This window comes from Leifsonia sp. PARNA 1/14 (genome assembly GCF_055720965.1).
On record NZ_JBVQSP010000005.1, the window covers coordinates 219,593 to 276,157 of the forward strand.

53 protein-coding genes (2 of these 53 only partly in view) are annotated in these 56,565 nt (G+C 70.5%); 17 read left to right on the forward strand and 36 right to left on the reverse strand.

The annotated features are described in order from the left end of the window. A protein-coding gene (locus AC0HS0_RS14710; RefSeq protein WP_472964790.1) for a ferritin-like fold-containing protein crosses the window boundary here: on the reverse strand, positions 1-195 show its 5' portion. Its footprint begins 546 nt before the window's first position; 195 of the gene's 741 nt are visible here — the first part of the coding sequence; it begins with the start codon at positions 193-195; the stop codon falls past the left edge of the window. Positions 196-318: 123 nt separating this feature from the next. On the opposite strand from AC0HS0_RS14710, the gene AC0HS0_RS14715 reads away from it, so the two are divergent. Then, the gene (locus AC0HS0_RS14715; RefSeq protein ID WP_472964791.1) at positions 319-1,803 is read left to right on the forward strand and encodes a DEAD/DEAH box helicase; all 1,485 of its coding nucleotides are present in this window, start codon (positions 319-321) and stop codon (positions 1,801-1,803) included. A gap of 111 nt (positions 1,804-1,914) precedes the next feature. On the opposite strand, the gene AC0HS0_RS14720 is transcribed toward AC0HS0_RS14715, so the two are convergent. The 3 genes from AC0HS0_RS14720 to AC0HS0_RS14730 all read right to left on the reverse strand — a co-directional run bounded on the left by AC0HS0_RS14720 (position 1,915) and on the right by AC0HS0_RS14730 (position 5,123). After that, positions 1,915-3,069 (reverse strand): aggregation-promoting factor C-terminal-like domain-containing protein, encoded by a 1,155-nt coding sequence (locus tag AC0HS0_RS14720; RefSeq protein ID WP_472964792.1) that lies wholly within the window; start codon positions 3,067-3,069, stop codon positions 1,915-1,917. Positions 3,070-3,119: 50 nt separating this feature from the next. Beyond that, positions 3,120-3,986, reverse strand: coding sequence for a PHP domain-containing protein (locus AC0HS0_RS14725; RefSeq protein ID WP_472964794.1), 867 nt, complete (start codon positions 3,984-3,986; stop codon positions 3,120-3,122). Positions 3,987-4,049: 63 nt separating this feature from the next. Then, positions 4,050-5,123, reverse strand: a complete 1,074-nt coding sequence (locus AC0HS0_RS14730; protein ID WP_472964795.1) for a hypothetical protein — start codon at positions 5,121-5,123, stop codon at positions 4,050-4,052. Between the two features lie 212 nt (positions 5,124-5,335). Here AC0HS0_RS14730 and AC0HS0_RS14735 point away from each other — a divergent pair, with 212 nt between their 5' ends. Further along, entirely contained in the window at positions 5,336-6,874 is a 1,539-nt protein-coding gene (locus AC0HS0_RS14735; RefSeq protein WP_472964796.1) for an aminopeptidase P N-terminal domain-containing protein, read from the forward strand. A 64-nt stretch (positions 6,875-6,938) separates the two neighbouring features. On the opposite strand, the gene dhaK is transcribed toward AC0HS0_RS14735, so the two are convergent. From dhaK to AC0HS0_RS14765, 6 genes are all read right to left on the reverse strand, one after another. Then, positions 6,939-7,934, reverse strand: a complete 996-nt coding sequence (gene dhaK, locus AC0HS0_RS14740; protein ID WP_472964797.1) for a dihydroxyacetone kinase subunit DhaK — start codon at positions 7,932-7,934, stop codon at positions 6,939-6,941. A 56-nt stretch (positions 7,935-7,990) separates the two neighbouring features. After that, positions 7,991-8,635 (reverse strand): dihydroxyacetone kinase subunit DhaL, encoded by a 645-nt coding sequence (gene dhaL, locus AC0HS0_RS14745; RefSeq protein WP_472964798.1) that lies wholly within the window; start codon positions 8,633-8,635, stop codon positions 7,991-7,993. A 38-nt stretch (positions 8,636-8,673) separates the two neighbouring features. Then, positions 8,674-9,450, reverse strand: a complete 777-nt coding sequence (locus AC0HS0_RS14750) for an HAD-IA family hydrolase (RefSeq protein WP_472964799.1) — start codon at positions 9,448-9,450, stop codon at positions 8,674-8,676. Positions 9,451-9,454: 4 nt separating this feature from the next. Continuing rightward, complete coding sequence (locus AC0HS0_RS14755) at positions 9,455-10,315, reverse strand: class II fructose-bisphosphate aldolase (protein ID WP_472964800.1); 861 nt, start codon at positions 10,313-10,315, stop codon at positions 9,455-9,457. A 121-nt stretch (positions 10,316-10,436) separates the two neighbouring features. After that, complete coding sequence (locus tag AC0HS0_RS14760) at positions 10,437-12,257, reverse strand: ATP-binding protein (protein WP_472964801.1); 1,821 nt, start codon at positions 12,255-12,257, stop codon at positions 10,437-10,439. A 74-nt stretch (positions 12,258-12,331) separates the two neighbouring features. Further along, positions 12,332-12,925 carry a YflT domain-containing protein gene (locus AC0HS0_RS14765; RefSeq protein ID WP_472964803.1) on the reverse strand — a complete coding sequence of 198 codons (594 nt, stop codon included), beginning with the start codon at positions 12,923-12,925 and terminating at the stop codon, positions 12,332-12,334. A 56-nt stretch (positions 12,926-12,981) separates the two neighbouring features. On the opposite strand from AC0HS0_RS14765, the gene AC0HS0_RS14770 reads away from it, so the two are divergent. Genes AC0HS0_RS14770 through AC0HS0_RS14780 form a run of 3 tightly spaced genes read left to right on the forward strand, consistent with a single transcriptional unit; the run spans position 12,982 to position 15,977 of the window. Next, positions 12,982-14,295 carry a magnesium transporter MgtE N-terminal domain-containing protein gene (locus tag AC0HS0_RS14770; RefSeq protein ID WP_235493448.1) on the forward strand — a complete coding sequence of 438 codons (1,314 nt, stop codon included), beginning with the start codon at positions 12,982-12,984 and terminating at the stop codon, positions 14,293-14,295. Beyond that, positions 14,282-14,821 (forward strand): DUF1003 domain-containing protein, encoded by a 540-nt coding sequence (locus AC0HS0_RS14775; protein ID WP_472964804.1) that lies wholly within the window; start codon positions 14,282-14,284, stop codon positions 14,819-14,821. The genes AC0HS0_RS14770 and AC0HS0_RS14775 overlap by 14 nt, the downstream gene beginning before the upstream one ends. Then, positions 14,814-15,977, forward strand: coding sequence for an Mrp/NBP35 family ATP-binding protein (locus AC0HS0_RS14780; protein WP_472964805.1), 1,164 nt, complete (start codon positions 14,814-14,816; stop codon positions 15,975-15,977). The genes AC0HS0_RS14775 and AC0HS0_RS14780 overlap by 8 nt, the downstream gene beginning before the upstream one ends. 26 nt (positions 15,978-16,003) lie before the next feature. On the opposite strand, the gene AC0HS0_RS14785 is transcribed toward AC0HS0_RS14780, so the two are convergent. The 3 genes from AC0HS0_RS14785 to AC0HS0_RS14795 all read right to left on the reverse strand — a co-directional run bounded on the left by AC0HS0_RS14785 (position 16,004) and on the right by AC0HS0_RS14795 (position 19,287). After that, a complete protein-coding gene (locus tag AC0HS0_RS14785) occupies positions 16,004-17,473 on the reverse strand; it encodes a pyridoxal phosphate-dependent decarboxylase family protein (protein ID WP_472964807.1) in 1,470 nt (489 codons plus the stop codon). Beyond that, entirely contained in the window at positions 17,460-18,839 is a 1,380-nt protein-coding gene (locus tag AC0HS0_RS14790) for an MFS transporter (protein ID WP_472964808.1), read from the reverse strand. The genes AC0HS0_RS14785 and AC0HS0_RS14790 overlap by 14 nt, the downstream gene beginning before the upstream one ends. Positions 18,840-18,927: 88 nt before the next feature. After that, positions 18,928-19,287: a twin-arginine translocase TatA/TatE family subunit gene (locus AC0HS0_RS14795; protein ID WP_472964809.1), complete on the reverse strand. Its 360-nt coding sequence runs from the start codon at positions 19,285-19,287 to the stop codon at positions 18,928-18,930. A gap of 82 nt (positions 19,288-19,369) precedes the next feature. Here AC0HS0_RS14795 and AC0HS0_RS14800 point away from each other — a divergent pair, with 82 nt between their 5' ends. Further along, complete coding sequence (locus AC0HS0_RS14800; RefSeq protein WP_472964810.1) at positions 19,370-20,002, forward strand: O-methyltransferase; 633 nt, start codon at positions 19,370-19,372, stop codon at positions 20,000-20,002. Between the two features lie 77 nt (positions 20,003-20,079). Here the strand turns inward: AC0HS0_RS14800 and AC0HS0_RS14805 are convergent, their stop codons facing one another. From AC0HS0_RS14805 to dapE, 3 genes are all read right to left on the reverse strand, one after another. Next, positions 20,080-20,253, reverse strand: a complete 174-nt coding sequence (locus AC0HS0_RS14805; protein ID WP_021764147.1) for a DUF3117 domain-containing protein — start codon at positions 20,251-20,253, stop codon at positions 20,080-20,082. 115 nt (positions 20,254-20,368) lie between these two features. Next, positions 20,369-21,613: a hypothetical protein gene (locus AC0HS0_RS14810; RefSeq protein ID WP_472964812.1), complete on the reverse strand. Its 1,245-nt coding sequence runs from the start codon at positions 21,611-21,613 to the stop codon at positions 20,369-20,371. Next, positions 21,582-22,664, reverse strand: a complete 1,083-nt coding sequence (gene dapE / locus AC0HS0_RS14815) for a succinyl-diaminopimelate desuccinylase (RefSeq protein WP_472964813.1) — start codon at positions 22,662-22,664, stop codon at positions 21,582-21,584. The genes AC0HS0_RS14810 and dapE overlap by 32 nt, the downstream gene beginning before the upstream one ends. A 17-nt stretch (positions 22,665-22,681) precedes the next feature. On the opposite strand from dapE, the gene dapD reads away from it, so the two are divergent. Then, entirely contained in the window at positions 22,682-23,686 is a 1,005-nt protein-coding gene (gene dapD, locus AC0HS0_RS14820; RefSeq protein ID WP_472964814.1) for a 2,3,4,5-tetrahydropyridine-2,6-dicarboxylate N-succinyltransferase, read from the forward strand. 81 nt (positions 23,687-23,767) lie between these two features. Here the strand turns inward: dapD and AC0HS0_RS14825 are convergent, their stop codons facing one another. Genes AC0HS0_RS14825 through pdhA form a run of 3 tightly spaced genes read right to left on the reverse strand, consistent with a single transcriptional unit; the run spans position 23,768 to position 27,236 of the window. Further along, positions 23,768-25,105 carry a dihydrolipoamide acetyltransferase family protein gene (locus AC0HS0_RS14825; RefSeq protein WP_472964815.1) on the reverse strand — a complete coding sequence of 446 codons (1,338 nt, stop codon included), beginning with the start codon at positions 25,103-25,105 and terminating at the stop codon, positions 23,768-23,770. After that, positions 25,105-26,115 carry an alpha-ketoacid dehydrogenase subunit beta gene (locus tag AC0HS0_RS14830; RefSeq protein WP_472964816.1) on the reverse strand — a complete coding sequence of 337 codons (1,011 nt, stop codon included), beginning with the start codon at positions 26,113-26,115 and terminating at the stop codon, positions 25,105-25,107. Before AC0HS0_RS14830 ends, AC0HS0_RS14825 begins: the two co-directional genes overlap by 1 nt. Next, positions 26,112-27,236, reverse strand: coding sequence for a pyruvate dehydrogenase (acetyl-transferring) E1 component subunit alpha (gene pdhA / locus AC0HS0_RS14835; RefSeq protein ID WP_472965003.1), 1,125 nt, complete (start codon positions 27,234-27,236; stop codon positions 26,112-26,114). Before pdhA ends, AC0HS0_RS14830 begins: the two co-directional genes overlap by 4 nt. Before the next feature lie 189 nt (positions 27,237-27,425). Here pdhA and AC0HS0_RS14840 point away from each other — a divergent pair, with 189 nt between their 5' ends. Then, positions 27,426-27,887, forward strand: a complete 462-nt coding sequence (locus AC0HS0_RS14840; RefSeq protein WP_472964818.1) for an Lrp/AsnC family transcriptional regulator — start codon at positions 27,426-27,428, stop codon at positions 27,885-27,887. A 76-nt stretch (positions 27,888-27,963) separates the two neighbouring features. On the opposite strand, the gene AC0HS0_RS14845 is transcribed toward AC0HS0_RS14840, so the two are convergent. The 3 genes from AC0HS0_RS14845 to AC0HS0_RS14855 form a co-directional block, all read right to left on the reverse strand. Next, entirely contained in the window at positions 27,964-30,279 is a 2,316-nt protein-coding gene (locus AC0HS0_RS14845; protein WP_472964819.1) for a polyribonucleotide nucleotidyltransferase, read from the reverse strand. Positions 30,280-30,592: 313 nt separating this feature from the next. Continuing rightward, complete coding sequence (locus tag AC0HS0_RS14850; protein ID WP_472965004.1) at positions 30,593-31,351, reverse strand: fructosamine kinase family protein; 759 nt, start codon at positions 31,349-31,351, stop codon at positions 30,593-30,595. A gap of 23 nt (positions 31,352-31,374) precedes the next feature. Further along, positions 31,375-31,788 carry a VanZ family protein gene (locus AC0HS0_RS14855; RefSeq protein ID WP_472964820.1) on the reverse strand — a complete coding sequence of 138 codons (414 nt, stop codon included), beginning with the start codon at positions 31,786-31,788 and terminating at the stop codon, positions 31,375-31,377. 18 nt (positions 31,789-31,806) lie between these two features. On the opposite strand from AC0HS0_RS14855, the gene AC0HS0_RS14860 reads away from it, so the two are divergent. After that, positions 31,807-33,000 (forward strand): low temperature requirement protein A, encoded by a 1,194-nt coding sequence (locus AC0HS0_RS14860; RefSeq protein ID WP_472964821.1) that lies wholly within the window; start codon positions 31,807-31,809, stop codon positions 32,998-33,000. A 17-nt stretch (positions 33,001-33,017) separates the two neighbouring features. Here AC0HS0_RS14860 and AC0HS0_RS14865 read toward each other — a convergent pair whose 3' ends face one another. From AC0HS0_RS14865 to AC0HS0_RS14875, 3 genes are all read right to left on the reverse strand, one after another. Beyond that, on the reverse strand, positions 33,018-33,671 hold the full coding sequence (locus AC0HS0_RS14865) for a lysoplasmalogenase (protein ID WP_472964822.1): 654 nt from the start codon (positions 33,669-33,671) through the stop codon (positions 33,018-33,020). A 160-nt stretch (positions 33,672-33,831) separates the two neighbouring features. Then, positions 33,832-34,101: a 30S ribosomal protein S15 gene (gene rpsO, locus AC0HS0_RS14870; protein ID WP_055919394.1), complete on the reverse strand. Its 270-nt coding sequence runs from the start codon at positions 34,099-34,101 to the stop codon at positions 33,832-33,834. A gap of 151 nt (positions 34,102-34,252) precedes the next feature. Then, entirely contained in the window at positions 34,253-34,861 is a 609-nt protein-coding gene (locus AC0HS0_RS14875; RefSeq protein WP_472964823.1) for a TetR family transcriptional regulator, read from the reverse strand. An 89-nt stretch (positions 34,862-34,950) separates the two neighbouring features. Here AC0HS0_RS14875 and AC0HS0_RS14880 point away from each other — a divergent pair, with 89 nt between their 5' ends. Further along, complete coding sequence (locus tag AC0HS0_RS14880; RefSeq protein ID WP_472964824.1) at positions 34,951-35,709, forward strand: SDR family NAD(P)-dependent oxidoreductase; 759 nt, start codon at positions 34,951-34,953, stop codon at positions 35,707-35,709. Between the two features lie 36 nt (positions 35,710-35,745). Here AC0HS0_RS14880 and pdxR read toward each other — a convergent pair whose 3' ends face one another. Continuing rightward, a complete protein-coding gene (gene pdxR, locus AC0HS0_RS14885; RefSeq protein WP_472965005.1) occupies positions 35,746-37,242 on the reverse strand; it encodes a MocR-like pyridoxine biosynthesis transcription factor PdxR in 1,497 nt (498 codons plus the stop codon). Positions 37,243-37,283: 41 nt separating this feature from the next. On the opposite strand from pdxR, the gene AC0HS0_RS14890 reads away from it, so the two are divergent. After that, positions 37,284-37,769 carry a carboxymuconolactone decarboxylase family protein gene (locus AC0HS0_RS14890; RefSeq protein ID WP_472964825.1) on the forward strand — a complete coding sequence of 162 codons (486 nt, stop codon included), beginning with the start codon at positions 37,284-37,286 and terminating at the stop codon, positions 37,767-37,769. Between the two features lie 64 nt (positions 37,770-37,833). Here AC0HS0_RS14890 and AC0HS0_RS14895 read toward each other — a convergent pair whose 3' ends face one another. Both AC0HS0_RS14895 and AC0HS0_RS14900 read right to left on the reverse strand, forming a co-directional pair. After that, the gene (locus AC0HS0_RS14895) at positions 37,834-38,208 is read right to left on the reverse strand and encodes an FKBP-type peptidyl-prolyl cis-trans isomerase (RefSeq protein ID WP_472964826.1); all 375 of its coding nucleotides are present in this window, start codon (positions 38,206-38,208) and stop codon (positions 37,834-37,836) included. 507 nt (positions 38,209-38,715) lie between these two features. Further along, the gene (locus tag AC0HS0_RS14900) at positions 38,716-40,104 is read right to left on the reverse strand and encodes an FAD-binding oxidoreductase (protein WP_472964828.1); all 1,389 of its coding nucleotides are present in this window, start codon (positions 40,102-40,104) and stop codon (positions 38,716-38,718) included. Between the two features lie 103 nt (positions 40,105-40,207). Here AC0HS0_RS14900 and AC0HS0_RS14905 point away from each other — a divergent pair, with 103 nt between their 5' ends. The 4 genes from AC0HS0_RS14905 to AC0HS0_RS14920 all read left to right on the forward strand — a co-directional run bounded on the left by AC0HS0_RS14905 (position 40,208) and on the right by AC0HS0_RS14920 (position 44,649). After that, entirely contained in the window at positions 40,208-41,878 is a 1,671-nt protein-coding gene (locus AC0HS0_RS14905) for an AlkA N-terminal domain-containing protein (protein WP_472964829.1), read from the forward strand. Between the two features lie 52 nt (positions 41,879-41,930). Continuing rightward, the gene (locus AC0HS0_RS14910) at positions 41,931-42,695 is read left to right on the forward strand and encodes a glycosyltransferase family 2 protein (protein WP_472964830.1); all 765 of its coding nucleotides are present in this window, start codon (positions 41,931-41,933) and stop codon (positions 42,693-42,695) included. A 74-nt stretch (positions 42,696-42,769) separates the two neighbouring features. Beyond that, the gene (locus tag AC0HS0_RS14915; protein ID WP_472964831.1) at positions 42,770-43,645 is read left to right on the forward strand and encodes a fumarylacetoacetate hydrolase family protein; all 876 of its coding nucleotides are present in this window, start codon (positions 42,770-42,772) and stop codon (positions 43,643-43,645) included. Between the two features lie 95 nt (positions 43,646-43,740). Then, the gene (locus tag AC0HS0_RS14920; RefSeq protein WP_472964832.1) at positions 43,741-44,649 is read left to right on the forward strand and encodes an alpha/beta fold hydrolase; all 909 of its coding nucleotides are present in this window, start codon (positions 43,741-43,743) and stop codon (positions 44,647-44,649) included. Positions 44,650-44,695: 46 nt separating this feature from the next. On the opposite strand, the gene AC0HS0_RS14925 is transcribed toward AC0HS0_RS14920, so the two are convergent. The 5 genes from AC0HS0_RS14925 to AC0HS0_RS14945 all read right to left on the reverse strand — a co-directional run bounded on the left by AC0HS0_RS14925 (position 44,696) and on the right by AC0HS0_RS14945 (position 50,414). Next, positions 44,696-46,276: an aspartate ammonia-lyase gene (locus AC0HS0_RS14925; protein ID WP_472965006.1), complete on the reverse strand. Its 1,581-nt coding sequence runs from the start codon at positions 46,274-46,276 to the stop codon at positions 44,696-44,698. Between the two features lie 179 nt (positions 46,277-46,455). After that, positions 46,456-47,883, reverse strand: coding sequence for an aldehyde dehydrogenase family protein (locus tag AC0HS0_RS14930; protein ID WP_472964834.1), 1,428 nt, complete (start codon positions 47,881-47,883; stop codon positions 46,456-46,458). 27 nt (positions 47,884-47,910) lie between these two features. Then, positions 47,911-48,594, reverse strand: a complete 684-nt coding sequence (gene trmB / locus AC0HS0_RS14935; protein ID WP_472964835.1) for a tRNA (guanosine(46)-N7)-methyltransferase TrmB — start codon at positions 48,592-48,594, stop codon at positions 47,911-47,913. Between the two features lie 35 nt (positions 48,595-48,629). Next, positions 48,630-48,932, reverse strand: coding sequence for a hypothetical protein (locus tag AC0HS0_RS14940; RefSeq protein WP_472964836.1), 303 nt, complete (start codon positions 48,930-48,932; stop codon positions 48,630-48,632). Between the two features lie 81 nt (positions 48,933-49,013). After that, positions 49,014-50,414, reverse strand: a complete 1,401-nt coding sequence (locus AC0HS0_RS14945) for an NCS2 family permease (RefSeq protein ID WP_472965007.1) — start codon at positions 50,412-50,414, stop codon at positions 49,014-49,016. Positions 50,415-50,563: 149 nt separating this feature from the next. On the opposite strand from AC0HS0_RS14945, the gene AC0HS0_RS14950 reads away from it, so the two are divergent. Further along, positions 50,564-51,841: a uracil-xanthine permease family protein gene (locus AC0HS0_RS14950; RefSeq protein ID WP_472964837.1), complete on the forward strand. Its 1,278-nt coding sequence runs from the start codon at positions 50,564-50,566 to the stop codon at positions 51,839-51,841. Between the two features lie 81 nt (positions 51,842-51,922). Here AC0HS0_RS14950 and AC0HS0_RS14955 read toward each other — a convergent pair whose 3' ends face one another. The 3 genes from AC0HS0_RS14955 to AC0HS0_RS14965 form a co-directional block, all read right to left on the reverse strand. After that, positions 51,923-52,255, reverse strand: coding sequence for a peptidase (locus tag AC0HS0_RS14955; RefSeq protein WP_472964838.1), 333 nt, complete (start codon positions 52,253-52,255; stop codon positions 51,923-51,925). Beyond that, positions 52,252-53,460, reverse strand: coding sequence for an inorganic phosphate transporter (locus AC0HS0_RS14960; protein ID WP_472964839.1), 1,209 nt, complete (start codon positions 53,458-53,460; stop codon positions 52,252-52,254). Before AC0HS0_RS14960 ends, AC0HS0_RS14955 begins: the two co-directional genes overlap by 4 nt. Before the next feature lie 123 nt (positions 53,461-53,583). Beyond that, positions 53,584-56,139, reverse strand: a complete 2,556-nt coding sequence (locus tag AC0HS0_RS14965) for a DEAD/DEAH box helicase (protein ID WP_472964841.1) — start codon at positions 56,137-56,139, stop codon at positions 53,584-53,586. Between the two features lie 84 nt (positions 56,140-56,223). Here AC0HS0_RS14965 and AC0HS0_RS14970 point away from each other — a divergent pair, with 84 nt between their 5' ends. Next, positions 56,224-56,565, forward strand: the beginning of a protein-coding gene (locus tag AC0HS0_RS14970; protein WP_472964842.1) for a molybdopterin-dependent oxidoreductase. It continues 1,185 nt past the right edge of the window; the window shows 342 of its 1,527 coding nt (coding positions 1-342); the start codon lies at positions 56,224-56,226; its stop codon lies beyond the right edge, outside the window.

Below are 56,565 nucleotides of genomic sequence, written 5' to 3' on the forward strand. Positions count from 1 at the left end.
CGCGTCGGTGTCGGCGGCGACCCTCGACAGGGTCTGGAACTGCTCCAGCTGCAGGTAGGCCGCCTGGCCCAGGTAGGGCAGGAGGTCGGGCATCACGTCGTGCAGGTCGACGCGCACTGACGGCTGCCGCGGAGCGCGCGGAGCGAGGCGGGGAAGCTCGACCGCGGGCCGGCGTCTGGTGAACCAGGTTGACACGTACAGCAGTGTAACGGGGAGGTCCACTAAGCTTGTGGTGCCGTCGGCGCAGGATCGACGGCCCTGCGCCTGCGAAGAGAGACAGGGCGTGGACTCACTTTTCGACCGACAGGCAACATTTACGTGACTTTCTCCGAACTCAATATCGACCAGGACATGGTGGACGCCCTAGCAAGCAAGGGCATCGTCGAGCCATTCCCCATCCAGTCGCAGACCATCCCGCTCGCCCTCGACGGCCAGGACATCATCGGCCAGGCCAAGACGGGCACCGGCAAGACCTTCGGCTTCGGCCTCCCGATCATCCAGCGGCTCGGCCTCGACCCCGCTCCCGGAGTTCAGGCACTCGTCGTGGTCCCCACCCGCGAGCTCGCCGTGCAGGTCTACGAAGACCTCGAGCAGGCCGCCTCCAACCGTCCCACCACCGTCACCGCCATCTACGGCGGCAAGGCGTACGAGGGGCAGATCGCCCAGCTCAAGGCGGGCGCGCAGATCGTCGTCGGCACCCCCGGCCGTCTGCTCGACCTCGCGGGCCAGCGCCTCCTCAACCTCTCGAACGTTCGTGAGATGGTGCTCGACGAGGCCGACAAGATGCTCGACCTCGGCTTCCTCTCCGACATCGAGAAGCTGTTCGCGCAGACCCCGGCGACCCGGCACACGATGCTCTTCTCGGCCACCATGCCCGGCCCGATCGTGGCCCTGGCGCGCCGGTTCATGACGCGTCCGATCCACATCCGGGCGACCGACCCCGACGAGGGCCAGGTGCAGGCCAACATCAAGCACCTCATCTACCGCGCCCACTCGCTCGACAAAGACGAGGTGGTCGCCCGCATCCTCCAGGCCGAGGGCCGTGGCAAGACCGTCATCTTCACGCGCACCAAGCGCGCGGCGGCCAAGCTCATGGAGGAGCTGGGCGACCGGGGCTTCAACACGGCCGCCGTTCACGGAGACCTCAACCAGGAGCAGCGCGAACGCGCCATGGCCGCGTTCAAGGCCGGCAAGAAGGACGTCCTGATCGCGACCGACGTGGCCGCGCGCGGCATCGACGTCGACGACGTGACCCACGTCATCAACCACACCATCCCCGACGACGAGAAGACCTATCTGCACCGCGCCGGCCGCACCGGGCGCGCGGGCAAGACCGGTGTCGCCGTCACGTTCGTGGACTGGGAGGACCTGCACAAGTGGGCCCTCATCAACCGCGCCCTCGAGTTCGGCCAGCCGGAGCCGACGGAGACCTACTCGTCGTCGCCGCACCTCTACAGCGACCTCAGCATCCCGGAGGGCGCGAAGGGCCGGCTCAAGTCGACCCCCGCGGTCAAGGCTCCCGAGAACCAGGACGGCGCCCGCCGTGACTCGACCGGGCCCGCCAACCAGGGCGAGGGCCGTTCGCGCAACCGTCGCCGCCGCACCCGCTCGGGCGCGGCCTCCGGCGGCGAGGGCTCGACGGCCACAGCCCCCGCGTCCGCCCCGAGCGACGGCGGTGAGCAGAAGGCGCCCGCCGCCGGCACGCACGACGGCGGCGGCTCGCAGCACCGCGACGGCAACAGCGCGCCGCGCCGGCGTCGCCGTCGCTCGCGCGGCGGCTCGCCCGCGACTCCCGCGAGCTGAGGTCCTCGCGAGCTCACGCAGCCGCACCGAACTGACACGACACGCCGCCTGCCGTCACCGGCAGGCGGCGTGTTCTGTCGACTGGAGGAGGTCAGCCCGTCGACAGCCGGATCAGTACCAGTTGGGGTCGTGGCTCATCTCGAAGTTCCACGCCGCGCACGGCGACCCGTAGGCGCGGTTGATGTAGTCCAGCCCCCAGTTCACCTGCGTGTTCTGGTTCGTCATCCAGTCGGAGCCGGCGGTGGCCATCTTGCTGGCCGGCAGCGACTGCGGGATGCCGTAGGCACCGCTCGAGCTGTTGTACGCGTCTGCGCGCCAGCCCGACTCGTGGTTCCAGAGCTTGATCAAGCAGCCCATCTGGTCCTGGCCCCAGCCGAACGCGCCCAGCCGGCTGGAGGCGTACGCCTGAGCCGCGGCCGGGTCGACGTTCATCCCGGGCGGAGGCGCGAAGCCGTCGGAGCCTCCCCCGCTGTTGGCCGCCTGCTTGGCGGCCTCGGCGGCGGCGACGCCCGCTGCGTACTGCTGCTCCACCGACGCCTCGGTGTTCTGCAACGATGCCAGCTGCGCGTACAGCGTGTTCGCGTGCTGCTTCTGGTCGGCCAGCTGCGCGTCGGCCGCCGCCTTGGCCGCTGTCGCCACCTGGAGCGCCTTCTGCGCGTCCTTGTCGAGCTGGTCGCGGATCTTCTGCGCCGCGTTCGCCTGCTCGCTGAGCGCCGCCGCGGCGTTCTTCTGCGCCGCCGCTTGGGCGAACAGGCTGGAGGCCTGGTCGGCCAGCTTGGACACCGCGCCGAGCTGATAGAGCAGGGAAGGATGGGAGCCGGTCGTCGCGGCGGAGCCGGGCGACCCTGCGCCACCGAGGAAGAGCCGGATCGACACGTCGGAAGTTCCAGAGCGCGTGAGCTGCGCGGCGAACTTTCCGCTCTGGGCGCGGAGTTCTTCGGCCTTCGCCGCGGCCGCCTGCGCCTGCTGGGCGATGTCCTGCGCCTTTGCCGTCGCCGACTTCAGGGCGGCCTCCGCCTGCCCGTACTCGCCGAGGCGCTTCACAGCCAGGTCGCCCGCGGCGTTCGCAGCGGTCTGCAGGGAGGCGAGCAGACCGTTGATGCGGTCCACCTCCGCCTGCGCCGCCGCGGCGTTCGCCTTGGCCGCCTGCACGTCGTCCCAGGAGGGGTAGTTGTCCGCGTTCGCGGGGGCCGCGCCTCCGGCCACCGTCAGCGCGCAGACGAGCGCCGCTACCGTGATCGAAGACGTCCAGACTCGCCGAGCCACTCGAACCTCGCTTCCCGATCCCCGCGGACCAGGCTAACGGCAGGTTCCGCTCAGACGTAGAAAGGGGCCGCGCCTGTCGCTTCTTCGATCATGCGGTCGACGACGGCCGGATCGGTCGTGTTCTCGCCAAGCCGGTTCGGCTTTCCGGCGCCGTGGTAGTCGCTGGAACCGGTGATCGCCAGGCCGTACTTCTCGGCGTAGCGGCGCAGCTCGGCCACTCCCTCCGGCCGGTTCTCGCGGTGGTCGAGCTCCAGCCCGAACAGGCCGGCGTCGACCAGCCTCCGGAGTCGCTGCTCGGGGATGACGCCCCTGCTGCTCGTCGCCGGGTGCGCCAGGACGGGCACGCCTCCCGCGCCGCGGATCAGGCGGACCCCGGTCATCGGATCGGGGGCGTAGTGCGGCTGGAAGTAGCCGCTGCGCCAGTGCAGGATACCCGCGAACGCCGCGCTGCGGTCTTCGGCGAGGCCCCGGGCGACGAGGGCGTCGGCGATGTGCGGCCGGCCGACCGTGGCGCCCTCTGTGGCCTGCGCGAGCACGTCGTCCCAGGTGACGTCGTAGTCTTCGGCGATGCGGCGCACCATGTCCTCCGCGCGGCGCATGCGGCCCTCGCGGATGCGCAGCGTCTCGGCGACGAGGGCGTCGTCCGCCGGGTCGAACAGGTAACCGAGCATGTGGACGCTGGCGAACTCGACGCGTGTCGACAATTCCATGCCCGGAATCACCGTCACGCCGACCCCCGCGCCGGCGGCGGCGGCAGCGGCCCACCCGGCTGTCGAGTCGTGGTCGGTGAGCGCGACCGTGCCCAGCCCCGCGACGGCCGCGGCGCGCACGAGCTCGGCGGGGGTCTCCGTGCCGTCCGACACGCTGGAGTGCGTGTGGAGGTCGACGGGCCCGCGGAACCGTCGCTCTGCAGCCATGCCCTCCATCCTAGGAGTTGACGGCCGACCGGCTTCGTCCATGCGCTACGCCGCCCGGCGCGCTCACAGCGGCGGCGGAGGTGCGGTAGCCAGTTGGGTGAAGAGGAACCACTGCAGGGGACTGTTGACGCACGGCGCCAGCGACAGTGTCGCGTCTGTCGTCGATGCGGTCAGGCAGAGCCCCGACTGGTCGGCGACGAGCTGGTACGTGTTCGTCCCCGTGATCTGCGACTCCCACACCTGGCCGGGATTCGACGGATCCCGTGTCTCGCTCGTGAGCGTCCCGTCGGTGTTCACCTGGAGCACACGGTCGGCCGCTGTGCCGCCCAGCCGCACGGCGACGCTGTGTGTGTCGATCTGGCTCATTGCGAGTCGTTGGCTCGCGTTGGCGTTCGATGCCGGCGGCGAAAGGCAGGGCTCAGTACCGACCACGCTGCCCGGTGGGGCGTCGATGCCGCCATTCACGCCGATGCAGGTGGCGGTCTGGCCCGTCGGACTGACACTGAACCAGAAATTGCTCGTCATCCGGAAGAGCCCGATGCTGAGCGACCGGTACGTCGCGGTCCGAGTCGTCGCGATCGCTGAGTAGGCACCGGCGGTGAGCGTCGCGTCGACCGAAATCGCGAAGGGGCCCGTGAGGGTGTTCGTGGCAGCCTGCTGCCTGTCGACGAAGGAGGTCCTCAGGCAGATCTGCTGCGTGGTCGCCGGCATCACCGTGACGGCGGGCATCGTCAGCCCGGGAACCCACCCACCGACGACGGCATCGGGTGGCGCGACAGCGGCCGTGTCACACGTCGTGCCCCCTGCGACGGGCCAGGCGACGAGAACGGCGTTGTTCCGGATCGCATTGCCCGACGCCGAACGGAACTGCACCACGATCTGACCCGGGACGGGCGAGCTGGCGGGCATCCCGTTCGTCACACTCGCGGCATAGGTCACCGAGATCGCGTCGTTGGTGAAGGTCTGGTCGCTGACCGGAGCAATGCTGATCGAGACCCCGACGGTCACTCTGCCCGTAGCCGTGACGTGCGCGGTCCACGTCGCGAATGCGGCGCCTCCTCCCGACGCACCGAGCAGAAAGGCCACCAGAGCCACGATCGAGACCAGCGCGCCCTTTCGCGAAGACGTACTCATCATGCGACTCGCGCTCCTCTCTGCGCCGCGGCCGTCAGATCGATATCCGTTATCGTGACACCCCGCCCACCGTCGCCCTCCGGCACCGACGTCGTCGTGCGTGGCGGGACGGCGGTGCGCGCGCAGTAGATCCACCCGCGATTCACCCGCTCACCCTCGCGGTCGCCCGGAGGCGGCGGGTGTCACGCTCGCCCGGGTGGGGAAGAATAGTGCGCATGTCGTCCGAGAATCCCACAGCACCTGCCACGACCGACCCGAATGCCCCGAGCGAGACGGAACCCCCGCGCGCGACCGCGAACCGGTCCACGACGCCCGGATCCGACGCGTTCCGCGACTACATCGCGGGCAACTGGGCGGAGCGTCCGGAGGTCGTCCCCAGCCCTCGCGAGCAGGCGGCCTACGCCGCGGCACGCCGCGCGCGCGTGTCGGAGCTGTACCCGGGGCGCCGACTGATCATCCCCGCCGGGCGGCTCAAGCAGCGCTCCAACGACACCGATTTCCCCTTCCGGGCGCACTCCGCCTTCACGCACCTCACCGGCTGGGGCTCCGACGCCGAGCCGGGCAGCGTCCTCGTGCTGGAGCCGACGCGCTCCGGCCACGAGGCGACCCTCTATTTCCGCGAGCGGGCGGGCCGCGACTCGGACGAGTTCTACGCCAACCCCGAGATCGGCGAGTTCTGGATCGGGCCACGCCCGTCGCTCGCGCAGGTCGCCGGCGACCTCGACCTCCCGACCCGCGGCATCGCCGACGTGGAAGCCGTTCTCGACGCGGTCGACGCCTCCACTCTCGTGCTGCGCGAGGCCGACCCCGAGCTGACCGACCGCGTCGACGCCACGCGCCTGGTCCTCGCCGCCGAGGCGGGGTCCGATCTCGACCCGGAAGACCACGGCGACGACGACGCGCTCGCTCGCGACCTGTCCGAGTTGCGCCTGGTCAAGGACGCCTTCGAGGTCGCGGAGCTGCGTGCGGCCATCGCGGCGACCGCGGCCGGTTTCGACGACGTGATCGGCGACCTCGCCCGCATCGTCGCGCACCCCCGCGGCGAGCGCCTCGTGGAGGGGGTCTTCAACGGCCGCGCCCGCGCGGACGGCAACGCGGTCGGCTACGACACCATCGCCGCCAGCGGCCCGCACGCCTGCATCCTGCACTGGACCCGCAACGACGGCCCCGTGGTGCCGGGTGACCTCATCCTGCTCGACGCGGGCGTGGAGGTCGACAGCTACTACACGGCCGATATCACCCGGACGTTCCCCATCGACGGAACCTTCACCGAGACCCAGCGACTGGTCTACGAGACGGTGAGGGAGGCCGCGGACGCCGCGTTCGCGATCGTGCGCCCCGGCATCCGATTCCGCGAGATCCACGCGACCGCGATGGCCGTGATCGCCCGACGCACCGCCGAGTGGGGACTGCTCCCGGTGACCGCCGAGGAGGCGCTGCAGGCCGACAACCAGCACCACCGGCGGTACATGGTGCACGGCACCAGCCACCACCTCGGGCTCGACGTGCACGACTGCGCGCAGGCCCGGCGCGAGATGTACCTCGACGGCGTGCTGGAGCCCGGCATGGTCTTCACGATCGAGCCGGGGCTCTACTTCCAGCCCGACGACCTGACGGTGCCGGAGCCGTTCCGCGGCATCGGCGTGCGCATCGAAGACAACATCCTCGTCACGGCCGACGGCGCCGAGAACCTCTCGATCGCCCTCCCCCGCACCGCCGACGACGTGGAGGCCTGGGTCCGGCGCCTGAGCTGATGCCGAAGGGCACGCAAACGCCCCTAAAACGAGTTTCAGGGCGTTTACGTGCCCTTCGAGCCGCTTAGAAGATGCGCAGCGCGATCTCGGCGGGGGCGGCGAGGAGGCTCTCGATCTCGTCGTCGAGGCGGACGAGCGTGATCGACGCACCGGCCATGTCGAGTGAGGTGCAGTACTCCCCCACGTAGCTGCGGCCGACGGTGATGCCCTTCGCGGCGAGCTGCTCGTGCGCGTGCCCGTACGCGATGTAGAGCTCGCTGATCGGGGTGCCACCGAGACCGTTCACCATGAGCGCGACCCGATCACCGCGCTCGAACGGCAGGTCGGCGACCACCGGGTCGAGCAGGATGTCGACGAGGGCGTCCGACGGCTCGATCTTCGCGCGCCTCCGCCCGGGCTCGCCGTGGATGCCGACGCCGATCTCGATCTCGTCGTCGCCGAGCTCGAACAGCGGCGATCCCTTCGCCGGCGGTGTGCAGGCCGTGAGCGCAAGGCCCATCGTACGGGTGACGGAGTTGACCTTCTCGCCGATCCTGACCACCTCGTCGAGGTCGGCGCCGGCCTCGGACGCCGCGCCGACGGCTTTCATGACGAAGAAGTTGCCGGCGACGCCGCGGCGGCCCACCGTATACGTGGAGTCCTGCACGGCGACGTCGTCGTCGATGAACAGCGTCCGGACGTTCACGCCGTCTGCAAGGCTCATCTCCTGCGCCATGTCGAACGCCATCTTGTCGCCGGTGTAGTTGTTCACCAGCAGCAGGACGCCCTTCGGCGACGCGAGCAGCTTGGTCGTCTCGTAGACGTAGTCCATAGGCGGCGCCGCGAACACGTCGCCAGGGCAGGCGCCGTCGAGCATCCCCTTGCCGACGGTCATCACGTGAGCCGGCTCGTGCCCGGAGCCGGAGCCCTGGATGATCGAGACCTTGTCGTCGCGCGGGGCGTCCGCACGCATGATGAGGTTGTACTCCGGCACGTAGCGCAGGGTGTCCGGGTTGGCGAGGGCGATGCCCTTCAGCATGTCGGGGACGTACTTCAGGGGATCGTTGACGAACTTCTTCATGGGGACTGCTCCTTCGGGTGTGGGGTTCGTGGAACGTGTGTGCCGGCTCCGGTCGGTCAGGCGCGCGGGCGGTCGGGCCACGCGGGTGCGAGTCGTTCGAGGATGACCGCCACTGCGACGGCGCCCGGATCAGGCGAGCCGATGCTGCGCTCGCCCGTGTAGGCGGCGCGGCCGCGCATGGCCTGCATGGTGACGGTCGCGTCGGCGGCCTCGCGCGCAGACACGGCGGCCGCCGCGACGATGTCGTCGCTGCCGGTGCCGGCCCGCACCCCTGACTCGATGGTGTCGGTCATCGGCACGAGCGCGTCGAGGAGGGTCTTGTCCCCGACGTCCGCGTTGCCGCGGGCTTTGATGCCGTCGATGGCCGAACGCAGCATCGCGACCGCGTCCTCCCCGCTCAGCGTGTCCTTGCCTTTGGAGACCGTCGCCGCGCGGAGGAACGCCGTGCCCCAGATCGGCCCGGATGTTCCGCCGATGCGGCTGGTGATCGCCACGGCGACCTTCTGCAGGAAGGTGCCGATGTCGCTCCGGTCGTAGCCGTCCCAGTCCGCCAGGACGATCTCGAAGCCCCGGGCGAGCGAGAAACCGAAGTCGCCGTCGCCGACGACCGAGTCGAGGTCGCCGAACGCCTTCTCGTTGTCGACGGCCGTCTGCGCGATCGTGCGCACCACGAACTCCACGTCGTCGAAGCTCTGGGTCATGTCCACTCCTTGCCTGCTCGCCTGCCTGCGTCGTGCTTTCAGGGCCGAGGACGGTGCAGGACCGCCACGAAGTCCTGGAGTTCCACCAGCGGTCCGGGCTCCACGCCGGCCGGTGCGGCCAGCACCTCGGCGGGGTCGCCGGCATCGCCGAGCGAGGTCACCACGAGGGAGGCTCCCCCGAAGTCCTCGTCGGCGGTGTAGGCGCTCACCGTGACGAGAGTCCGCAGGCCCGCGTCGACGGCCGCCCGAACTCCGTTGCCGCTGTCTTCCACCACGACCGCGTCGTCCGCCCCGATGCCGAGGTGGTCGAGCGCCAGAAGGTAGATGTCGGGCGCGGGTTTCTTGTGGGCGACGATATCGCCAGCGAACACCGCGAACCGTTCCGCCAGCGCCTCTCCGACCGCGTGCACGAGGACGGCGCGCACGGACGGCTCGGCCGAGGTGGAGGCCACCGCCAGCGTCCAGTCGGCGTCCGCGGCCTCCTGGGCGATCCGCGCGATCCCCGGCCGCGGCGGCAGCGCCCCCGATGCCACCAGCTCCGTGTAGATGGCCGTCTTGCGCTTGTGCCACTCGGCCAGCAGCGCACGCTGCCCCTCTTCGTCGGCCGGGAGGCCGTTCGCGGCGACGAACTCGGGCGTGAGGATGCTGGCCATCCGCTCCTTGCCTCCGCCGATCAGCACTTTCTGCCGGTAGTCGTCGTCGCTCCAGTGCACCGGCACCCCGAACTCGGCGAAGGTCTGGTTGAACGCCGGAAGGTGCCCGTTGCGCTCGGTGTCGGCCAGCACGCCGTCGCAGTCGAAGATCAGCGCGGGCATCCGGTCACCACGCCTTGCCTGCGCTGCCGAACGTCGCGGCGAGTCCGGTCGTCAGGTCGACGATGTGCTGCCGCACGTCACGGAACAGGGACGGCGGGTCCCATTTGTCCGCGGCTTCCGCGCCTTTCAGGAAGGCGAGGCTCGATTTCATGAACTCGATCTTGAGGGCTGTCGAGATGTTCACCTTGGCGCAGCCGCGCGCGATCAGGTCGTGGAATTGCGCGTCCGTCATCCCGCTGCCGCCGTGCAACGCGATCGGCACGCCGGTCGCCTCCACCAACTCGGTGACTCGCTCGAAATCGAGCTCGGGCGTCGCCGAGTAGACACCGTGGGCGTTGCCGATCGACGGTGCGAAGACGTCGACGCCGGTCTCCCGGATGAAGGTCACGGCCGTCTCCAGGCTCTGTCTGCGCGGTTCGGTGTCGGCGCCGATGCCGTCCTCGACGCCCTTGATCGCCTCGATCTCGCCCTCGACGTGCGCGTCGTGCCGACGGGCCTCGGCGACCACCTCGACCGTCTGCCGCTGGTTCTCCTCGACCGTGAGGGTAGAGGCGTCGAACAGCACCGAGTTCCAGCCTCGGTCGAGGCACTCGGTGATGACCGCCCGCTCCGGGCAGTGGTCGAGGTGCAGCGTCACGGGCACCTCGATGCCGGCCGTCATCGCCTCCCACATCGTGAACAGCACGTCCGAGCCGATCGACTTGACCGTCTTGACCGAAGTCTGCACGATCACCGGCGACCGCGCCTCGACCGCGCCGGCCAGCACGGCCTCCAGCGTGAGATCGTTGACGATGTTGATCGCGGGGACGCCGTAGCGGCCCTCGAACGCCCTGTCGACGATCTCCTTCAGCGATACCACGGGCATGACCGACCTCCTCGTCCACCGGCAGGCTAAGGTGCCGCGGTCCAGCAGCGACACGGGAGGATCCCCCATCCGCCGGGTAGGGATTCCCCGCCCCGGGCTGCCAGGCCGCCCCGGCTGCTGCTCAGCGCCGGCCTGAGGCGAGGCCGGCCAGCGCCGTGCGGTTCGCCGCACCCGTCTTGCGCAGCAGCGCCCCGACATGCTTCTCGACCGTCTTCACCGAGATGTGCAGCTCGGCCGCGATGGCCTTGTCCGTCATCCCCTGCTCCACAAGGGTGCGCACCTCCCGCTCGCGGGCGGTGAGCGGCTCGGGGCCACCGGTGAGCGAGACCGAGAACCGGCTCAGGATCTCGGGGCTGAGCAGGAGGTCGCCCCGCGCGGCCGCGACCACGGCCCGGGCGATCGACGCGGGCTCCGCGCTGAGCTCGACGAAGCCGGCGGCTCCGACCCCCGTCGCGCCGAGCAGCCGATCGTCGGCGATCGATCCGATCAGCAGCACCACTCGCGCCTCGTCGTCCACTGCCCGGAGATGAGAGGTCAGCTGAGTGCCGTCGATGTGCGGCAGGTCGAGATCGGAGAGCACGACATCGGGGCGCAACAGATCGAACGCCTCCATCGCCGCCTCGGCGTCGCCGACCTCCGCGACGACCTGGATGTCGGGCTCCGCCAGTGCCAGTGAGCGCACGAGTCCCGAACGGATCAGCGGGCTGGCGTGCACGATCAGCAGCCGCCACCGCGAACGGTCGGGCCCTGGTGCCGTCGCGGCGACGGGCAGTTCGGCGCGCACCCGCGTGCCCCACTGCGGCGTGGACTCCACGTGCACGCTGCCGCCGAGATGCTCCGCGCGGGCGGCGAGCCCCTGCAGGCCCAGGCCGCGCAGCGGGCGGTTCGGCGGCCGGCTGAGGCCGGTCACGTCGAAGCCGCGCCCGTCGTCCTCGATCAGCGCCGTGACCTCGTGTTCGCCGTAGACGATCCCCACCCGTACCCGATGCGCCGACGCATGCTCGACGGCGTTCGTGAGCGACTCCTGCACGATCCGGAACAGCTGCCGGACCGTCTCCGGCGCAAGCGTGCCGGGCTCGCCGACGATCACCAGCCGGGTGCTGAGCCCAGCGGCCGACTCCGCCCAGGCGAGCTCAAGGGAGATCGCCTCGCTGAGCGATCGGCCGTCCAGCTGCTCAGGGCCGAGACCAAGCACCGTGCGCTGCGTCTCGCTCAGCGCCGAGCGGGCGGCGTGACGCGCTTGTGCGAGCGCCTCCCCGGCCGGCTCTCCCGCCGCGAGACGACGTTCCGCCTCGTCGAGCCGGAGGAGGATGTCGGCCAGCCCGCGTCCCACGGTGTCGTGCACGTCACGCACCACCCGATCGCGCTCGCCGGCGACCGCGGCCTCCCGCGACCGTTCGGCCGCCACGGCGTGCAGGCGGGCATTGGTGATGGCGATGGCCGCGTGCGCGGCGAAGCGCTCGACCAGGGAGGCCTCCTCCGGAGTGAAGCGCCGCCCTGCCTCCCGGCTGAAGACCACGACCGCACCGATGATGGCGTCGTTCCAGCGGATCGGCACCCCGATCGTCGCGTGCAGGAGGTCGCGATCGGCCCCCTGGATGTGGCCGCCGCGCACCTGCGCGTACTCGTCGAACAGGACGGTCGAGCGGGCGCGCACGACCTCCCCGGTCACGCCTTCGTCGAGCGGGAACGTCGTGCCCGACTGGCAGCCGACACCGAGGTCGACGTCTTTGCGGTACGACCCGGACGCCTCATCGACGGTGCAGATCGACCCGCTGTCGCAGTCGAGCAGCTCGAGCGTGTGGCGCAGGATGCGCTCCAGCAGAGGTCCGGGCGCGAAGTGGCCCGCCAAGTCCTCCGCCATCGCGGCGAGGGAGTCGAACTGCGCGCGTAGCGCCGCCTCCGAGGCGGGCGCTGCGGTTCTCGGGTTCTCGGGTTCCATGCTGTCCTCAGCGACATCTTGCGCCCGAGCGTCCCTGCTGCGCCACCCATCGGCTGGCGGCCCTTCGAATCGTCTCAGGCGGGCGGTGCCGGCGGGAGCCCGTCGTCGCCGGCGGGCGGAGCGGGCGGCGGGTCGGACGGATGCTGCGGCTGCGCCCAGCCTCCCGGCGCCGGGGCGATGTCGGGCTCCCCACCGAGGAGGTTGCGCGCACGGTTGACGAGATCGGGGTCGACCAGCACCGAGTAGCTCGTGGCGATCACCTGCATCACCGAGGTGTAATCGCGGCGCCGCCGGTTGATCGCGTAGGACACGACGCCGAACAGCATGCCGAATCCGGCGCCGATGAGCACCGCCGCGATCACGAAGGCGTAGCTCACGGTCGGCGAGAAGATGAGCAGCAGGAGCCCGAAGAAGATTCCGAGCCAGGCTCCGGAGGCCGCACCCGCCAGCGCGACGCGGCCCCAGGTCAGCTTTCCGGTGACCCGCTCGACGCTCTTGAGGTCGCTGCCGACGATCGACACCTTGTCGACGGGGAAGTCGGCGCGGGCCAGGACGTCCACGGCCTGCTGCGCGTCGAGGTAGGTCTCGTAGGTGGCCACGACCTCTCCCCGCGGCATCGTCGGGAAGAGCATCCGGTTTCGTCCGCCGAGCGGGCTGGGAGTGGTCATGCTCCATTGTCCCATCCTCACCGTCCGCCCGACCGGTAGGGCTTAAGTTATTAGTCGTGAGCACCCGCATCTTCGTCGCCCGACTGGCCGGCACCAGCGTGTTCGATCCGGTCGGCGACCGGGTCGGGCGCGTCCGCGACGTCCTGGTCGTGTACCGCAAGGACGATCCGCCCAGCGTCGTAGGTCTCATCGTGGAGATCCCGGGCAAGCGGCGTGTGTTCCTCTCGATCGGGCGCGTCACCAGCATCTCGAGCGGGCAGATCATCACCAACGGCCTGATCAACGTTCGCCGCTTCGAGCAGCGCGGCGGTGAGGTGCGGGTCATAGCCGAACTGCTGGGCCGCAAGGTGGTCTTCACCGACGGCACCGGTGAGGCGACCATCGAGGATGTCGCGATCGAGGAGTCCGACACCGGCGAGTGGGCGGTCAGCCAGCTCTTCGTGCGCCGGCCCAAGACCGGCTCCTCCCCGTTCGGCAAAGGCCCGACCACCTTCGCGACCTGGAACGAGGTGCGCGAGAAGCAGGCACGCGGTGAGGCGCAGTCGGCCGAGCAGCTGATCGCGACCTACTCGGAGCTCAAGCCCGCCGACCTCGCGAACACCCTGCTCGACCTCCCGCAGCAGCGCATGCTGGAGGTCGCCGAGGAGCTCCCCGACGACCGCCTGGCCGACGTGCTGGAGGAGATGCCCGAGAGCGAGCAGGTGCAGATCCTCTCCCAGCTCGACGACGATCGCGCCGCCGACGTGCTCGATCAGATGCAGCCCGACGATGCCGCCGACCTGATCGCTCAACTCTCGGACGAGCGCGGGGAGCACCTCCTGGAGCTCATGGAGCCGGAGGAGGCGGACGACGTCCGCATGCTCCTCACCTACGCGCCGGAGACCGCGGGCGGCCTGATGACGACCGAGCCGATCATCGTGTCCGCCGACGCCACCGTCGCGGAGGGCCTCGCTCTGATCCGCCGGCACGAGCTCGCCCCCGCGCTCGGGGCCGCGGTGTGCGTCACGCTGCCGCCGTACGAGGCGCCCACCGGGCGGTTCCTCGGCATCGTGCATTTCCAGCGGATGCTGCGCTACCCGCCGCACGTCCGCCTCGGCACGCTCCTCGACCCCAGCCTGGAGCCCGTGACCGCCGACACCTCGGCGGCCGAGGTGTCACGCATCCTCGCCAGCTACAACCTCGTCTCGGTCCCGGTCGTCGACGAGAAGCATCGGCTCGTCGGGGTGGTGACCATCGACGACATCCTCGACTACCTGCTCCCCGACGACTGGCGAAGTCAAGACGAGGACGAGCCCGTGAAGGCCCCGTCCGACGAGACCGGCAGTATCCGCATCGTGAACGGAAGGAGGGGCGGAAGTGGCACGAGGTAGGCAGGACGCGAGCCTGGACGCCCCGAAGGGTCTCCGCACGTCGGTGATCCCCCGGCGCGACCCGGTGGAGCAGAGCGACCGGTTCGGCCGGTTCACGGAGTGGATCGCCCGCGCGATGGGCACGCCCTGGTTCGTACTGGGGCTGACCGTGTTCGTCCTGGCGTGGATGCTCTGGAACACGCTCGCCCCGAATGCGTGGCGGTTCGACTCGGCCGCGCTCGGATTCATCGCACTGACGCTGGTGCTGTCGCTCCAGGCCTCGTACGCCGCTCCGCTGATCCTGCTCGCGCAGAACCGGCAGGACGACCGCGACCGCGTGCAGATCGAGCAGGACCGCCAGCGCGCGGAGCGCAACCTCGCAGACACCGAGTACCTGGCGAGGGAGGTCGTCGCGCTCCGCCTGGCGGTCAAGGACATGGCAACCAAGGACTTCATCCGCGCCGAGCTGCGCGCGCTGCTGGAGGATCTCGAGAAAGGCGACCCCGACCAGATCGGCACAGGCGAGGGCGGACGCGCGCGTGCCTGAGACCGATCCCGCCGGCTCCGACCTGGCACAGCTCGTCCGGCGCGCGCTGGGCGGCGTGCTCGATCCTGAGATCCGCAAACCGGTCACCGAGCTCGACATGATCGGCGGCGTGGAGGTCGATGCGGCCGGCCATGCGACCGTACGGGTCAAGCTCACGATCGTCGGCTGTCCCGCCGCCGACGCGATCGAGCGCGACGTGCGCGCCGCGACCTCCGCCGTGCCCGGCGTCACCGCCGTGACGGTGGACGTCTCTGTGATGTCGCCCGCCGAGCGCGCGGCGCTCACCGAGAAGCTGCGTGGCGGCCGCGCGGCCCGAGCACAGCAGTTCGGCCCGGATTCGCTGACCCGCATCTACGCCGTCACCAGCGGCAAAGGCGGAGTGGGCAAGTCCACGATCACCGCGAATCTCGCCGTCGCCCTCGCCGAGCGCGGCTTGCGGGTCGGTGTCGTGGACGCCGATGTGCACGGTTTCTCGGTGCCCGGCCTCCTCGGCCTGACCGACGACGACGGCGTCGCGGTGCGGCCCACCCGCGTGGACGACATGATCCTGCCTCCGGTGGCGTACGGCGTGAAGGTGATCTCGATCGGGATGTTCGTCGACTCGGCCTCCGCCGCCGTCGCCTGGCGCGGCCCGATGCTGCACCGGACCATCCAGCAGTTCCTCGGCGACGTGTTCTTCGGCGATCTCGACGTGCTGCTGCTCGACCTGCCGCCGGGGACGGGCGATGTGGCGATCTCGGTCGGGCAGCTGCTGCCGCAGGCCGAGGTGCTGGTGGTGACCACACCGCAGCCGGCGGCGGCCGACGTCGCGGAGCGCAGCGGTGTGGTCGCCCGACAGACGGGCCAGCGGATCGTCGGCGTCGTGGAGAACATGGCGGGACTCGCTCAGCCCGACGGCAGCGTGCTGGAGCTGTTCGGTTCCGGCGGCGGCGCGGAGGTAGCGCGTCGGCTCAGTGCGGGCCAGGAGGAGCCGGTGCCGCTGCTCGCGAGCGTGCCGCTCAGCGTGTCCCTGCGCGCGGGTGGCGACGCGGGGGCGCCCATCGTGGTCACCGACCCGCAGGACTCGGCTGCCGTCGCCATCCGCGCCGTGGCGGCCGGTCTCGCCGTGCGCCCGCGCGACCTCCCCGGCCGCAAGCTGCCGCTCTCGACCCGCTGAGCGGCAGCGTCGCCGCCCGACGCGGGTCAGGAGGGCTCGACGATTCGGGCGAGGAGCTCGATGAGCAGGCGCTCGGTGACCGGGCGCGGAAGCGCCTCGATCAGGGCGAGCAACGGAGCCTGGTCGTTCGGGAGGCCCGGAGCCTCGCCCGCGATCCCCACCGCCCGCAGGATGCCGGCGGCGGTGTCCGAGTCGAGCGGTCGGGCGGCGAGCGGCGGCAACGCGGCCAGCGCCGCCTCCGCGTCGACCGGCGGTGTGCCGCGCACCTCGTCGGCGGACGCGCGCAGGGCGGCTTCGAGCTCCTCGATCCTGCGTTTCGTGACCGGCGTGATCGTCAGGTGGGTCGTCGGGGCAAGTCGGGTGCCGTCCGGCTGGTCCAGCCCGGGCTGCAGCTGCAGGTGCCACCCGCGCAGGCGAGCGCGGTCGGCCCAGTGGTGCGGATCGACCCGGCGGTCGGCGGGCAGTGCGTCGTCCGTCGCCACTGCCAGCAGCGGCCCGGTGGGCGTGCCGACGACGCGCAGCCCCTCGATGTCGCCGACGATGTCGGCCAGCGCACGCGTCGCGTGCAGGCAGGCGTCGGCGAGCTCGGCGAAACCGCGGGCGCCGAGCGCTTGGATGATCGCCCACGAAGCCGCGAGAGCGCCGGCCGATTTCGACCCGAGCAGGGTCGGGTTCACGACCGGGTAGCCGGGCCAGCCGGTCGTGGCGAAGTACTGCAGTCGCTGCCGGTCGCGGCCGCGCTGCAGGAGCACGCTCGCCCCCTTGGGCGCGTAGCCGAACTTGTGGAGATCGGCGGAGACGCTGGTGACCCCGGCGACCCGGAAGTCCCACGCGGGCAGTGCCGACCCGTCGGCCTCCCGCCAGAACGGCAGGATCCACCCGCCGATGCAACCGTCGACGTGGAGGTCGACGCCCGCGTCGACGCAGGCCGTTGCCACCTCCTCCACCGGGTCGAGGGACCCGTACGGGTAGGACGGAGCGGAGACGACGGCCAGAGCGACGTCCGGCCCGAGGCGATCGATCAGCCGTCCGGCCTCCAGGCTGCCGGTGCGGGCGTCGACGGGCACGAGGTCCAGGTCGAGGCCGAAGTACTCGGCCGCCTTGTGGAAGGCGGCGTGCACGGTCACCGGAGCCACGATCCGTGGCCGGCCGGTGCCGCCCGCAGCACGCCACGCCTCCCGCGCGGTCTTGACGGCGAGGAGGCACGACTCGGTGCCGCCGGACGTCACCGTGCCGACGACCTCATCACCGCCGTGGAGGAGCTCCCTGGCGAAGCCGAGCACCTCGCGTTCCATGACGGCGACCGACGTGAAGGTGGTGGGATCGAGCCCGTTGACGGGCTGCACGAGGCGAACGGCCGCTGCAGCCAGCTCGTCGAGCTCGGCGATGCCGGAGTCGTACACATAGCTCAGCACGTGCCCGCCGTGCGTCGGCGCGTCGGCGGCGCGCAGTGCGGACAGCCGGGCGAGGATCGCGTTGCTGTCAAAGGACGTCATCGACGTCTCCCTTCCGGAGCCGGTAGCGGACGAGCGGCACGAGGCTGATCGCGACGATCGCCGCGGGGATGAGGCTGAAGGCCAGCACGATGCCTGCGACCGCGCTCGCCGGCTGGCTGACGCCCGCCGTCGCGGCCGAGGGATCCGCCGCGCCCGAGACGTAGCCGGCGATGCCGATGACGGTCGTGAACGCCGCCGCCCCGAGGGCCATCCCGGTCGTCTCCCCCGCCGTCCACATGCCGCCGAAGGTCCCGGCCCGGCCGGGCCCCTTGCTGCGGGCGTCGTGGGAGATCACATCCGGCAGCATCGACATCGGGAGGGACTGCATCCCGGCGTAGGCGGCGCCGGCGAGGGCCACCGATGCGTAGACCCACGCGCCGGGGTACCAGATCAGCAGGACCATGGACAATGCGGCGACGCCGAAGAGCACGCTCGCGATCCGGAACCCGCGCTCCTTGCCGATCCGGCGCGCCACGATCCCCCACACCGGCGTGATGACGAGCGCGGGACCGATCAGTGCGAGGAAGAGCAGCGTGACGGCGTCCTCGGAGTGCAGAACCCAGGTGGCGACATAGTTCGCCCCGGTCAGCATCATCCCCGTCGCGAGCCCCTGCAGGAGGAACGTCAGCAGGAGCGCCCGGAACGGCTGGCTGTCCCGGAGGGCGCCGATGCCGGCCGCGTAGTTGGTGCGCAGCGTCACCAGCACGCTCTCCCGCGGAGGCAGCACGGCGGCGGGTTGCTGGCGTGGCGCGACGAACGCGGAGACGAACATGCCCGCCCCGATCACGAGCCCGGCCACGAGCGCCATCACGAAGTACGCGGAGAACCCGGAGCCGCCGCCGAGCTGTCGGAGCGCCGGCCCGCCCGCTCCGAAGAGCAGGATCGCGAACGTGAGGACGACCACCCGCCAGGTGAGCAGTCGCGTGCGCTCGTCGTACCCGGCGGCCAGCTCGGCGGGGAGAGCGATGTACGGCACCTGGAACAGGCTGAACGCGGTCGCCGTGATGACGAAGGCCAGGAAGACCCACAGCGCGGACACCCCTGTCGGCGTACCGGGAGGGACCGCGAAGGTGAGCAGGAAGAACACCGGCAACGCGATGGCGCCGACCAGCATCATCCCGCGCCGGGATCCGCGTGCGGCCAGCATCCGGTCGCTGCGGGCGCCGATCACCGGATCGATGATGACGTCCCAGACTTTCGCGACCGTCACGACGGCACCCGCGACGAAGGCCGCCACACCGAGCGACTCGGTCAGGTAGTAGACGAGGACGAGCCCCGGGAGCGTCGCGAAGCCTCCTGTGCCGAGCGATCCGACGGCGTAACGGGCGACAGTCGACCGGGTCAGTGACTGCTGCGTTGCGATCATTCCCGCATCGTATTGGATGCATGGGCGTATCGGGGCGTCAGCCAGGCGACGACGCGCTGGCGACGGTGAGAGGGCTCCGTGCGACCGATCAGGTGGATTCGGCGTCGAAGGGCGGCACCGACCCGGCCGGGAGTGCGGCCTTGCGCTGCGCGTACGCCGACTGCGTCACCGGCTTGATCGCCGACGGGGCGGGGGTGTCGTCCAGGAGCGCCTCGCGGACGATCCGGCGCGGGTCGTACTGCCGCGGATCGAGCTTCTTCCAGTCGACGTCGTCGAACTCGGGGCCCATCTCTTCTTTCATGCGCGCCTTGGCGCCATTGGCGAAGTCGCGCATCGAGCGGATGAACTGGCTGAACTTGGCCGCATACTGCGGCAGGCGCTCGGGCCCGATCAGGAACGCGGCGATCACCGCGATGATGAGGAGTTTCTCCGGAGTCAGGCCGAACACACATAAAGAGTATCGCGCGCGGCTGCACGAATGCTGGATTCCGTGGGCCTATTCTGGATCGGAGCCACCCGACGGGAGAACAGTGTCAGACAAGGACTCGAACTGGAGATTCGCCGACGACGTCATCGTCGAGAGCGAGGTCATCGTACGGGCTCGCCAGCAGTCCCTCGAGCTGGGCGTCGAACCCATCGCCCCGAGCACGGGCGCGCAGGCAGCCGTCGTGGTCGCGGCGACGGCCGCCGAGAACATCGTCGAGATCGGCACCGGCGTCGGCGTCTCCGGTCTCTGGCTGCTCACCGGAGGCACGCAGGCCCAGCTGACCAGCATCGACGTCGAGGTCGACCACCAGCAGCACGCGCGCACGTTCTTCACGGAGGCCGGGATCGCCGCCAACCGGGTGCGGCTCATCACGGGACGCGCGCTCGACGTGCTCCCCCGGATGAACGAGAACTCGTACGACATCGTCTTCGTCGACGCCGACCCGCAGTCGGTGATCGAGTATGTCGAGCACGGCCTCCGGCTCGTCCGTCCGGGCGGCACCGTGCTCGTGGCCCACGCCCTCTGGCGCGGCCGGGTCGCCGACCCGGCCGCACGCGACCCGCTCGCGACCGGCTACCGCACGCTCATCACCGAGACGGCGGCCTCCGGCGCCGTCATCAGCGCACTGTCGCCCGCCGCGGACGGGCTGCTGCAGATCACCAAGCTCACGCCGTAGCGGTGCCCCGGAGACGGGATGGCTCAGACACGAAGAAGAGGCCCCGACCACGGGGCCTCTTCTTTTCGGGTCGATCCTCAGGAGGCGCTCACGACGCTCGCGAGAGCGTCGTGGAGCTCCTTGGCCTCCGCGTCATTGACGGAGACGACCAGACGTCCCCCACCTTCGAGCGGCACCCGCACGATGATGAGCCGTCCCTCCTTCACAGCCTCCATCGGCCCGTCCCCGGTCCTCGGCTTCATGGCCGCCATGCAGCTCCCCTTTCGTGGATGTCTCGTCCATTATCCGACATCCTGGGCAGACGGGGGAAATCGCCCGTCTACCCTGCGGCGCAATGGGCCGCCGGTGAGAGCGCGCAGCGTCGCATCACGGCGGCGACCAGTCGGCGCCGTCCACCCCCCAGCTGATCGCGATCCAGCCCACCTGCAGCAGCAGGCAGAGCACGACGAGCGCCACCCGGTACACGCGGCTCTTGGGAAGCGCGACGACTCCCAGCAGCGGGAACAGCGGCATCAGGATCCGGAAGGTGCTCGACTGCGGGAAGAACACCGCGAGCAGGTAGAGCGAGTAGGCGGCGATCCAGAAGCGCAGATCGACGCCGAGGCGGCGCACGGGAGGCGAGAACAGCAGCACGGCGAAGACCGCCACGATCAACAGCATTGCGACGACGCCGACCCAACCGGGGATGCCCAGCATCACGCTCGCCCACCAGTCGGCGCCCTGGAACCACGGCGTGAACGGCACGAGGTGCGTGTAGCCGATGTACGGTGCCCGCCAGGCCAGCTCGGTGTCGGTGTACGCGGTCACCGAACCGGTCGCGACCGCGGCGATCGCCGGCCAGGCCACTCCCGCTATCGCGCTGAACACGGCGAGCCCTGCGCTCAGCGCCCGCTCCCGGAGCGGGAACGGCTCGCGCCCCCTGCGCACCCACCGATAGATCACATGGAGGCCGACGGCCAGCGCGAACGCGAGCCCGCTCGGGCGTGTGAACGCCATCACCAGGACGACCGGGAACAACCAGCCGTACCGTCGTTCCACGAGCAGGAGCAGCGCCGTCGCCAGCAGCAGGAGGTAGAGCGACTCCGCGTAGGCCACCTGGAACAGCGGAGAGACCGGAGCGAAGCAGAACAGCACCACCGCGAACAGGCTGGTCGACGAGCTCAGCCCGACGCGCAGCATCAGCCGGTAGAACACCAGCGCCGCCCCGGCGGCGCACACGAGCGACACGAGGACCGCCGCCGGCGACCACGGCAGCCGGGTGACGAACATGACCGCGTCGACGAGCCACGGATAACCCGGCAGGAACGCCCAGGCGTTCTCGGTGACGTGGCCGTCGGCCACCGGCAGAGACGCGGGATACCCCCACCCGGCCACGATGTTGTACCAGAGGCCGTCCCAGATGGTCGCGTACGAGAAGTAGTCGGGGTGCGCGCCCGTCCACGGATTCTTGCCCTGGTTCGCCGCGAAGATCAGCAGGATGACGGTCGTGACGACGCGGCTGGCGAGGAAGATCGCGAGGACCCGCACCCACCACCGCGACCACCACGGCGCGGCAGGAGGGGCCGCGGCCTCCTCGGCCTCAGCGGGCGCCGGGACCGCTGAGCCAGGCACGGAGGCCCGCCTCCACCGAGACGATCTGCTCCACGTCGACGCGCTCGTCGTCGGCGTGCGCCTTGAGCGGGTCGCCCGGGCCGTAGTTGACCGCGGGGATGCCGAGCGCGCTGAACCGCGCCACGTCGGTCCAGCCGTATTTGGGCTTCGCGACGCCGCCGACCGCGGAGACGAACTCCTGCGCGAGCGGGGCGTCGAGCCCCGGGCGCGCGCCGTCCGCCCGGTCGACCACGGTGATCTCGTAGCCGTCGAACAGCTCGTGCATGTAGGCGATGGCCTCCTCCGAGCTGCGCGAGGGCGCGAACCGGTAGTTGATGTGCACCATCGCCTCGTCGGGGATGATGTTGCCCGCGACACCTCCGGAGATGCCGACGGCGTTGAGGCCCTCGCGGTACACCAGCCCGTCGACCTCCACCTCGCGGGCGGTGTAGCCGGCGAGGAGGTCGAGGACGGGCGCGATCTTGTGGATGGCGTTGTCGCCCACCCATCCGCGCGCGGAGTGCGCGCGCAGGCCGTAGGCCCGGACCTCCACGCGCAGGTTGCCGTTGCAGCCGCCCTCGACGACGCCGTTGCTGGGCTCGCCGAGGATGGCGAAGTCGCCGACGAAGAGATCAGGGCGGTTGCGGGCCAGCCGGCCGAGACCGTTCAGCTCGGCGTTGACCTCCTCATGGTCGTACCACATCCACGTCACGTCGATCGCAGGGTCGGTCAGCTCGGCCGCGAGTTTGAGCTGCACGGCGACGCCGGCCTTCATGTCGACGGTGCCGCGGCCCCACAGGTAGCGGACGCCCCCCTCGTCTTCGAAGCGGGTCGGCAGGTTGGCGTTGAGCGGGACGGTGTCGATGTGCCCCGCGATCACAGCGCGGCGCTCGCGACCGAGGTTCGTGCGCGCGACGACGGTGTCGCCGTCGCGGATGATCTCCAGGTGCGGCAGCGGCGACAGCGCCTCGACGATGGCGTCGGCGAGCGTCTGCTCGTCGCCCGAGACCGACTCGATGTCGCAGATCTGTCGCGTGAGGTCGATGGACGTGGCGGTGAGGTCGAGAGGCACCCTACTAATCTAGGGCTATGCCTTCCGACTTTCCTGACGAGTCCGTCGCGTCCCCCGACGAGGGCGGCGCCGACGCCCGCTCCGCGTGGGGCTACGGCCTGGCGACCATCGCCGCGGACGGGACGGTGCTCGACACCTGGTTCCCCGAGCCGAAGCTCGGGAGCATCCCTGCCGGGCGCGAGCGCTGGATCGCGCCCGCCGAGCTCGAGGAACTCGCGGGCGACGACGCGCGCCGCAATGTGCGCATCGACATCGTGACCGTGGAGATCGAGTTCGACGCGTCCCCGGCCTCCACCCCGGACGCGTACCTGCGACTCCATCTGCTGTCGCACCTCCTGGCTCGCCCGAACACGGTGAACCTCGACGGGATCTTCGCCCATCTGCCGATCGTGGCCTGGACCAACGCGGGACCAGTGCTCCCTGCCGATCTCGACCGGCTGCGACCGCGACTGCAGCGGGCGGGCATCCATGTGACCGGCATCGACAAGTTCCCGCGCCTGCTCGACTACGTGACGCCCGACCGGGTGCGCATCGCCGACGCCTCCCGCGTGCGACTCGGCGCGCACCTCGCCCCCGGTACCACCGTGATGCACGAGGGCTTCGTCAACTTCAACGCGGGAACGCTGGGCTCGTCGATGGTCGAGGGCCGCATCTCGCAGGGCGTCGTGGTCGGCGACGGCTCCGACATCGGCGGTGGCGCCTCCATCATGGGCACGCTCTCGGGCGGAGGCACGCAGCGCGTCGCGATCGGCGAGCGCGCCCTGCTCGGCGCGAACTCCGGCATCGGCATCTCGATCGGCGACGACACCGTCGTGGAGGCCGGCCTCTACGTGACGGCGGGCACCAAGGTGGTCGTGGTCGATTCCGCGCCGACCGCCGACGGACGCCCGCAGACGGTCAAGGCGGTCGAACTCTCCGGCGTGCCCGGTCTGCTGTTCCGCCGCAACTCCCTCACCGGCGCCGTGGAGGTCCTCCGCCGCTCCGGCACCGGAGTCGAGCTGAACTCCGCGCTGCACGCCTGACCCGATCGCCGAGGGGCACGTCGTTGTCGCTTTTCGGCGCGAAAAGTGACAACGACGTGCCCCTCGGCGGTGGTGCGGCGCTCAGACGAGGGTGAGGACGGACGCGGGGTCCGCGAGAATCCGGCCGATATCGGCCAGGAAGCGCGAGCCCTGCTCGCCGTCGACGATGCGATGGTCGAAGGTGACGGCGAGCGTCAGCACGTCGCGCAGGGCGATCCCGCCGTCGTGCTCCCACGGCTGACGGCGCACAGCGCCCACCGCGAGGATGGCGGCCTCCCCCGGCGTCAGGATCGGCGTGCCCGCATCGACGCCGAAAACGCCGACGTTCGTGATGGTGATCGACCCTCCGGTGAGCGCGGCCGGCGGCGTCTTCCCCGACCGGGCAGTGGTGGCCAGCTCGCGGATGGCGCCCGAGAGTTCGGCGAGCGAGAGCCCGTCGGCGTCGCGGATGACCGGCACCATCAAGCCGCGCGGCGTCGCTGCGGCGATCCCGAGGTGGATGGCCCGGGGCTGCACGATCTCCTGCGCCGCCTCGTCCCAGCGCGAGTTCACTTCGGGCGTCCGACGCGCGGCGAGGCACAGCGCCTTGGCGACCACCGCGAGCAGCCCGGGCCGGGTCTCCGCCAGGTCGGGACGCGCGCGCAGCCGCTCGACGAGCTCCATCGTCGGGGTCACGTCGACCGTCAGGAACACGGTGGCCTGCGGTGCGCCGAAGGCGCTGCGGACCATCGCCTCGGCCGTCGCCTTGCGCACGCCGCGGATCGGGATGCGGACCTCGTCCTGGGCCTCCCGGTTCGCTGCCGCGGTAAGGGGCGCAGCGGTCGTCGTCGACGTCTGATAGGCGTCGAGGTCGGCGCGCGTGACGATGCCGCGCTCGCCCGTCCCGGTGACCGCAGCGAGGTCGATGCCCCGCTCGCGGGCGAGCTTGCGCACCGGCGGAGTCGAACGCGGACGCTCGTGCACCTCGGTCGCCTGCACGACGGCGGGCGCGACCGGTTCAGCAACGGCGACAGTCTCCGTTGCGACGTTCGGGGCCATCCCCGGCCGTGCTCGGCGAGCCGGCCTCCCCTGAGCATCGGGACGCGCGCCGTAGCCGACGAGCATCGGCTCGCGAGCCTCCTCGGGCGCGGCGGCGGAGGCTGCTGCGGCCTCGGGAGCCGGCTCGCCGCCCGGGGCTCCCGCCACCTCGAACGCCAGCAACGGCTCCCCCACCGTGACAGTGACGCCCGGCTCCACGTACAGCCGCGACACCGTGCCCTCGTACGGCGCGGGCAGCTCCACGAGCGCCTTGGCGGTCTCCACCTCGGCGATGATCTGATTCAGCCGCACCGTGTCGCCCACGGCGACATGCCAGCTCACCAGCTCCGACTCGGTCAGTCCCTCGCCGAGATCCGGGAGGGCGAAGTCCTTGACCGCCATCAGTCCTCCACTCCGCTGAGCGAGTTCGGCCGGTCCATCGCGCGGTCGATGCCGTCGAGGATGCGGTCGAGGTCGGGCAGGTGCGCGGCCTCCAGCTTGGCGGCCGGGTACGGGATGTCGTGGCCGGTGATGCGCACGGGCGCGTGCTCGAGGTGGTAGAAGCAGCGCTCGGTGATCGACGCCGATATCTCGGCGCCCAGTCCCCCGGACAGCGCGGCCTCGTGGGTGACGACCAGACGGCCGGTCTTGCGCACGGAAGCGGCCACCGTGTCGAGGTCGAGCGGCGAGAGGGAGCGCAGGTCGATGACCTCCACCGACACGCCTTCGTCGGCCGCGGCCAGCGAGGCGTCGGTCGCGAGCTGCACCAGGCCGCCGTAGGTCACCAGGGTCACGTCGCTGCCGGGGGCGACGACGCGCGCCGTCCCCATCGGGCGGGCGTCCTGCAGCGCGGCCTCCTCGTCGACGTCGCCCTTCGCGTGGTAGCGGCGCTTGGGCTCGAAGAACAGCACGGGGTCGTCGGAGGCGATCGCCTGCTGGATGAGCGTGTACGCGTCCTGCGGGGTGGAGGGGCTCACGACCCGTAGACCCGCGGTGTGGGCGAAGTAGGCCTCCGGCGAGTCGGAGTGGTGCTCGGCCGCGCCGATGCCGCCCGCGAACGGCACCCGGATCGTGATGGGCATGCGGACGGCGCCCGCCGTGCGGTAGTGCATGCGCGCGACCTGGCTGACGATCTGGTCGAACGCCGGGTAGATGAAGCCGTCGAACTGGATCTCGACGACCGGCCGCAACCCGCGGTACGCCATCCCGACGGCTGTGCCGAGGATGCCCGACTCCGCGAGCGGCGAGTCCATGACCCGTCGCGGACCGAACTCGGTCTGGAGGCCGTCCGTCACGCGGAACACGCCGCCGAGGGTGCCGATGTCCTCCCCCATCAGCACGACGCGGTCGTCGTCGGCCAGCGAGCGGCGGAGGCCGGCGTTGATGGCCTTGACCATGGTGAGCGCGCTCATCGGTCACCGCCCACGAACGTGCGCAGGTAGCGCGAATAGTGGTCCCGCTCCCGGGCGAGCCCGGTATGCGGTTCTGCGTAGACGTTGTCGAAGACCGTCATCGGGTCGGGATCCTGGAGCGAGACGACGCCCTTGCGCATCTCGGAGGCGACCGCGTCGGCGTGCTCCTGGATCGCGGTGAGGCGTTCGGGGGTGAGCATCCCGGCGGAGGCGAGGTGCGCCTCCAGCCGGGCGATCGGGTCTTTGCCGCGCCAGTCGTCGAGCTCGGCCGGGTCGCGGTAGCGGCTCGGGTCGTCGGCGGTCGTGTGCGGACCCATCCGGTAGGTGACCGCCTCGATGAAGGTCGGGCCGCCTCCGCTGCGGGCGCGGTCGAGCGCGGATCGCGTCACGGCCATGACCGCGAGCACGTCGTTGCCGTCGACGCGCACGCTCGGGACGCCGAAGCCCGGGGCGCGCTCGGCGATCGGGCGCTGGGCCTGGAGGCCGACCGGCTCCGAGATCGCGTACTGGTTGTTCTGGCAGAAGAAGATGACCGGGGCGGCGTAGGTCGCGGCGAAGATCAGGGCCTCATTGACATCGCCCTCGGAGGTCGCACCGTCGCCGAAGTACGCGATCGAGGCCGCGTCGGTGCCGTCGGCCTGGATGCCGATGGCGTAGCCGGTGGCGTGCAGGGTCTGCGCGCCGATGATGACCTGCGGGGTCGCCATGTTGATGTCGTACGGGTTCCAGCCGCTCTGGGTGGTGCCGCGCCAGACGCGCAGGAGGTCGACGAGGCCGGCGCCGCGGCAGTACGCCACGCCGTGCTCGCGGTAGCTGGAGAAGACGAAGTCGTCGCGGCGGAGGGCGCGGCCCGAGCCGATCTGGGAGGCCTCCTGGCCGAGGAGCGGCGGCCACAGGCCCAGCTCGCCCTGACGCTGCAGGGCGGTCGCCTCGGCGTCGATGCGGCGGATGACGACCATGTCCTCGTAGAGGCCGAGGAGCTGCTCGGGTCCGATGTCGGAGACCCAGGCGTCGAAGCGGACGTCGCTGATGCGCTCGCCCTCAGGAGTCAGCAGCCGGACGGTGTCCGCGCCTGCCGGGAGGTGGACGTCGTCCAGTCTGGTGTCGGGCTGATTGTCGATCGTCACGGTTCACGCAACCTTCACTCTCGCGTCCGGCCCGCCCGCTTGTGGCGCGCACGACCGGCTTCCGGCCTCCTTGCCGGAATTGCTTGAAAGGCTACGCTCCCCGTTCAGCGCGCACAACCAACGGCGTGTCGACCGTGCACACTGCACTATCGGCGCGTGCGCGGAGGTGCTAGCTTTCACAGTATGCGCACGTTCGACAGCACCGACCGACGCATCCTCGTCGCCCTCGCCGACGACCCGCGGTCGACCAACGTCTCCCTCGCCGATCGCCTCGGTCTGAGCCGCAACACGGTGCAGGCGCGGGTGGCCGAGCTCGAGCGCAACGGCGCCTTCCTCTCGTTCGAGCGCCGCATCTCGGCGACGGCTGCCGGCTTCCCGCTCGCGGCATTCGTGACGGTGCACGTGCAGCAGCAGAAGCTCGCGGAGATCGTCGAGCACCTGGCCGGGATCCCCGAGATCGTGCAGGCGCACGGGCTCTCCGGGCCCTCCGATCTGCTGCTGCGGGTCGTCTGCACCGACGCGGAGGACTTGTTCCGGATCACCGGCGCCATCCAGTCGACCGACGGCGTCGTGCGCGCGGAGACCTCCCTCGACATGGGCGAGCTCATCCCCTACCGCCTGCGGCCGCTGCTCACCCGCGACTGAGCGGCGCCAGCCGGGGCAGGAACGGCGAAGGCCGCGCCGACTGTGTCGGCGCGGCCTTCGCGTGCGGGGCGGGAGCTCAGCTCTCCACGGGAGCCGGAGCGCCCTCGGCGGGCTCGCTCGGGCCCTCGGAGGCCGCGTCGCGGCCCTGGGTGTCCGCCTCTCCGGCGAGCACCGGCGCGAGCGACAGCTTTCCGCGGTCGTCGATCTTGGTGATCTCGACCAGGATCTTCTGGCCGACACCGAGCACGTCCTCCACGTTCTCGACGCGCTTGCCACCGGCGAGCTTGCGCACCTCGGAGATGTGCAGCAGGCCGTCCTTGCCGGGCAGCAGCGAGATGAACGCACCGAACGCGGCGATCTTGACGACGGTTCCGAGGAACTGCTCGCCCACCTCCGGGTTCGTCGGGTTCGCGATCGCGTTGACCTGGGCGCGGGCCGCCTCGGCCGACGGGCCGTCGGTGGCGCCGATGTAGACGGTGCCGTCCTCCTCGATGGAGATGTCGGCGCCGGTCTCGTCCTGGATGGCGTTGATCGTCTTGCCCTTCGGGCCGATCAGCTCGCCGATCTTGTCGACCGGGATCTGGACCGAGATCACGCGCGGCGCGGTCGGAGCCATCTCGTCGGGGGCGTCGATCGCGGCGTTCAGCACGCTGAGGATGGTCGTGCGAGCATCCTTGGCCTGCTTGAGCGCACCGGCCAGGACCGACGACGGGATGCCGTCGAGCTTGGTGTCGAGCTGGATCGCGGTGACGAACTCGCTGGTGCCGGCGACCTTGAAGTCCATGTCGCCGAGCGCGTCCTCTGCGCCCAGGATGTCGGTGAGGGCCGCGTAGCGGGCCTCACCGTCGATGACGTCGGAGATCAGACCCATCGCGATGCCGGCGACCGGGGCGCGCAGCGGCACACCGGCGTTCAGCAGCGACAGGGTGGAGGCGCAGACCGAGCCCATCGAGGTCGAGCCGTTCGAGCTCAGGGCCTCGGACACCTGCCGGATCGCGTACGGGAACTCCTCGCGGGTCGGCAGAACCGGCACGAGCGCGCGCTCGGCCAGGAAGCCGTGCCCGATCTCTCGACGCTTCGGCGAACCCACACGGCCGGTCTCACCGGTCGAGTAGGGCGGGAAGTTGTAGTGGTGCAGGTAGCGCTTCTTGGTGACCGGCGACAGCGAGTCGATCTGCTGCTCCATCTTGAGCATGTTCAGCGTGGTGACGCCCAGGATCTGGGTCTCGCCACGCTGGAAGATCGCCGAGCCGTGGACGCGCGGGATGACCTGCACCTCGGCGTCGAGCGGACGGATGTCGGTCAGGCCACGGCCGTCGATGCGGATGCCCTCGCGCAGCACACGGCCGCGCATGACCACCTTCGACACCGACTTGTACGCCGCGGAGAACTGCGTGAGCACCTCCGCGTCGAGCACACCGGCCTCCACCTTCTCGGTGAGGGCGACCTTGACGCGCTCCTTGAGGGCGTCGTCGGCGTTCTGGCGCTCGATCTTGTCGGCGATCTGGTAGACGTTCACGAGCTCGTCGTAGGCGAGGCCCGCGACGTTGTCGTAGGTGTCCTGCGAGTAGGGCAGGAACACCGGGTAGTCGGCGATCGCCTTCGCGGACTGCGAGGCGAGGACCGTCTGCGCACCCACCAGCTGGCGGATGAACGGCTTGGCGGCCTCCAGACCCTGGGCGACGACCTCCTCGTTCGGCTTGACAGCGCCGGCCTGGATCAGGTTCCAGCTGCCCTCGGTGGCCTCCGCCTCGACCATCATGATCGCGACGTCGCCCTCGGAGCCGTCTTCGTTGGTGAGGACGCGGCCTGCGACGACGAGGTCGAACACGGCCTCCTCGAGCTGCGAAGCCTTCGGGAACGCGATCCACTGGTCTTCGTGCTGGCCGTTGCCCGGGATGAGCGCGAGGCGCACACCGGCGATCGGGCCGGAGAAGGGCAGACCGGAGATCTGCGTGGAGGCGCTGGCCGCGTTGATGGCCAGAGCGTCGTAGAACTCGTCCGGCGCGATGCTGAGGACGGTGATGACGATCTGGACCTCGTTGCGGAGGCCGTCGACGAACGACGGACGCAGCGGGCGGTCGATCAGGCGGCAGACCAGGATCGCCTCGGTCGAAGGGCGGCCCTCACGACGGAAGAACGAACCGGGGATCTTGCCGGCGGCGTACGAGCGCTCCTCGACGTCGACGGTCAGCGGGAAGAAGTCGAAGTTGTCCTTCGGGTGCTTGCTGGCGCTCGTCGCGCTCAGCAGCATGGTCTCCTCGTCGAGGTAGGCGGCGACGGCGCCCTGCGCCTGCTGGGCGAGGCGTCCGGTCTCGAACCGGACGGTGCGGGTGCCGAAGCGTCCATTGTCGAGGACCGCTTCGGCGAACTTGATTTCGGGACCTTCCAAGAGGTCTTTCTCCTTTGTTTAACGTCGCAGCCCCGTCTGGGCGCGACTCCACAGTGCTCCCGTGAACAAGACGGACACGGTGAGCGAAGGAGCGAGCAGGCAGTTCGACACGGCTGTCCGTGTACGCGGCATCCCATGCGGGTGCGTGGGCTGAGCCCGTCTGGCCATCAGTAGAAATACACGGTTACGTCTGCGACGCATCCGGATACCACCACCGAGGACCAGCTCCTGCCAGCCTGCTCCACCAGTCGGCATTCCGCCGACCACCGGAATCCTATCAGTGATGCCGGTGGAGACGCTCGAATTCGCCGGATCAGAGGGCGAGCGTCGCGCGCGCCGCGTCGGCCAGCGCCGCGCCGTACGACGGGCCGTGGCCGGCGGCGTGAACGGCGAGCGGGTGCAACTGGTGCAGCGGGACGCGGTCTCGCCAGCCGGTGCGGAGCGGGTGCGCCTCGTCGTACGCGGCGACGATGTGATCGAGGTGGGGCGCACCGAACAGGCCGAGCATCGCGAGGTCGGTCTCGCGGTGTCCGCCGTGCGCCGCCGGGTCGATGAGGACCACGCCGTCCGGCGACCACAGCACGTTGCCGTTCCAGAGATCGCCGTGGAGGCGCGCGGGCGGCTCGCCGTCGTCGAAGTCGCCGGCCTCCACGCGGTCGAGCGCCTCCTCCACCAGGCGACGCTGGCGCGAGGCGAGGTTGCCGGCCGCCTCGGCGGGGTCGAGGTAGGGGCGGACGCGGTCGCGGGCGTAGAAGCGGCCCCAGGTCGATTCGTGCGCGACCGGCAGTGGGCGACGGCCGATGAAGAGCGGGCCGGCCCAGCCGTCGGGCGGGGCGCCGAAGGCGGCGGCTCCCGCCGCGTGGGTCGCGGCCAGCGCGGCGCCGAAGGCACGGGCAACGGCGGCGGTCGGGCGGCTGGCGTCGACGTGCTCGAGCTCGATGCGGCCGGGTCCGACATCCGCGACGTGGACGATGCGTGCGCCGCCGTGGCGCTCGGCCGCGGCGAGCCAGCGGAGCCCCGCGGCCTCCGCCTCGAAGAAGAGGGCGGGCGCGTCCGGGCGATTCTTCACGATCGTGCGCACGGGGTCCACGGTACTCAGGCGGCGCTCGACCGTGGGCGGGATGCCACCAGCACGATGCCGACACCGATGATCGCGCCCAGGCTGTTGGCGATGATGTCCCGGGCATCGCTGAACCGCGCCGGCTCGAAGAGCTGGATGAACTCGATCGTCAGCGACGCCCCGACGCCGAGCGAGAGGGCGAGCCAACGCCGGCCGCGGCCGAGCAGTAGGGCGAGGAGCACGCCCATCGGTACGAACATCAGGATGTTCGCCGTGAACTCGACGACGCCGAAGTCGATCCACGCGAGCGCCGGCGTGGCCGCGAACGCCGCGAACAGCCCCTCCAGGAAGGCATTGCGCTTCGGGTCGGCGGGGAACGGATTCAGCGTGATCCAGGCGACCGCCAGCAGGTAGAGCCCGGTGACGGCGAGGAGGAGACGATGGCGCATCCTCCTATGCTTGCGCACATGAGCATCGCCTTCCGTGTCCCGATGTCCGGTCGCTCGACCGATGAGGAGCACCGCGTCTCCAGCCCGCTGGAGCTGCTCTTCGATCTCACCTTCGTCGTCGCGATCGCCCAGGTGTCCGCGCAGCTCGCCCACGCGAGCGAGCAGGGACACGTTCTGGAGAAGCTCGGCCCCTTCCTGATGGTCTTCTTCGCCATCTGGTGGGCGTGGATGAACTTCACCTGGTTCGCCTCCGCGTACGACACCGACGACGTGCCGTACCGGCTCGTGACGCTCCTGCAGATGGGCGGCGTCCTGGTGCTCGCGGCGGGCGTCCCCGCCGCGTTCGAGCGGGCGGATTTCACCGCCATCATCATCGGCTACGTCATCATGCGGCTGGCGATGGTCGCTCAATGGGTGCGGGCGGCGATCGAACACCCGGACGGTCGCGCGACCGCGATCCGGTACGCGGTGGGGATCGCTGCGGTGCAGGTGCTCTGGATCGCGTGGGGGTTCCTCCCCGTCGAGTGGAAGCTGTGGACGTTCCTGCTCGCGGCCCTCCTGGAGCTGCTCGTGCCCATCTGGGCGGAGCGGCCGGGGATGACCTCCTGGCACCCGCACCACATCGCCGAACGCTATGGGCTGTTCACGATCATCGTGCTGGGCGAATCGGTCTCGGCGTCAGCGATCGGAGTACAGAGCGGTCTCGCGGCCCACGGCGTCTCGGCGGCGCTGGTCGTCATCGCCGCGGCGGGACTGGTGCTGCTGTTCGCACTGTGGTGGCTGTACTTCCTCGAGCCGGCGGCGGAAGGCCTCCAGACGAATCGCAACAGGTCGTTCTACTGGGGCTACGGCCACTACTTCGTGTTCGCGTCCCTGGCCGCGCTCGGCGCCGGGCTGGAGGTCGCGGTGCAGCGCGGCGCAGCGCACGCCCACGTCTCGGACATCGCCGTCGAATACGCCGTCGCCGTGCCCGTGGTGGTGTTCCTGATCATGCTGTACGTACTGCACATGCCGCTGGTCCCGGAGGTCGTCATCCGGCCGCTGAAGACGGGCATCGCGGTGCTGCTGGTGCTGGCCGCGCCACTGGCCTCCCCGGTGATCGGGCTGGCCGGCGTCACAGTGGTGATCGCTCTCGTCGCCGGCGCGCTCGTCGCAGCCACCCTGGTGGACCGCAGCGTGGCGGCGAAGCGGGCGACATCGACCGGGAACTGACTCCGGGCTGACCCTGGTCAGGCGAGCGACGGCACCGCCACCACCGCACGCGCGCGCCGCACGACGCCCCAGCAGATCAAGCCCTGCGCGGCGACGTAGGTGAGCATGATGGCGAAGTCGGCCTGCGGCAGCGCGAAGCCGGGGAGGAACCGATCGAGCCCCAGGAAGCTGTCGGAGACCACGAAGAGGGCCGCGCCCGTCGCGATCCACGGTGAGCACGCCGACCCGGTGATGCCGAGCGCGGCCAGCGCGGCGCCGTATAGGGCCAACGGGACGAGCAGGCCTCCCGCGTGCGGCGCCAGCGCGCCCAGGAGCCCGGCGAACCACAGCAGATAGGCGGCCGACCACCATCGCGGCAGTCGTCGCACGCGCATCCGCCGCGCGAACAGCACGATGTAGGCCACGTGGCCGAGCAGGAAGAACGCAAGCCCGACGACGAAGCCGGGTCCGGCATCCATCAACGAGAGGTCGCCCAGCCAGCCGAACAGGATGCCGAGTGACGCGAGGACCACGGTCTCCCCGCGACGGCTCGGCAGCGCGAGCAGGAGGGCGAGCAGCAGCGCAGGCATGAGCAGCGGTTTGGTGACGGTGACGAGCGCGTCAGCCCCGGCTACGACCGCGATGAGGTGGGTAATGCCGACGACGATGTACGGCAGGAACGGGAGTGCCACGGAGCGAGACTAGTGCCAGATTTGCGGCAAATGACGCGAAAGAGCGCCGCTGACGCCACATTTGCCGCAAATCTCGCGCGCGCCGGAGACGCGGAACGGGCCGCCACCCGGAGGTGACGGCCCGTTCGCAAGAAGATCGCGTTGTCGATCGACGCTGTCTTTATCGACGCAGCCCCAGGCGCTCGATGAGGGCGCGGTAGCGGTTGATGTCGATGTCCGACAGGTAGCCGAGCAGGCGGCGACGCTGACCGACCAGGAGAAGCAGGCCACGACGCGAGTGGTGGTCGTGCTTGTGCTCCTTGAGGTGCTCGGTGAGGTCCTTGATCCGCTTGGTCAGGATGGCGACCTGAACCTCGGGGGATCCGGTGTCACCGGGGTGGGTAGCGTACTCGTCGATGATCGCCTTCTTGGTCTCTGCATCCAGTGCCATAGAGGGGATCCCCTTTCTCTCGTTGCGCGGTGCCCGGGGCCGTATGCCTGGGCTCTCTTTATCCGCGGCCGTTTGACGGCAACCGGAATAGCTTACCAGAGAGACGGGCCTTCAACCGCGGGGCCGGGCTCGACGAAACCGGGGTCCCCGCTCAGTCGGGCAGCCCCCGCAGCACCTCGTCGAGCGCCGCGACCGCAGTCGCCGCCGGGTCGTCGTCGGCGCCGCGCACCGCCCACCACAGCAGCGCGGAGAAGTTCGCCGAGCTGATCGCGTCGGCGAGCACCTGGGCGCGGAGGCCGTCGGCCTCCACCCCGAGCCGGTGCGCGACGAACCGGGCCAGGATGTCGTGGTTCGCGCCGAGCCGGGTGACGCCGAACCCGATCAGGGCGGGGTCGGAGGCCATCAGCCGCAGCCGGAGCCTGGTCGCCTCGATGTGCTCGGCGTCGAGGTCGAGGGACTCGGTCATGGCGCGGGCGATCACGTCGCGCGCGGACTCGTCGGGGGTGGCGGCCTCCAGCACCGCGCGCATGCGCCCGACCACGGGCTCGAGGCCTCCCCAGACCAGGTCGGGCTTCGACGGGAAGTAGCGGAACAGCGTGCGTCGGCCGATTCCCGCGGCGGCCGCGATCTCGTCCATCGTGGTCGCGTCGTAGCCGTGCTCGGCGAAGTGGCGGAGCGCCAGCAGGGCGACCCGGTCGGGGTCGACGTCGGCGGGGCGGCCGCGTCGGCGCGGGGTGGTCTCAGCTTCCAGCGAACTCATGGTCTCCCATTGTGGCACTCAGTGCTATAAATACATCGACGCTTGATCGAGCGCCGACGACGACATCGACAGTCAAGGAGTACAGCAGTATGAGCAGCAATGGAACCGGCCGCTTCGCCGGCAAGACCGCGATCGTCACCGGAGCGGGCTCCGGCATCGGCAAGGCGACGGCGCTCCGCCTCGCCTCTGAGGGCGCGCGGGTGGTCGGCAGCGACATCTCCGCCGAGCGCCTCACCGCGCTCGTCGAGGAGAACCCGGCGCTCGACATCGTCACCGTCGCCGGAGACGTCTCCAGCGACGAGACCATCGCCGCGGTCCTGGAGGCCGCGGGAGGCCGCGTCGACGCGCTCGCGAATGTCGCCGGCATCATGGACGGCTTCCTCCCGGCCGCCGAGGTCGACGATGCCACCTGGGATCGGGTGTTCCTGGTCAACGTCACCGCGATCATGCGCCTGAGCCGCGCCGTGCTTCCGCTGATGGTGGAGGCCGGGAGCGGCTCGATCGTCAATGTGTCGTCCGAGGCCGGCCTCCGCGGCTCGGCGGCGGGCGCGGCGTACACGGCCTCCAAGCACGCCGTCATCGGGCTCACCAAGAGCACGAGCGTCTTCTACGCCCCCAACGGCGTCCGCACCAACGCGGTCGCGCCCGGTGGCGTCCTCACCAACGTCGATGGTGCGTTCAAGTCGCAGCTGGCCGGCGAGCGCCTCGGGCCGATCATGCAGACCAACGTGCCGCCGGTGGCGGAGCCGGAGAAGCTGGCCGCGGCGATCACCTGGCTGCTGAGCAACGACTCGGCCAACATCTCGGGTGTCGTCCTCGCGTCGGACGGCGGCTGGTCGGCGATCTGACCCGCCCGCCGAGGTGGACTGAGCAGCGGTCGGCCGCTACCCCGGATGGGTGCGGCCGATCGTCTCCGCCAGCAGGCGCATTCCGTCGGGGATGTCGGCGGCGGTGATCGAGCCGAACCCGAGCAGGAGGCCCTCGCTGCCGGCCGTGAGGCTGAACCGCGAAAGCGGCTGCACGGCGACCCCGGCGATGGCGGCCGCCTCCGCCGTTCGTTCGGAGTCGAACGCGACCCCGTCGGCCGCCACCAGCGCCAGGTGGAGGCCGGCCGCCGACGGCACGGCCTCGAGCCTTCCGGCCAGCAGCGCCGCGGCCTCCCGGCCGATCAAGGCGTGCCGCTCCTCGTAGACGCGGCTCGCCCTGCGCACGTGCGCGGCGAACGCCCCCGAGTCGAGCAGGCTCGCCATCGCCGTCTGCGTGACGACGTCGTTGTGCCAGTCGCTCAAGCGCTTCGCGCTCCGCAGCGCGGGGACGAGCGACGGCGGCGCGACGACGAACCCGAGCCGGAGGCCGGGCAGCATCGTCTTCGAGAAGGTCCCGACATAGACGACCCGGCCCTCGATGTCGAGGCGCTGCAGCGGGTCGAGGGCGCGGGCGCCGAAGCGGTACTCGCTGTCGTAGTCGTCCTCGATCACGACGGCGTCGTGCCGGCGCGCCCAGTCGAGCAGCGCGGTGCGACGCTCGAGCGACAGCACTCCCCCGAGCGGGAACTGATGCGACGGCGTCACGTAGACCATCCGCGCGGCCGGCAGGAGATCGACCCGGAGGCCGTGCTCGTCCACCGGCACGGGGACGACCCGCGCGCCGAGCTGCTCCAGCAGCTGCCGGACGGGCGGATAACCGGGGTCCTCCACAGCCACCGTGTCTCCCGGACGCAGCAGCGTGCGACCCAGCAGGTCGAACGCCTGCTGCGCCCCGCTGGTCACCACGACCTCCTCGGCGGATGCCGTCACCGACCGGGCGAGGCCGAGGTGGCGAGCGATGCCGACGCGGAGGCGCTCGAGTCCGGACGGGTCCGCATAGTGCGCGCGACGCAGCGCTGGTCCGCGGAGCGCGGCCGCCACACTGCGTCGCCACGCGTCATGCGGGAACAGCGCAGGATCAGGCGAGCCGACGCTGAAGTCGTAAGCGATGGGGCGCGGCTCGGCCCAGAGCGGATCGACGAGTCCGCGCCACGCGGCCGCGGGGAGTGCGGCACCGGATCCGGCCTGCGGGGCGCCGGCGCCGCGTGACGAGGCGGCCGCCGCAACGGACGCCGGGAGGGCGACGAAGGTGCCGGAGCCGACGCGTGCGCTGAGGTAGCCCTCCGCTGTCAGGCGCTCGTAGGCGGTCGAAACGGTACTCCGTGAGACGCCCAGCCGCGCGGCCAGCTCCCGCGTCGCAGGGAGCCGCTCGCCGCGCCGCAGCCGACCATCGAGAACGGCGTCGCGCAGGTGGCGGTAGACGCGTTCAGCGCGGTCGCCCCTGCCCGCGATCGGGACGTGAATGTCCGTAGTGACTCCTCGGTCGATGAATGGCCTGATCGAAATCGTGTGAATTGGAGCTTACAACGAACCAATCGCGCTCCTAGCGTGGAGCCATGACCGACACCATCGAACACACTCAGACCACCGACCAGACCCCGACCTCCCAACGCGTCCAGATCTCCTCCGCCGTCGCCGAGGGCTACCGCAAGGTCATCAACCTCGACGGCTACGTCGGGAACGTCGTCGAAGAACCCCTCGGCGACCTGATCAAACTCCGCGCCTCCCAGATCAACGGCTGCACCTACTGCGTCGACATGCACTCCGTCGACCTCACCGACGGCGGGTACCCACTCCGCAAGGTGTTCGCCGTCAGCGCGTGGCGCGAATCCCCGTGGTTCACCGACCGCGAGCGCACCGCCCTGGAGCTCACGGAGGCCGTCACGCTCATCCACCAGGGCGGCGTGAGTGACGAGCTCTACGCCCGCTCGGTCGCCGAGTTCGGCGAGGAAGGATTCGCGAACCTCATCCTCGCGATCGGCACGATCAACATCTGGAACCGGATCGCCATCCCGACCCACATGCGGCCGCCGGCGCTCTGACTGCGCCGAGAACGCCGAAGGGCACGCACCCGATCGGATGCGTGCCCTCCGTTGCGGAACGAGCTCAGCTGACGCCGAGCAGGTCGATCACGAAGATCAGGGTCTTGCCCGACAGCGGGTGCCCGCCGCCGGCCGGCCCGTAGGCGAGCGCCGGAGGAACGGTGAGCTTGCGACGGCCGCCGACCTTCATGCCGGGGATGCCGTCTTGCCAGCCCTTGATCAGATTGTTGAGCGGGAAGTTGATGGACTGCCCGCGGCTCCAGGAGGAGTCGAACTCCTCACCGGACTCGTACTCGACGCCCAGATAGTGCACGTCGACCTTGGAACCGGGGGTCGCCTCCGGGCCGGAGCCCTCGACGATGTCGACGATCTCGAGCGACGTGGGAGCCGGGCCCTCGGGGGCGTCGACTTCGGGCTTCTCGTTGGTGTTCTCTGCCATGAGACCATCCAACCGGTGCGGACGGCTTGCGTCAAAAGCCTTGCGTTACCGGCGTGCCTGAGGCAGGCTATATGCATAACTCGACGTCCCGGGAGCGTTGCAGGCATCGCCGCACCACCGGGCGTCGAGTCTTTTAAGCGCCTGTAGGGCGCTTCGTTTTGTTGTAGCCCTGCGGCGTTTATTGTCGGTTCTTCGTGAGGTGGAGACGCCCAGCCCCGCTTAGGCGCTTGTGGCTGGGTTGAGGCGGGCGACGGTCAGTGGTTGCGTCGGTCTCCCGTTCTGCGGTAGCTCGACCTCCGCAACTCTGTAGTTCGCGGGTATCTCGCTGCGGATGTCCGGAGATACGGGCTCGCGCGCCGTGTGTCGCCGGGAACCTCCGGATGAGCCGACCGGGCCGCCCCGGTGTCGACAATTCCGGAGATCGCGGGCGCCACGCCGGCGGATGAACCGGATGAACGGACTTCCGGGTCGCAGGGAGGCGAGCCTCCGGAGTCACCGACCGGGCAGCTACCCGAAGACCTTGCCGGGGTTGAGGATTCCGAGCGGGTCGAAGACCGACTTGAGCTTCACCTGCAGTTCGTAGGAGTCGGGGCCGAGCTCTTCGGCCAGCCAACGGCGCTTGAGGACACCGACGCCGTGCTCGCCCGTCAGCGTCCCGCCCAGGGCGACCGCGGTGCGGAAGAGGTCGCCCGCCGCCTCCCAGATCTCCGGGCCGATCTCGTCGCCCGGCGCGACGAAGTTGGGGTGGAGGTTGCCGTCGCCGGCGTGCGCGACCGTCGGGATGGGAATGCCGTGACGCTCCGAGATGCTCTCGATCGCCGCGAACATCTCGGGCATGCGCGAGCGCGGCACGGCGACGTCCTCGATCAGCACCGTCCCGGTCGCCGCGAGCGCGGGATGGAACGCGCGTCGGATCGCGAGCAGCCGCTCCCCCTCCACCGCGTCGGCGGCGATGCGAACGGTTCCGCCCGTCTCCGCGATGAGCGCGGCGGCCGAGGCGGCGTCGACCGCGGCAGTCGGACCGTCGAACTGCACCAGCAGATAGGCGGCGCCTCCCGCCGCGCCGAAGGCCTCCCGGATCGTCTGCTCGCCGAGGTAGGCCGAGATCCGCTCCAGCGCGGGAGCGTCGAGCAGCTCCATGACCGCCGGCCGCAGATGCGCGGCCGTCACGCGCGCGGCCGCATCGGCCCCGGCCTTCACATCCGCGAACAGGGCTCCGAGCGTGGTCGGCTCCCCCTGCGGACGCGGGAGGACGCGGACCGTCGCCCCGACGATGACACCCAAGGTGCCCTCGGAGCCCACGAACAGCGACGTCAGGTCGTACCCGGTCACACCCTTCACCGTGCGATGGCCCGTTCGGATGAACCGCCCGTCGGCGAGCACCACGTCGAGGCCGAGCACGGCCTCCCGGGTCACCCCGTACTTGGCGCACAGGAGGCCGCCCGCATTGGTGGCGATGTTGCCGCCGACCGTCGAGATCGCCTTGCTGGCGGGGTCGGGCGCGAAGAACAGCCCGAACGGCTCGAGTGCGGCATTGAGGTCGTCGTTGACCACGCCGGGCTCGAGCACGGCGAGCTGGTCCTCCGTCGAGATCTCGAGGATGCGGCGCATGCCCGCGACGCTCAGCACGATCGAGCCGGCCGAGCCGTTGGCTCCGCCGGCGAGCCCGGTGCCCGCACCGCGCGGGACGACGGGGACACGGAACTCGGAGGCCGCGCGCATCGTCGCCTGCACGTGCTCGACCGTGCGGGCGTTCACGATCGCGAGCGGCGTGCCGTCGGCCACCCACCCGGAGTGATCGCCGCGCGCGGCGTCGAGCAGTTCGGGGTCTGTCGAGAGCACGCCGTCGTCCGCGTCCGCGCCGAGCGCCGCCCTGAGCCAGTCGATGACATCCACGCTGTCATGCTAACGGCCGGGCACTCCCGCCTCCGATCGGTACCGTCGCGCTGATGTCCGATTTCCGCTATTGGATGTCGGTGGGCGGTGGCACGCTGGAGGAATGACGAACAGTACCGGTCGCACGCAGCACAGGTCGACGGACGCCCGGAGCCGACGGACGACCGAGCGCCGCCGCACCGCGGAGGAGCGCCTCTCCGACCCGGTCTTCGCCCAGCGCTACCGGGCGATGAGCGCCCGCGACTCCCGCTTCGACGGCCAGTTCATCACAGGCGTGCACTCGACCGGCATCTACTGCCGGCCCAGCTGCCCCGCAGTGACCCCGAAGGCGGACAACGTCACCTTCTACCTGACGGCCGCGGCCGCGCACGAGGCCGGCCTCCGCGCCTGCAAGCGCTGCCTCCCCGACGCCGTCCCCGGCTCGCCGGAATGGAACGTCCGCGACGACCTCGCCGCCCGCGCGATGCGACTCATCGCCGACGGCACGGTCGAGCGGGAGGGAGTGCCGGGCCTCGCGCACCGGCTCGGCTACACGCCTCGCCACCTCGGCCGGGTGCTCACGTCCGAGCTCGGCGCCGGCCCGCTCGCCCTCGCGCGCGCCCACCGGGCCCAGACCGCGCGGCTCCTCCTCGCCGGCACGGACATGCCGATCACCGACGTCGCCTTCGCCGCCGGCTTCTCGAGCGTGCGCCAGTTCAACGAGACGATGGCCGAGATCTACCACGTCGCGCCCGGTGCGATCCGCGCGGCCGCACGGCGGCGTCATGGCATCGCGCATGCGCCCGGCGCCGCGAGCGCGGCCTCCCTCAGCCTGCGCCTGCCGGCCCGCCCGCCCTTCGACGGCGGCCGGGTGCTCGCGTTCCTCGGGGCACGAGCCATCACGGGGATGGAGGCGGCGCTGAGCGGCGCTCCGGGCGCCGACGTCATTCTGCCGTCACACAGTCTCCCCTCCTACAGCCGGGCGCTGCGCCTCCCGCACGGGCCGGCCGCCCTCCGCCTGACCCTCTCGGGCGACGCCGACGCGCCCGCCATCGAATGCGAGGCCGACCTCGCCGACATGGCGGACCTCGCGCCGCTGGTCGCGCGCGTGCGGCGCCTGCTCGACCTCGACGCCGACGCGGAGGCGATCGACACAGCGCTCGCCGCCGACCCCGCGCTCGCGGCGTCCGTCGCGGCGGCCCCCGGCATCCGGGTGCCCGGTGCGGTCGACCCCGAAGAGATCCTGTTCCGCGCGCTCATCGGGCAGCAGATCTCGGTGCCCGCGGCGCGCACCGCACTCGCGCGACTCACGGAGGCGCTCGGCGAGCCGGTGGCGGTCGGCGGCTTCACCCGGCTCTTCCCGACCTCCGCAGCCATCGCCGAGCACGGTCGCGACGTGCTCCGAGGGCCGGGCAAGCGCATCGACGCGATCATCGGAGCGGCAGCGGCGCTGGCCGACGGCTCCCTCGTCATCGACGTCGGCGAGTCGCGCGCCGAGCTGGAGGCACGCCTGCTGGCGCTTCCGGGCATCGGCGCGTGGACGGCCGGCTACGTCGCGCTGCGCGTGCTCGGCAGCCCGGACGTGCTGCTGACCGGCGACCTCGCCCTCCGGCAGGGCGCCGCCCGTCTCGGGCTGCCTGACGACCCGAAGCTGCTGGCCGCGCGCGGCGCGAGCTGGTCGCCGTGGCGCAGCTACGCCGGGATGCACCTGTGGGAGAGCGCGCACACCGCACAGGAGGAGGCCAAAGCGGCACGCGCGGCCGGGCGCGTGCCTCCACCGCGCCCTGAAGCGTAGGATCACGAACGCAACACAATCGAAGAACCGGTCGCGGAGGGAGAGCGTTCTCGTGCCCTCGATCACCGTCGTGATCCCCGCACTCGACGATGCCGAGATGCTGCACCGATGCCTCGCCGACCTGGCGGCGCAGCTCCGGCCCGCCGACGAGATCATCGTCGTCGACAACGGCAGCGTCGACGACACGGCCGCCGTCGCCGTCGCGGGAGGCGCCCGGGTGCTGCAGCAGCCGGTCCGCGGGATCTTCCCCGCCTCCGCCACGGGGTACGACGCGGCCACCGGCGACATCATCGCGCGTCTCGACGCGGACTCGCGGCCGCCGGTCGACTGGCTGCTCCACATCGAGGCGGAGTTCGTCGACGCACCGGCGATCGGCGTGCTCACCGGACCGGGCGTCTTCTACGACGGCAACACCTTCGTAGCGGGCCTCGGGCAACTGCTCTACATCGGCGGCTACTTCTGGTCGATGGAGATCTGGCTGGGGCACCCGCCGATCTTCGGCTCCAACTTCGCGATGCGCCGGGAGGTCTGGCGCGACGTGCGCGGCCGCGTGCACAGCGGCCTGCGCGAGGTGCACGACGACCTCGACCTCGCCATCCACCTCGACCCCGGAGTGGTCGTGCGCTACGACGAGCGCCTCCTGGTGGGCATCTCGGCGCGACCGTTCTCGACCTGGCGCGGGTTCGGCCGTCGCATCCGCTGGGCGTTCGGAACGCTCAGGATGCACCTGCCCGAGGAGACGCCGTGGCGGCGGAAAGCCGCCCGCCGCCGCTGGCAGGAGGAGCACACGGAGGACGCCCCGGGCGCCATGGCGTAGCCGCGCCCGTTTTGCGCGTTTCGCCCGACCGCGCGGTTCGTGTCCTCACCCCTTCGACCGATAGGTTGGACAGTGTGAGATTCTCGCACCTCAGCACCACTTCGGACTCGCCGCCACGGCTGGCGGCCGTCATCGGAGACGGGGCCCTGTTCCTCGACGAGCTCCTGGCCGAACCTCCGCGCGACCTCCAAGATCTCATCGAGCGCGGCGACGACGCCCTCGCCGGGATCCGCGCCACCGTCGACGAAGCCGTGACGACCGGCATCCCCCTCGTGCCCGTGCACGAGCTGCGCCACGCGTCGGCCGTGCTGCGCCCTCCGCAGGTCATCGCGATCGGCGCGAACTACGCAGCGCACGCCTCCGAGCTCAAGCTGCGCAGCGAGAAGGCGGCCACGGTGTTCTCGCTGTGGCCGAACTCCCTCGCCGGGCACGGGGGCACCACCGCCTGGCCGGAGGACCTCACCACCCAGGTCGACTACGAGGCCGAACTCGGCGTCATCATCGGCAAGCCCGCGCGCAACGTGTCGGTGCGCGACGCCCTCGACTACGTGTGGGGCTACACGGTCGTCAACGACATCACCGCTCGTGACCTCCAGTTCTCGGAGGCCCAGTGGTCGCGATGCAAGTCGTTCGACGGCTTCACCCCCAACGGCCCGGTGGTCGTCACAGCCGACGAGATCGCCGACCCGCAAGATCTGTGGCTCACGACGAATGTCGACGGCGCCATCCTGCAGGATGCCTCCACCGCCGACATGGTGCGCTCGGTCGCCGAGATCATCGAGTTCCTGTCACGGTCGGCGACCATCCAGCCGGGAACTCTGATCTCCACCGGCAGCCCGGGAGGCGCCGGATACTCCCGCACTCCCCCGGTTTTCCTGCGCGATCGCTCCACGGTCACGGTGTCGATCGGCGGCATCGGGTACCTCACCACGTACTGCCGAGTGAACTGATCGGGTTCCGCCGCCCAGGCGGCACGGCCTGATCAATCCGCTCTCATTCCGTCGGATCGCCGACATCCGGCTGACTCGTCGGCTAGCGTGAATGCATGTCGATCGGCGAACGGCGACCCGGCGTCGCGGGCGGAGGCGACGAGGCGGCGCGCCTCGACGCGGTCCTCCCCGATATCGACTGGTCGATCGCACCCGTCGGAGCGACCTTCTCGCGTTTCCGGGCGCCCAGCGGCGAACTCGCGGTGGTCGCCCTCGGCGACCCGGCCGATCCGCGCGTCGTGCTCGTGCCGGGCGCGACCGGATCGAAGGAGGACTTCTACCTCCTGGCCCCGATCCTCGTGGCCGCGGGCTACTACGTGCAGAGCTACGACCTCGCAGGCCAGTACGAATCCGCGCACGCCGGCCCGCCAGCGGGAGGCCGCTACACATACGACCTGCTCGTCGCCGACTTCGTGGCCTTCCTCCGCGACGGTGCGCCTGCGCACGTGCTCGGCTACTCGTTCGCCGGCATCCTGGCCGAGCTCGCGCTCGTCGATCATCCCGAGCTGTTCCTCACGTTGACCCTGCTCACGTCGCCGCCGGAACCGGGGCAGGCGTTCCGCGGGGTGCGCGTCATCGGCTGGCTGAGCTGGTTCTTGAACGGGCGCCAGGGCGCCGGCCTGATGATCTGGGGCATCGTCACCAACAAGAACAAGGTCGGGCCGACCAGGCTGGCGTTCGTGCGGTCGCGGTTCGCGCTCACGCGGCGATCCAGCGTCGACGACATCGTCGGGCTGATGAAGCACGTGCCGGACGTGCGCGCCCGCGTCGCCGCCATCGGCCTCCCCGTGCTGGTGGCGACCGGCGACCACGATCTGTGGCCGACGCATCTGCACGCGGCGAACGCGACCGCGTTGGGCGCCCGGCTGGCGGTCTACCGAACCGGGCACAGCCCGTGCGAGACGGCGCCGAACCAGCTCGCACGCGACATGATCGCCCTCTTCCGCTCGTCCGACCCCCGCTGAGCGGCGCACTTCGAACGTCGAGGGGCAGTTCAGGGGGCGACGCGGCCTACTCGGGCTGCGCGGCGCGCTCCTTCTCGGCCTTCTCGATGGCCTCGGCCTCGACGATCGGGATGGAGGTGGTGATCGCCTCCAGGCCGCTGAGGCGCGCGGGCGACAGCAGACGGGTGACCTCGTCGCGGCTCATCAGCTTGGCCTCCACGACCAGGTCGGCGACGTTGTGCCCGGTCAGCAGCGCCGACTTCGCGAGCGCGGCCGCAGCGGCGTAGCCGATGTGCGGGGTGAGCGCGGTGATCACGCCGACCGACGATCCCACCATCGCGCCGAGGCGCTCCTCGTTGGCGGTGATGCCGTCGACGCAGTTGACCCGCAGCGTGTGGAACGCCTGCGCCATCCAGGTGATGCTCTGCAGCAGCGAGTGGGCGATCACCGGCTCGAACGCGTTCAGCTGCAGCTGGCCACCTTCGGCGGCCATCGTGACCGTGACGTCGGCGCCGGCGACCGAGAACGCGACCTGGTTCACGACCTCCGGGATGACGGGGTTGACCTTGCCCGGCATGATGCTCGACCCGGCCTGGCGCGGAGGGAGGTTGATCTCGCCGAGACCGGCCTGCGGACCGGACGACAGCAGGCGCAGGTCGTTGCAGATCTTCGACAGCTTGATAGCGCTGCGCTTGAGCGATCCCGAGAACGACATGAAGGCGCCCGCGTCGCTGGTCGACTCGATCAGATCGGGTGCGGTCTCCAGGTTGAGGCCGGTGATGAGGTTCAGGTGACGAACCGCTGAGGCGGAGTAGCCGGGGTCGGCCGTGATGCCCGTTCCGATCGCGGTCGCGCCGAGGTTGATCTCCGCCAGCAGCCACTTCGTCTCGGTGAGCCGGGCGTGGTCCTCGGTGAGGGTGGTGGCGAAGCCGTGGAACTCCTGGCCCAGCGTCATCGGCACCGCGTCCTGCAGCTGGGTGCGGCCGACCTTGAGGATGTGACGGAACTCGCGGCCCTTGGCCGCGAAGGAGTCGCGCAGCAGCGCCAGCTCGTCGAGCAGGTGGCCGAGCGCGAAGGTGAGACCGATCTTGATCGCGGTCGGATACGTGTCGTTGGTGCTCTGGCTGCGGTTGACGTCGTCGATCGGGCTCATGTGGGCGTAGTCGCCCTTGGGGCGGCCGTCGAGCTCGAGCGCGATGTTGGCGATGACCTCGTTCGCGTTCATGTTGGTCGAGGTGCCGGCGCCGCCCTGCATGACGCCCACCACGAACTGGTCGTGGAACTTGCCGTCGATGATGAGCTGGCAGGCGCGATCGATGAGGTCGGCCTTGTGCTCGTCGAGCACACCGATCTCGAGGTTGGCGCGCGCGGCCGCCTGCTTGACGGCGGCCAGGGCGACGATCAGGTCGGGGTAGACCGAGATGGGCCGCTTGGCGATGGGGAAGTTCTCGAGGGCGCGCGAGGTGTGGACTCCCCAGTACGCGTCGGCAGGGATCTCGCGGCTGCCGAGCGAGTCGGTCTCCACGCGGGTGGGTCGTCCCTCCGCGCTCGGGGTCGGGACGTCGGACACGTTCTCGGACGCGTCGACGACGCCGACGCCGGTGGAGGTGTCGATGACGGGGATCGGGTGAGTCTTCGGTTCGTCCATCGTTGCTGTGGAATCCACGCTTGGCTCCATTGCCTCTCGTTGTGCGTTGGCGATCGGGGGTTCGCCGGCCGTTCGTGGCGCCCGGCAGTGCCGAGCCTACCCCCGGTGCGTGCACGCGAGATGGACACATCGTCCGGGATCCCGGACGATGTTCGACACGCTGTCGAGAGCGGCTGCGCTCAGCCCAGTTTGCGCAGCAGACCGCGCGCGAAGCGGTCCTTCGCCCCGGTGTAGGGAGGATAGATCAGCTGCATGGTGTCGGGCGCGAGGGGCTTGGAGAGCACGGCCTTCTCGTGGCTGAAGGCCTCGAGCGAGCGGCGCCCGTGGTAGGCGCCCGAACCGCTCTCGCCGACCCCGCCGAACGGGAGGCCGCCGACGGCGAGGTGCGCAGCGGGAACGCCGAACCCGACCGCACCGGAGCTGGTGTCGGTGAGGAAGCGCCTGCGCACCTCCCGCCGCTCGGTGAACACGTAGAGCGCGAGCGGCTTGTCGCCGCTCCGGATGAACGCGATCGCGTCGTCGAGGCCGTCGACCGTGACGATCGGCAGCACCGGACCGAAGATCTCCTCGCCCATCACCGGCGCATTGCGCGGCACGTCCACGAGCACGGTCGGCGCGAGGTAGCGGGAGTTCGCGTCGGACTCTCCGCCGACAGCGGTGCGCCCCGCGCCCAGCAGGCCGGTCAGCCGATCGAACTGGCGCTCGTTGACGATCCTCCCGTAGTCGGGGCTCTGCGCGGGGTCGTCGCCGTAGAGCGCACGGAGCGCCGTCGAAAGCTCGTCGGCGAGCGGGCCGGCCACCGCGCGGGACGCCAGGATGTAGTCCGGCGCGACGCACGTCTGGCCGGCGTTCATGAACTTGCCCCAGGCGATCCGCCTGGCCGCGGCTGCGAGGTCGACGGAGTCGTCGACGTAGACGGGCGACTTGCCGCCCAGCTCCAGGGTGACCGGGGTGAGGTGTTCGGCGGCGGCGGCCGCGACGATGCGACCGACCCGGCCGTTGCCGGTGAAGAAGATGTGGTCCCAGCGCTCGGCGAGCAGCGCGGTGGTCTCCTCGACCGCGCCCTCCACGACGGCGACCGCCGCCGGGTCGAGGTACTGCGGCACGAGCCGCGCCATCGCAGCGGAGGTCGCGGGGGCCAGCTCGCTCGGCTTGAGCACGACCGCATTGCCTGCGGCCAGCGCGCCGACGAGCGGAGCGAGCAGCAGCTGCACGGGGTAGTTCCACGGCGCGATCACGAGCACGACGCCGACCGGCTCCAGCACGACCTTGGCCCGGGCCGGCAGGAGCGCCCCGGGCACGGATACGCGGCGCGGGCGCAGCCAGCGCCGCAGGTTGCGCCGCATGTGGTCGATCTCGCCCACCACGAAGCCCAGCTCGGCGATCTGCGACTCGGTCGGGTTCTTGGCGAGGTCCTCCAGAAGGGCGTCCTCGAACTCGGCGGCGCGCTCGGTGAGCATGCGACGCAGACCGTCGAGCTGCGCCAGCCTCCAGCGGAGCGGCTTGGTGCGGCCGGCGTCGAAGGCGGTGCGGAGGGCGGCGACGGTCTGCGGGACGGCGGCGACGGTGCCGACGGTGCCGACGGGGAGCGTGGACTCGGAGGTCATGCGCCCATCATCACACGGGAGCGACCCTCAACAGCGCGGGCGGTACTCGAGGTCGAAGATCGCGTGCCCGAGCCGCTCGCCGCGCCGCTCGAACTTGGTGACGGGTCGCTCGTCCGGCCGCGGGATGAAGCCGCCTGCGCCCGCGACGTTGACCAGGGCCGGCTCGGCGTCGAGGACGTCGATCATGTGCTCGGCGTACGGCTCCCAGTCGGTCGCGAGCCGCAGCACGCCTGTCGGCTTCAGCGCGCCGACGAGCAGCCGAACGACGTCCGGCTGCACCAGCCGCCTGCGGTGGTGACGCGCCTTCGGCCAGGGGTCGGGGAAGAAGATCAGGACCTCGTCGACGCTGCCGGCGCCCAGCCCCCGCTCGAAGACCTCCACCGCGTCGTGCCGCACCACCCGGATGTTCGTGAGCCCGTGTTCGTGCGCCACCGCGAGAACGCGGCCCACCCCTGCGCCATGGACCTCGATCCCGAGGAAGTCGCGTTCGGGGTGGCGCTCGGCGAGGGCGAGGAGGTTCTCGCCGTTGCCGAAGCCGATCTCGACCACGCGCGGCGCCGAACGCCCGAAGATCGTGTCGAGGTCGAGCGGCGAGCCGTCGAAGTCGATGCCGTACTCGCCCCAGTACTCGTCGATCGCGCGCTGCTGAGCCTCGGTCTTCCTGCCCCGGATGACGAAGCTGCGCGGGCGGACGAGTGGGGACGGTTCCATCCCTCCATTCTCGCAGGCCGCGCAGGAGCCTTCGGTCAGAGGTGTGCGATGCCCCAGTGGAACGGCAGGAATGCCAGCCCCAGGCCGAAGCCGACCACGGCGATCAGCAGGCCGATCAGGATGCCGGCGAGCATGACCGCGTTGAGCACGATCCCCCAGATGGCGAGCGTGCGGCCCTGCGGTTCGCGGCCGAGGGCGAGGATCCCGAGAACGAGACCGGCGATGGGTGCGAGGAAAGTCCAGCTGAAGACGATCGACGCCAGTCCGAGCGCGAAGCTGGTGATGCTGAGCGTGCGGGCCGGAGCCGTCGTGTAGGGGTTGGGACTGGTTGTCGTCATGCGTCCAGTCAAGCGATGCCGTGCCCCCGAGCACATCCGGGTAACCCCCGGTTGCGCTCAGGGGTTACCCCGGAATCCGTGTCAGTGCGGGAGGAGCGTCTCGATCGGACCGCGGGCGAAGTAGACCAGGAAGCCTGCGGCGACGATCCACAGCAGCGGGCTGATCTCGCGCGCCTTGCCGGACAGCGAGCGCACCAGCACCCACGAGATGAAGCCGACGCCGATGCCGTTGGCGATCGAGTAGGTCAACGGCATGACGATGATCGTCAGGAACACGGGCAGCGTGCTGGAGAACTCGTGGAAGTCGATGTGGCGGATCTGGACCACCATCAGTGCTCCGACGATGACCAGCGCCGCTGCGGCGACCTCGCTCGGGACGACGCTCGTGAGCGGTGTGAAGAACATGGCGAGCAGGAACAGCACACCGGTGATGACGCTCGCGAAGCCGGTCTTCGCGCCCTCCCCGATTCCGGAGGCCGACTCGACGAACACCGTATTGGACGAGGCCGAGGTGCCGCCGCCGACGACGGCGCCGACGCCCTCCACGATGAGCGCGGACTGGAGACGGGGGAACGTGCCGTCGTCATTCGCGAGGCCCGCGCTGCGCGCGAGGCCGGTCATCGAGCCCATGGCGTCGAAGAAGTTCGTGAACACGAGCGTGAAGACGAGCATGATCGCCGCGAGGCCGCCGATGCGGGCGAACGAGCCGAAGAGGTCGAACTGGCCGACCAGGCTGAGGTTCGGCACCGAAACGAAGGAGGTCGGCAGCTGCGGGACGGAGAGGTTCCACCCGTCCGGGTTCTTCGCCGACGAGCCGAGGTGGAAGATCGCCTCGATGATGATGGCGACGACGGTCGCCGCGACGATTCCGATGAGCAGCGCGCCCTTCACCTTGCGCGCCATCAGCACGCCCATGATCACCAGTGCGATGAGGAACACCAGCGTCGGAAGAGTGGCGATCGACCCGGCCTCCCCCAGCTGCACGGGAGGCGAGGCCGCCTTGGTGCTGCGCACGAAGCCGCTGTCGACGAAGCCGATGAAGGCGATGAAGAGGCCGATGCCGACGGTGATCGCCGTCTTCAGCTGCGGAGGCACCGCGTTGAAGATGAGGCGGCGGAGGCCGGTGGCGGCGAGCAGGACGATGATCAGGCCGTTGATGACGACGAGGCCCATCGCCTCCTGCCAGGTGAGCACCTTGACGACGTTCACCGCGAGGAACGAGTTGATGCCCAGGCCGGCCGCGAACGCGAACGGCAGCCGGGCGACGAGACCGAACAGCACGGTCATGACGCCCGCGCTCAGAGCCGTGACGGCGCCGACCTGCTCGAAGCCGAGCGAGTGGCCCGTCACGTCGGGCGTCGAGCTCAGGATGATCGGGTTGAGGATGACGATGTAGGCCATCGTCACGAACGTCAACAGACCGCCGCGGATCTCCGTCGCCCACGTGGTGCCGCGGGACGTGATCTCGAAGAACCGGTCCAGACGGCCCTTGGCCGTCGGCGTGGGTGTGGAAGTCGAAGCGGAAATGGTGGTCTCCCGTAGTATCGAAAAGGTTTGGCTCGTGGCGCATTCGAAGCTATGTCACAGCGCCGTACCAGCCTAATTCCCCTCCCGACACGATAAGGACACGCATGGCTCTGCCCTGGAAGCTGCATGGCGACGGCAAGAAGGTCGGGGCGCACGAGGTCGTGCTGCCCGGCGAGCGGCTCACGTGGCCGCGGACGATCGGGCTCGGCGCCCAGCACGTCGTCGCGATGTTCGGAGCGACCTTCCTGGTGCCGCTGCTCACCGGGTTCCCGCCGAGCACGACGCTGCTGTTCTCGGGCGTCGGCACCATGCTCTTCCTGCTGATCACACGCAACCGGCTCCCCAGCTACCTGGGCTCGTCGTTCGCGTTCATTGTTCCGATCGTGGCGGCGACGAAGGCGCACGGGATGCCGTCCGCGCTGTTCGGCATCGTCGTCACCGGCCTCCTGCTGGCGATCGTCGGCCTGATCGTGGTGGCCACCGGCACCAAGTGGATCGACGGCCTGATGCCGCCGATCGTCGCCGGTGCGATCGTCGCGCTGATCGGGTTCAACCTCGCTCCCGCCGCCAAGAACAACTTCATGCAGGCGCCGGTCACCGCGCTGGTGACGCTGGCGGCGGTCATCCTGTGCACCGTGCTGTTCCGCGGCATGCTCGGGAGGCTCTCGATCTTCTTGGGTGTCGTCGTCGGGTACGTGTTCGCGGTGATCGTCGGCCAGGTGGACTTCAGCAAGGTGGCGGCCGCTCCGTGGATCGGCCTCCCGCACTTCACGCTGCCGGCGAACCCGTTCACCGCGCCAGCCCAGACCTGGGGCATCCTGCCCGCGTTCCTGCCGGTCGTGCTCGTGCTGATCGCCGAGAACGTCGGCCACATCCGCGGCGTCGCCCAGCTGACCGACCCGTCGGTCAACAAGCTCACCGGCCGGGCGCTGTTCGCCGATGGTCTGGCGACGACGATCGCCGGCTTCTTCGGGGGCTCGGGAACGACCACGTACGGCGAGAACATCGGCGTGATGGCCGCGACGCGCGTCTACTCCACGGCCGCGTACTGGGTGGCCGGTATCGTCGCCGTGCTCCTCGGCCTCTCCCCCAAGGTCGGCGCGGTGATCAACACGATCCCGGCCGGCGTGCTCGGCGGGGTCACGACGGCGCTGTACGGCCTGATCGGCGTCATCGGCGTGAAGATCTGGCTCGACAACAAGGTCGACTTCTCGAAGCCGGTCAACCAGTTCACGGCGGCCACCGCGCTGATCATCGGCATCGGCGACTTCACGCTGAACTTCGGGCAGCTGACGTTCAACGGCATCGCGCTGGGCGCCATCGCCGCGATCGTCGTCTACCACGTGATGAACGGCATCGCGCGCGTCCGCGGCACGGACTGAGCGCTGCCCGCGCTTTCGAAGGGCACGTAAACGCCCCTAAAGCCGAGTTTTAGGGGCGTTTACGTGCCCTTCGGCGTCTGGTCAGCCGTGGAAGTACGGGATGATCAGGTACAGGCCGTAGAGGACGCCGGCGCCGCAGAGAGCGAAGCACGCGTACGCAGCGGCCAGTGCCGCGCGCTTCTGCCCGTCGCTGAGCGGGTTCTTGCGGCGCGCCTTGTCGGCCTTCTTCTGCGCCTTCGCGGCCTGCTCCGGCGTGATCACGGTGATCGCGTCGGTGAACTCGGCCGGCTCGACGAACAGCGCGCGACCGGCGACGGCCAGCATCCGGGTGCCGAGCGCATAGAAGCCCACGATGACGCCGGCGCCGATGAGCGAGGCCGCGAACACGACGACGAACGACAGGAACGCGCTCATGCGGACTCCCTCCGGCCGCGCTCCTTCTTGAGCGGCTTGACCTTCTTGATCTTCACGACCCGGCCGGAGGCGGCGACGTCGCTCTGGCCCTGCACCGGCGCGACCGCGTCGGCGCTGGACACCTGGTTGCGGCGCGACCGCCAGAAGATGAACGTGACGACCGCGATGCCGACGATCGTGTCGATCGCGATGCCCACCGGGCCGAGCGTCGCGATCAGGGCGGCGACGGCGCCGACGATCGCCGCCGACGGGAGCGTGAGAACCCACCCGATGGCGATGCGGCCCGCCGTGCCCCAGCGGACCGACGACCCGCGGCGACCGAGCCCAGAGCCGATCACCGAGCCGGAGGCGACCTGCGTGGTCGAGAGCGCGAAGCCGAGATGGCTGGAGGCCAGGATGGTGGCGGCGGTGCTGGTCTCGGCGGCGAAGCCCTGCGCCGGCTTCACCTCGGTGAGCCCCCGGCCGAGCGTGCGGATGATCCTCCAGCCGCCGGAGTAGGTGCCGATCGCGATCGCGAGCGCGCAGGAGACCACGACCCAGAAAGGCGGACCGCTGCCGGCAGGGAGCAGATTCGCGGAGATCAACAGCAGCGTGATGACGCCCATGGTCTTCTGCGCGTCGTTCGTGCCGTGCGCCAGCGCGACCAGCGACGACGAGAAGATCTGGCCGTAGCGGAAGCCTCCGCGTCCGTCGGGGCGGCCGTCGTATCGCCGTGTGATGGCGTAGGCGAGCTTGGTGGCCGCATAGGCCACGACTCCGGCCGTGAACGGCGCGATGACCGCCGGCAGCACGACCTTCTCGAGGACGACCAGGAAGTTCACCGAGCCGATCCCGGCCCCGACGATCGCGGCCCCGATGAGCCCGCCGAAGAGGGCGTGGCTCGACGACGACGGGAGGCCGTAGAGCCAGGTGACCATGTTCCAGACGATGGCGCCGACCAGGCCGGCGAAGATGAGCTGCGGCGAGATCAGAACACCGCCCGGGCCCTCATTGATGATGCCGCCGGAAATGGTCTTGGCCACCTCCGTGGAGAGGAACGCACCGACCAGGTTCAGCACCGCGGCCAGGGCGACGGCGACCTTCGGCCGCATGGCTCCGGTCGCGATCGGGGTCGCCATCGCGTTCGCGGTGTCGTGGAACCCGTTCGTGAAATCGAAGAAGAGGGCCAGCGCGATGACCAGCACGATGATGAGGGTGAGATCCACCGGTTTCTTTCTCGTGTGGAGACGGACCGCCGATAAGAGTTCACCGGAGGTTCATGCGGAGTGCCTGGTGCCGTGAGGCGACCGTGTAGATGCTCGCACGCGCGTCTCGCGTGCGTCAAACCGTCACAACCGGTCTACGCCCGTCACCCGGATGACCGCGGCGCCCGCCCGCGCGGAATCGGCTAGCAGCACCTCCGCGGCGATCCCCCAGTCGTGGTCGCCGGCCGGATCGGAGAGGATCTGACGCACCCTCCAGAGGCCCTCCGGCTCGGCGGGGCTCTCGTCGACGACGATCATCGCTGCCGAGCGCGCCGCGGCGTCGGTGAGGATCTCGTCGTGCTCGGCGTAGTAGGCCTCCAGCGCTTCGTCCCACTGCAGTTCGGTGAACGATGGCGCCGCCGCCTCGGCGAGCGCCGCCGCCTCGTTCTCGAGCGCGCCGAGCTCCTGCACGCGGTCGAGGGCCGCGAGCTGCACCCGGCGGAACAGCTCGTTGCGCACCAGCACGAAGAACGCGCGGCGGTTGGCGGTGACGGTTCGGGGTGCGGGAGGCGCGAGCTCTCCCGATCCGGCGGCGTGTTTCGCGGCGTCCGGGTGGACAAGCTCCTCCCATTCGTCGAGGAGGCTGGAGTCGACCTGCCGCACGAGCTCGCCGATCCACTCGACGATGTCGCGCAGCTCCTCCGTGCGAAGATCGAGCGGCACCGTCTGGTTGAGGGCGCGGTAGGCGTCGGACAGGTAGCGCAGCACGACGCCTTCCGACCGCGCGAGCTTGTAGAAGGCGATGAACTCACCGAACGTCATGGCGCGCTCGTACAGGTCGCGGACCACCGACTTGGGGCTGAGCTCGAAGTCTGCCACCCAGGGCTGGCTGGAGGCGTAGGTGGCGAACGCCTCGTCGAGCAGCTCCTCGTGGGGCTTGGGGTGGGTCACCGACTCGAGCGCCTCCATGCGCTCGTCGTACTCGATCCCCTCGGCCTTCATGGCTGCGACAGCCTCGCCGCGGGCCTGGAACTGCTGCGCGGAGAGAACGGGCCTCGGGTCGTCGAGAGTGGCCTCCACCACCGAGACGATGTCGAGCGCGTACGAGGGCGACTCGACGTCGAACAGTTCGAACGCGGCGAGCGCGAACGGCGAGAGCGGCTGGTTGAGGGCGAAGTTGGGCTGGAGGTCGACCGTCAGCCGGATCTCGCCGTCGACGACCTCCACGACGCCGGCGGTCACGAGCGAGCGGTAGAGGCCGAGCGCGCGGCGGGCGAGGGCGAGCTGCCGCTTCCACGGCTCGTGGTTGTCGAACACCAGGTCGCGGACGTGGCCGAACACGTCGCCGCCGCGGCCGATCACGTTGATCAGCATCGCGCTGGTGATCTGCATCGACGATGTCAAGGTCTCGGGCTCGGCCTCCACGAGCTTGCGGAAGGACGGCTCTCCCCAGGAGACGAAGCCCTCCGGAGCCTTCTTGCGCACGATCTTGCGGCGCTTCTTGGGGTCATCGCCCGCCTTCTCGAGCGCCTTGGCGTTCTCGCTCTCGTGCTCGGGCGCCTGCACGACGACCGTTCCCGCCGTGTCGTAGCCCGCACGCCCGGCGCGGCCGGCGATCTGGTGGAACTCGCGGGCGTTGAGCTGCCGCGTCCGGGTGCCGTCGAACTTGGTGAGCGCCGTCAGCAGCACGGTGCGGATCGGCACGTTGATGCCGACCCCGAGGGTGTCGGTGCCGCAGATCACGCGCAGCATCCCGCGCTGGGCCAGCTGCTCGACGAGCCGGCGGTACTTGGGCAGCATCCCCGCGTGGTGCACGCCGATGCCCTGCCGCAGCAGCCGGGAGAGCGTGCGGCCGAAGGAGGTCGTGAACCGGAACTCGCCGATGGCGTCGGCGATGGCGTCGCGCTGCTCACGGCTGGCGATCTTCGCACTGGACAGAGACTGCGCGCGCTCGAGGGCGGCGAGCTGCGAGAAATGCACGATGTAGATCGGCGCCTGCCCGGTGTGCAGGAGGTCCTCCACCGTGTCGTGGATGGGCGTCAGCTCGTAGTAGTAGTGCAGCGGCACCGGGCGCTCGACGCCGGTGACGGTCGCGGTCTCACGGCCGGTGCGGCGGCTCAGGTCGGCGGCGAGCGCCGTCACGTCGCCGAGCGTGGCCGACATGAGCACGAACTGCGCGCGCGACAGGATCAGCAGCGGCACCTGCCAGGCCCAGCCGCGGTCGGGGTCGGAGTAGAAGTGGAACTCGTCCATGACGATCTGCCCGACCGGGGTGTCCTCCCCTTGCCGCAGCGCGAGGTTGGCGAGGATCTCCGCCGTGCAGCAGATGATCGGGGCGTCGGCGTTGACCGACGAGTCGCCGGTCATCATGCCGACGTTCTCGGCACCGAACACGTCGACGAGGGCGAAGAACTTTTCGGAGACGAGCGCCTTGATCGGCGCCGTGTAGAAGCTGCGATCACCACGCGCCAGCGTGGCGAAGTGCGCCCCGACGGCGACGAGCGACTTTCCCGTGCCGGTGGGCGTGGAGAGGATCAGGTTCGAGCCTCCCGCGATCTCGATGAGCGACTCGTCCTGGGCGGGATAGAGGCTGATCCCCGTTCCCTCGGCCCAGGCCACGAAGGCTTCGTAGACGGCGTCCTCTCCGACCGAGCCGGGGCCGGTCCAGCCGGGGAGGTCGTCGACGCGCAGGGAGGCCATAGTGCCCAAGCCTGTCACAGGCTCCTCCGACACCCCGCAGGAACGCTCGGCGTATCCACCGGATCGCGTGCGTATCCTTCCCCCATGAGAGCGTTCTGGCGGGCCGCGGGAGCGGGTGTCGCGAGCGTGGCCGCGGGCGTCGGTGCGGCGGAGATCGTCAGCGCCGTCGGCGTGCAGGACGGCAGCCCGATCCTGGTCGTCGGCTCGCTGGTGATCGACCTCACGCCCGCGTGGCTCAAGAACGCCGTCATCGGGGTGTTCGGCACCGGGGACAAGGCCTTCCTCATCGTCTCGCTGGCCGTCGCGCTCGTGATCGGCGCCGGGCTGGCCGGGTGGGTCGAGCTGCGCCGGCCTCCGATCGGCCGCGTGCTGATCGGCGTCGGCGGGGCGCTCGGCGCTTTCGCCGCGATCACCCGCGCCGGAGGC

Coding starts and splice junctions, on each gene's coding strand:
- AC0HS0_RS14940 (WP_472964836.1), bottom strand. CDS start 48,932: ATGACGACAACCAGTCCCAACCCCTACACGACGGCTCCGGCCCGCACG.
- AC0HS0_RS14755 (WP_472964800.1), bottom strand. CDS start 10,315: ATGCCCGTGGTATCGCTGAAGGAGATCGTCGACAGGGCGTTCGAGGGC.
- AC0HS0_RS14785 (WP_472964807.1), bottom strand. CDS start 17,473: ATGACGTCCTTTGACAGCAACGCGATCCTCGCCCGGCTGTCCGCACTG.
- AC0HS0_RS14760 (WP_472964801.1), bottom strand. CDS start 12,257: ATGGAACCCGAGAACCCGAGAACCGCAGCGCCCGCCTCGGAGGCGGCG.
- trmB (WP_472964835.1), bottom strand. CDS start 48,594: ATGGAACCGTCCCCACTCGTCCGCCCGCGCAGCTTCGTCATCCGGGGC.
- AC0HS0_RS14730 (WP_472964795.1), bottom strand. CDS start 5,123: ATGATGAGTACGTCTTCGCGAAAGGGCGCGCTGGTCTCGATCGTGGCT.
- AC0HS0_RS14830 (WP_472964816.1), bottom strand. CDS start 26,115: ATGAGCGCGCTCACCATGGTCAAGGCCATCAACGCCGGCCTCCGCCGC.
- AC0HS0_RS14965 (WP_472964841.1), bottom strand. CDS start 56,139: ATGGCCTCCCTGCGCGTCGACGACCTCCCCGGCTGGACCGGCCCCGGC.
- AC0HS0_RS14930 (WP_472964834.1), bottom strand. CDS start 47,883: ATGACCTCCGAGTCCACGCTCCCCGTCGGCACCGTCGGCACCGTCGCC.
- AC0HS0_RS14825 (WP_472964815.1), bottom strand. CDS start 25,105: ATGGCGGTCAAGGACTTCGCCCTCCCGGATCTCGGCGAGGGACTGACC.
- AC0HS0_RS14860 (WP_472964821.1), top strand. CDS start 31,807: ATGAGCATCGCCTTCCGTGTCCCGATGTCCGGTCGCTCGACCGATGAG.
- AC0HS0_RS14920 (WP_472964832.1), top strand. CDS start 43,741: ATGTCGATCGGCGAACGGCGACCCGGCGTCGCGGGCGGAGGCGACGAG.
- rpsO (WP_055919394.1), bottom strand. CDS start 34,101: ATGGCACTGGATGCAGAGACCAAGAAGGCGATCATCGACGAGTACGCT.
- AC0HS0_RS14925 (WP_472965006.1), bottom strand. CDS start 46,276: ATGGACGAACCGAAGACTCACCCGATCCCCGTCATCGACACCTCCACC.
- AC0HS0_RS14750 (WP_472964799.1), bottom strand. CDS start 9,450: ATGCCCGCGCTGATCTTCGACTGCGACGGCGTGCTGGCCGACACCGAG.
- AC0HS0_RS14790 (WP_472964808.1), bottom strand. CDS start 18,839: ATGATCGCAACGCAGCAGTCACTGACCCGGTCGACTGTCGCCCGTTAC.
- dapD (WP_472964814.1), top strand. CDS start 22,682: ATGCCTTCCGACTTTCCTGACGAGTCCGTCGCGTCCCCCGACGAGGGC.
- dhaK (WP_472964797.1), bottom strand. CDS start 7,934: ATGAAGAAGTTCGTCAACGATCCCCTGAAGTACGTCCCCGACATGCTG.
- AC0HS0_RS14955 (WP_472964838.1), bottom strand. CDS start 52,255: ATGAGCGCGTTCCTGTCGTTCGTCGTCGTGTTCGCGGCCTCGCTCATC.
- AC0HS0_RS14905 (WP_472964829.1), top strand. CDS start 40,208: ATGACGAACAGTACCGGTCGCACGCAGCACAGGTCGACGGACGCCCGG.
- AC0HS0_RS14880 (WP_472964824.1), top strand. CDS start 34,951: ATGAGCAGCAATGGAACCGGCCGCTTCGCCGGCAAGACCGCGATCGTC.
- AC0HS0_RS14895 (WP_472964826.1), bottom strand. CDS start 38,208: ATGGCAGAGAACACCAACGAGAAGCCCGAAGTCGACGCCCCCGAGGGC.
- AC0HS0_RS14875 (WP_472964823.1), bottom strand. CDS start 34,861: ATGAGTTCGCTGGAAGCTGAGACCACCCCGCGCCGACGCGGCCGCCCC.
- AC0HS0_RS14725 (WP_472964794.1), bottom strand. CDS start 3,986: ATGGCTGCAGAGCGACGGTTCCGCGGGCCCGTCGACCTCCACACGCAC.
- AC0HS0_RS14805 (WP_021764147.1), bottom strand. CDS start 20,253: ATGGCGGCCATGAAGCCGAGGACCGGGGACGGGCCGATGGAGGCTGTG.
- AC0HS0_RS14890 (WP_472964825.1), top strand. CDS start 37,284: ATGACCGACACCATCGAACACACTCAGACCACCGACCAGACCCCGACC.
- dhaL (WP_472964798.1), bottom strand. CDS start 8,635: ATGACCCAGAGCTTCGACGACGTGGAGTTCGTGGTGCGCACGATCGCG.
- AC0HS0_RS14765 (WP_472964803.1), bottom strand. CDS start 12,925: ATGACCACTCCCAGCCCGCTCGGCGGACGAAACCGGATGCTCTTCCCG.
- AC0HS0_RS14735 (WP_472964796.1), top strand. CDS start 5,336: ATGTCGTCCGAGAATCCCACAGCACCTGCCACGACCGACCCGAATGCC.
- AC0HS0_RS14950 (WP_472964837.1), top strand. CDS start 50,564: ATGGCTCTGCCCTGGAAGCTGCATGGCGACGGCAAGAAGGTCGGGGCG.
- AC0HS0_RS14840 (WP_472964818.1), top strand. CDS start 27,426: ATGCGCACGTTCGACAGCACCGACCGACGCATCCTCGTCGCCCTCGCC.
- AC0HS0_RS14855 (WP_472964820.1), bottom strand. CDS start 31,788: ATGCGCCATCGTCTCCTCCTCGCCGTCACCGGGCTCTACCTGCTGGCG.